Origin of the sequence: Moraxella sp. Pampa, from assembly GCF_035181385.1 — a bacterium.
Classification (GTDB): Bacteria; Pseudomonadota; Gammaproteobacteria; order Pseudomonadales; family Moraxellaceae; genus Moraxella.
Map to the genome: position 1 here is coordinate 173015 of NZ_JAXCJK010000001.1, position 57671 is coordinate 230685.

Consider the following 57671-nt stretch of genomic DNA (forward strand, 5'->3'; position numbering starts at 1 on the left):
TGGAAGTGGGTGTATTTACTAAGTCGTGGACAAAAGGGCATGCAGCCAGCTTGGCTTGGATTTTGTGGTCGTAATTTTTTGATGATGAATATGAATGACGGTATGAATGCTTTGTCGCAGTCTGATTTGAAGACCAATTCACCAGATAAATTGCAAAATCTTTCTGTGCTTGGAGCGACAGGATCAATTGGTGATAGCACACTTGAACTGGTGCGTCTGCATCGTGATAGATACCGTATTGTTGCATTATCTGGCTTTTCTCGCATTGACAAGTTATTGATGCTGTGCCAAGAATTTCAGCCTAGTTTTGTGTGTGTTGCAGAACACAATGCAACACAGTTTTGCCAAAAATTAACCGAACTGGGCCTAAAAACGACTGTGTTGTCAGGCGATGATGGCTTGAAGAAAATTGCCACCTTGCCTGAAGTTGATGTCGTTATAGCGGCAATTGTTGGGGCGGCTGGATTATCATCAACTTTAGCGGCAGCACAAGCAGGCAAGCGTATTTTGCTGGCCAATAAAGAATCTTTGGTCATGGCAGGGCATTTGGTCATGGCGGCAGCTCGTCAATATGGTGCAGTGATTTTGCCGATAGACAGTGAGCATAATGCCATTTTTCAATGCTTGCCAAAGTCGGTGCAAATGGATAATTGTAGCATTCATGATACTGAGCATGGCATTAGGCATTTATGGTTAACAGCCTCTGGTGGTGGATTTTTGCACAAAACTTTTGATGAGATGACCAATGCCAGTGTGTCGGACGCAATTAAGCACCCAAATTGGTCAATGGGGCAAAAGATATCAATTGATAGTGCTACAATGATGAATAAAGGACTTGAACTTATTGAGGCGTGCCATTTATTCAATCTGCCAGAAAATCGTATCAAGATTGTCATACATCCTAATAGCGTGGTGCATTCTTTGGTTGAATATGTGGACGGTTCATTTTTGGCACAACTTGGTAGCCCTGATATGAAAATACCAATTGCACACGCACTTGCCTATCCTGAGCGTATTAACACAAATGCCAAGCCGCTTGATTTGTATGAGCTATCCAACCTTCATTTCATCAGGCCAGATTTGGATAAATTTGAACCGCTAGAACTGGCACGATTTGCCGCTAAGCGTGGCGTAGGTGCTTGCATTACACTCAATGCAGCTAATGAAGTGGCGGTTGCAGCTTTTTTAAATGAGCAAATTTGCTTGACAGATATTGCAAAAGTTGTCAAATTTTGTCTTAATGATGATGAATTGAGCGTATATTTTGATGATGAATTTGCGACTTTGGTAGAGATTTTAGCGATGGATAAAAAGGTGCGAACCTTGGCCATCAAGATGGTCAATGAAATGGCTAATGGCATGAAAATGAGCGTGAGTAAATGACAGCAATATGGATGTTTTTGGCAGCGGTGTGTGTGCTTGGACCACTGATTGCCTTGCATGAATGGGGGCACTATATTGTTGCACGCTTGTGTGGCGTTAAGGTTTTGACCTATTCAATTGGCTTTGGGCCTAAGCTGTTTGGTTGGATCAGCAAAAAATCAGGCATTGAATATCGTATTTCTGCCATTCCTTTGGGCGGTTATGTCAAGATGCTTGATGAAACAGAAGGTGCGGTAGCTGATGCTGAGCGTCAGTTGGCATTTAACAATCAGCACCCATTAAAGAAAATTGCCATTGTCGCAGCAGGACCTTTAATGAATTTCATCATCGCCATTGTTTTGTTTTTTGTGCTATTCATGCAGCCATCTGAGCGATTAAATACACGAATTGGCCAAATTGTTGATGGCACACCAGCGGCACAATCTTTGGTGATTGGTGAAAAAATCACTGCCATTGATGACAAAACTGTCGATACTTGGGAAGATATTAATTATGCACTTGCAGGTCGTATGGGCGAAACAGCCGACCTTAGCATCACGACCGAGCAAGGCGGTAAAATTTTCCAAAAAACCGTATCCATCACGACATTCATGCAAGGCGAGCAAAAAAGCCAAGATGCGATTTTAAGTTTTGGGGCTTTGCCATATCAGCCCATGATTGAACCTGTGCTGGTAGAAATTGTGCCAGATGGTGCGGCGGCCTTGATGGGATTGCAGGTCGGAGATAAGGTGGTTGCTATTGATGGCAAAAAAATTGATAGCTGGACAACTGCCATACCCATCATTCGTGGCAGTCCTGAGAAAATGCTGTCTTTTGACATTATCCGAGATGGCAAGCCGATGAAGATTGAACTGATGCCAAAAGGCGTAAAGCTGCATGGAGAAACGATAGGGCAAATTGGCGTCAAGGTTGATTATGATGGATATGATACTGTGCCTAGTGACTATCGTATGGTGATTGAGCACACACCAGCCCAAGCATTGGAAAAATCTTTTATTAAGACTTACGACTTTACCAAAATGACGATTGATGGCATCGGCAAGATGGTAACAGGATTGATTGGTATTGAAAATATTTCAGGTCCGATTACGATTGCTGAGGTATCTAAGGCGAGTTTTGAGATTGGTTGGCAACAGGTACTATCAACCGCAGCGATCATCAGCTTGTCATTGGCGGCCATGAACCTTTTACCGATTCCTGTGCTTGATGGCGGTCATTTGGTGTTTTATACTTATGAATTGATTCGTGGCAAGCCTATGAGCCAAAAAGTGCAAGTGGTTGGATTTCATTTGGGATTTATCTTGCTTTTATGTTTCATGGTGCTTGCTATCAGTAATGATATCATACGCTTGTTTGGTTGAAGGTGCCTAACGGTATGTATTTGATAAAAAATGCTAAAAAAGTGTGAATAAATCTCTTTTAGGGCTTGCCAAAATGACATTTTTGGCTTAATTTAGCACCATTATCCTAACATTGATTTGGACTTTTGTTATTTTTAAATGATTTGAACGCATTTAAAAATGTAAAATCTGAGTATCAATGTTGTATTTTATTTTTTTAATCGTGGAATGATTTTATGCGTATGCCTAAACTTTCAGGTTTTGTAACCACTTCAATGACGACAGCAATCATCATGGCGATGACAGTGCCTGCGTATGCCAAAACCTTTATTGCCAATGACATTATTTTTGATGGCATTGAGCGTGTAACCATAGACAGTTTACAACAAAGCATACCAATCCGTGTCGGTCAAACGGTAACTGATGAGACACTTGCTGACAGCATTCGTGCTTTGTATGCAACAGAGCACTTTGCTGATGTACAGGCTGATGTCAATGGTGACCGTGTGGTATTTCATGTAACCGAACGCCCAGTAATTGCTGAACTTAATTTTGTGGGTAATAAACTCATTCCAAAAGCAGGACTTGAAGAGGGTCTAAAAAATACAGGTCTTTCGGTGGGTAATGTTTTAAAACAATCAACCGTTACCATCATTGAAAATGAGCTTAAAAACCAATACATCTTGCAAGGTTATTATAATATTGACATTCAAGTTAAGCAGACCAAACTTGATGGCAACCGTGTTAAATTAGACATTGAGTTTATTGAAGGTAAGGCGGCTCGTGTTGTTGATATCAATATTATTGGTAATCAATATTTTAGTGATGATGACATTAAAGATAAGCTGGCGATTAAAGACAGAGTGCTTAATCCGCTATCTAAAGCCAATCGTTATAGCCAAGAAAAATTAAATGCAAGTTTAGAATCTTTGCGTGCTTTGTATCTCAATGAGGGCTTTGTACGCTTTGCGGTGGATAGTTCAAACCTGTCTATTGATGAAGAAAAAAATAAAGTCTTTGTGGAAATTGCTCTGACTGAAGGTCAAAGATACAGTTTTGGCAAAATTCAATTCATGGGTGATATCACTTATGGGATTGATGAATTAAATGAGTTGGTTACCTTTAAAGAGGGCGATGGCTATTCACAAAGCAAACTAGAAGCTGTTACTGCCAGCATCAGCGAAAAATTTGGCGATGATGGCTATTATTATGCACAAATTCGCCCAGTAACACGCATTGATGATGAAACACGCAAGGTGAATATTGATTATTATATTGACCCTGTGCGTCCTGTGTATGTGCGTCGTATTAATTTTGGCGGTAATGTTAAAACCAAAGATGAGGTGCTACGCCGTGAGATGCGTCAGCTAGAAGGAGCATTGGCGTCTAATAAGAAAATTTACCTGTCTCGTATTCGCTTGATGCGTACAGGATTTTTTAAAGATGTCCGAGTGCAAGTCGTTCCTGTGCCAAACTCACCAGACCAAGTTGATGTGAACTATACTGTTGAAGAACAGCCATCAGGCTCATCAACCATTGCTGCAGGTTACAGCAGATCAGGTGGCTTAACCTTTCAGTTCGAGTTGTCTCAGTCAAACTTTATGGGCACAGGCAACCGTGTGAATGCTTCGTTTTCTCGTTCAGAAACCCGAGATGTGTATAGTTTGGGCTTAGTTGATCCTTACTTTACTCAAAATGGCGTATCTCAAAGTTTCAATGCGTATTATCGTAAGACCAAATATGATGCCAAAAATATCAACGGTTACATACTAAATGCGTACGGAGCCGCTTTACGCTATGGTTATCCTATTGATGAAAATCAGCGATTAAGTGCTGGCATTAATGTGGATAACACAGAAGTGCAAGGAGGGGCGGGTATGGCAGTCAGCAATGTTAGGCAGTTGCTTAAAGATGGCGGCAAAGTGAATTTTTATAAAAATAATACGGTGTTTAGTCATAACTATGTCACTTATGGTGCGACACTTGGTTGGAGCTATTCTAGTATAGATAAGCCTGTGTTCCCAACCAAAGGCATGAGTCATGATGTGGACTTGACCTTGGGCTTTGGTAAGAGAGGCTATCAAAAGGCGGTTTATACGGGCAATATCTATGTGCCATTTTGGAAAAAGAGCATCATTCGTGGCTATACACGACTAGGCTATGGCAACAATCTACCATTTTATGAGAATTTCTACGCAGGTGGTTATGGTTCGGTGCGTGGTTATAATCCATCAACTCTAGGCCCTCGTTCACAAAGCTATGCATTGGCCAAAGATAATAAACGGTCTGGCCTTGGTGAGAATGTTGGCGGTAATGTACTGACCACTTTTGGGGCAGAGTTGATTTTACCAATGCCATTTAAAGGTGATTGGAGTGATCAGATTCGTCCTGTTGTTTTCTTTGAGGGTGGTCAGGTTTTCGACACCACTGGTGCTGATAAAGAATCGGTTGACCTAAACGCATTGACTGGTACTCAGGGTGCACCTACCAAATACCCATTATTAGAGCAAGATAAAGAGCTTCGTTATTCTATGGGTGTTGGTGCGACATGGTATACGCCAATCGGTCCGTTGTCTCTTAGCTATGCCAAGCCAATCAATAGCAAACCTACGGATCAAACCGAAAAATTCCAATTCCAAATTGGCAGTGTGTTTTGATGATAAAGATTGCTCATTTAATAGATGAGATTGAAAAGATACAGCCTGTACTAAACAAGGCGGTATTTGATAAGTCTGTTTTACACAAATCCGTCAATCATGTGGCGGATTTGTCAGATGCCAGTGGTGACGCTTTGGCATTTTTAGCATCGCCAAAATATGCCGATGACTTGACCAAGACATCGGCAAGTGTGGTGATTGTGAGCGAGCGATTTGCTGAGCGTGTCCCAATAGGTATGCTTGCCATCATTGTCAAAGATGCTTATTTGGCCTATGCGTCTGTCAGTGTGTTGTTTGCTCATTCATCAATAAAGCATGACATTCACCCATCTGCCATCATTCACCCATCTGCTACGATTGGTGCTGGCGTATCTGTCGGTGCATACACCAGCATTGGCAAAAATGCACACATTGGTTCAGGCTGTATCATTGGGCAAGGTGTTGTGATTGAAGATGGTGTGATGATTGGTGATGATTGTTATATAGACCATCATGTAACCATTGCTCATCATAGCAAACTTGGTGATAAAGTACGCATTCATGCTAATAGTACCATCGGTTCAGAGGGCTTTGGTTTTGCTCCCAACTCAACCAAAGATGGCTTAACATGGCAGCGTATTGCTCAGCTTGGGCGAGTTGTCATTGGTGATGATGTGCGAATTGGCAGCAATGTTTGTATTGACCGTGGAGCGGTAGGGGATACAATCGTTGGTAGTCATGTTATTATTGATAATTTGGTGCAGATTGCCCATAATGTTCATGTTGGTGCTGGCACAGCGATAGCGGCTAAGGTTGGTATTGCAGGGAGCACTCATATTGGAAAAAATTGTGTCATTGGTGGCATGGCGGGTATTGCAGGGCATCTTGTCATTGCCGATCATGTAACCATTACCGCCATGACAATGGTAACAAACCATATTAAAAAATCGGGTAGTTATTCATCAGGGACAACTGCCATGCCATCAGCAGACTGGCGACGAGCAGCAGTAAAATTTCGCCAATCTGGTGAAAAATAAATAGTTTAAATGTATCAGACCATCATTTTTAAGGACAGTTCATGACCAATACCACCATTGATACCGAGCTACTTACCCAAGAGGATTTGGACATTTTGGCCAAGCGTGGCGTAAGATTGCCACTAAAATACGATCAAATTAAACATTATCTACCGCACCGCTACCCATTCATGCTGATTGACCGTGTGACTGCCTGTTCGCCAAATCAATGGATCACAGGCTATAAAAATATCACGATTAATGAAGAATTATTTAATGGGCATTTTCCTGATAATCCTGTCATGCCAGGTGTCTTGATGGTTGAAGCAATGGCACAATTGTCTGGCATTTTAGGGTTTATTAGTGCAGGTCAGACTTCTGAAAGTGGCTATTTATATCTGTTTGCTGGAGTGGATAAAGTACGCTTTAAAAAGCTGGTGAGTACAGGAGATACGCTTGTGATTCGCTCAAAGGCTACTCGCAGTGTGCGTGATATTTATAAATTTGAGTGTACAGCCCATGTTGATGGTGAGCTGGCTTGTAGTGCCGAGATTATGATCGCTCGTCAAAAAATGACGGACTTATGAGTTAATTGAGATTGCAATAAGCATTTAAATAGTAGAATTTTGTTTTTAGTAGTTGTTTGAGGCTGCGAAGGCTGCCTAAGTCTGGGATAAATATGAAGATTCACCCAACCGCCATCATTGATGAATCCGCCATCATTGATGAATCCGCGATTATCGGCCCCTATTGCATTATTGGTAAAAATAGCAAAATCGGTGCGTATACTGTACTAAAAAGCCATGTGATTGTTGGCGAAAATACCACAATTGGCCAGTATAATGAGATTTATCAATTTGCCAGTGTTGGTGAAAATCCACAGGACTTAAAATATGCAAATGAACCCACTTATTTGCAAATTGGTGATCATAACCGCATTCGTGAATCGTGTACAATTCATCGTGGTACAGTACAAGATAATGGTTTGACAAAGATTGGTAATCACAACCTATTGATGGTCAATACGCACATTGCACATGATTGTGTGTTGGGTGATTATAATGTTCTTGCAAATAATGTTGGTGTGGCAGGGCATGGCCATATTGGCAATCATGTCATCATTGGCGGTCAGTCAGGCATTCATCAGTTTTGTCGCATTGATGATTACAGCATGATTGGTGGGGCAAGTCTGATTGTTAAAGATGTGGCAGCTTTTACGATGGTTTCGGGCAATCCTGCCAAAACGCATGGTGTCAATAAGGAAGGAATGCGTCGCAAAGGCTGGTCGCCACAGACCATTAAAATGCTTGATGAAGCTTATCGTGTGATATTTCGCTTGGGGCTACTTCGTAATGAAGCGTTGATAGAGCTTGAAAAATTACTACCTAACGAACCAAAAATTCAACTATTGATTGATTCTGTAAAAAACAGCCAGCGTGGCTTGGTTCGTTAATTAACTACTTATATACCTTATCAAACAAACCCATAACTCCGTGTTATGTGTTTGTTTATTTTTATTTTCTTGACATTCTTTGTGTAATAAATCAAACTATGCTAGTAACATTATTGCAAGGTTTTAACCGTGTGCAATTTTGTTTTTTCATAAAAGTGGTATCGTTTGGCATCAATGGTTGTCAATGATGAATAATAAAACAGTTAAGGAGAGTTTATGTCTGCACAACGAGAAAGTTGGTCAGCACGCTCTGGCTTTATTTTGGCCGCAATTGGTTCGGCAGTCGGTTTGGGGAATATCTGGCGTTTCCCTTATGTATCCTATGAAAATGGCGGAGGGGCTTTTTTCATTCCGTATTTAATCGCTTTGATAACAGCAGGTTTTCCGCTGTTGTTTTTGGATTATGCTGTAGGTCAAAAATACCGTGGTGCACCACCAACGGCCTATCGTCGTATGATTAAATCAGCCGAGGGCGTGGGCTGGTGGCAAGTACTTGTTTGTACGGTGATTGGTGTCTACTACGCCTCAGTGCTTAGCTGGTCGGGGCAGTACACGCTGTACGCATTCAGTCAGGCATGGGGTGAGGATACAGAAGCCTTCTTCTTTAACCATTATCTACAAAATGGCACAGGATTAGATTTTACTTTTGTACCAAGCTTATTTTGGGGCATTATTTTGGTTTGGGCGATTGTGCTGTTCATCATGTATGGCGGCATTCGCAAAGGTATTGAGCTTGCCAACAGGATATTCATTCCACTACTTGTGGTAATGTTTGTTGTGATGGTTATCCAAGCGGTACGCCTACCTGGAGCAGCAGAAGGCTTAGACACCTTTTTTACGCCAAATTGGGAAGCAATGCTTAATCCAAAAGTATGGCTGGCTGCTTATGGTCATGTCTTCTTCTCAATGTCAATCGGCTTTGGCATCATGGTAACTTACTCTTCATACTTAAAGAAAAATGCCAATTTGACAGGTTCAGGCTTGGTGGTGGGCTTTGCTAATTCATCATTTGAGATTTTAGCGGGCATTGGTATTTTTTCGGTATTAGGCTTTATGGCGGTCGCCTCTGGTAAGCCAGTGTCAGAAGTAGTCTCTGGCGGTATCGGCCTTGCATTTGTGGCATTTCCTAAAATTATATCAAGTATGGGTGATGCTGGCACGATTATTGGGGTATTATTTTTTGCATCATTGTTTATAGCAGGATTGACCTCAATGGCAAGTATTATTCAAGTGCCAATATCTGCCTTTGAAGATAAATTTGGTTGGTCGCATAAAAAAGCAGTTTCTATCATTGGCGGTTTCTCGGCATTGATTTCTGTTGCTTTATTTTCAACCAAAACTGCAATTACTTTTGTGGATATCATTGACCACTTTGCCAATAATATTGGTGTTGTGTTTGGTGCAATTTTATCAATTATTTGGGTAACTTGGCTACATCGTGGTTTGCTTGACAAACTGATTGCTCATATTAATGGCATTTCGAGTTTTAAAGTTGGTGCAGGTTGGTCATTTGTTTTGACAGTAGTTACACCAATTTCGCTGATCGTAGCATTGGTACTTAGTCTAAAATCGCTACTGAGCGAGGGTTATGGTGGCTATGATTTCATCACACAATTGGTATTTGGCTGGGGTGTAGTGGCTGTATTTGCCATTGGAGCGATGATTTTAACCAAAGTTCAAGGTCATGTCCTGCATAATGAACAAAAGAGAGATTATCATGAATAGTACTGCATTGATTATTATGGTGGTGGCATTGATTGCCATTTGGGGTGGATTGATTTTATCTTCCATTCATTTGATTAAAAATCCTGACATTGATATAGATCAAGTGTCTAACGACTGATTAACAATACAAAAAAACAAGACCTAAGATTGGGTCTTGTTTTTTTGTTGGTTGGGTTTTAGTTTTGGTTTTAGTTTCTAAGTCCTTGTTCATCTGCTAATATTTTTGGTGCAGGCTGTAATGGCATCAGTGGTGCAGTTAAAGCGGCCTGCAAGACTTCCTCAATGGTTTCAACAGACTGGATTTTTAGCCCTTCTTTAACATTATCAGGAATTTCGGTTAAGTCTCGTTCGTTGGACTTTGGTATTAAGACGTGCCGAATGCCTCCACGATGTGCAGCGAGTAGTTTTTCTTTTAGCCCACCAATGCGTAATACCTTACCACGCAAGGTTACCTCACCTGTCATAGCAATGTCAGAGCGAATGGCAATGCCTGTGAATGCTGAGACCAAGGCGGTGGTTAAGGCAATACCAGCAGATGGGCCATCTTTTGGTGTTGCACCTTCTGGCATATGTACATGAATGTCTGTTTCTTTGATTTTATCGTAGGATATGCCAAAACGCTCACCACTAGCTCGCACCACACTCATTGCTGCACGAATAGATTCCTTCATGACATCACCAAGAGAGCCTGTAAAGATAAGCTCTCCTTTGCCAGACATGGTGGCGGTCTCGATGGTGAGTAGTTCGCCACCAACCGAAGTCCATGCCAAACCTGTGATACGACCAATTTCTGGTTCTTTTTCAGCAAGACCGTAGTCAAATGGCTTCACCCCCAAAAAGTCTGCAATATTTTTATCGGCTATATTAATGGGTTTAATGACCGTGCTTTTTTTAGGCTTGATGCCATAAGTTTCAACTTGTGAGCGTACTGCTTTACGGCTGATTTTATTAATCTCACGCTCTAAGTTACGCACACCTGCTTCACGCGTATAGTGTCGGATAATACTTGTGATTGCTTCATCGGTGATGTTTAGCTCATCTTTGTTTAAGCCATTTTGTTCAAGTGCTTTTGGCACAAGATAATTTTGAGCAATTGATAACTTTTCATCTTCGGTGTAGCCAGGTAATCTGATGACTTCCATACGATCTAAGAGTGCAGGCGGAATGTTCATGCTGTTTGCAGTACAGATAAACATGACTTCCGATAAATCTAAGTCTAGATCAAGATAATGGTCATTAAACCCATTGTTTTGTGATGGGTCAAGCACCTCAAGTAATGCACTGGCTGGATCACCACGAAAATCTTGTGCCATCTTATCAATTTCATCAAGCAAAAACAGCGGATTTTTTACTTCTACTTTGGCGAGGCTTTGTACAATTTTACCAGGCATGGCACCAATATAAGTGCGACGATGTCCACGAATCTCTGCTTCATCACGCACACCACCTAATGCCATACGCACAAACTTACGCCCTGTGGCTTTGGCAATTGATTCACCCAATGAAGTTTTGCCGACACCTGGGGGTCCTACCAAACAAAGAACGGGGCCACGCATTTTTTTAACTCGAGACTGTACCGCCAAGTATTCTAGGATACGGTCTTTAATATCATCTAAACCGTAATGGTCTTTGTCTAGTGTGCTTTTTGCCTTATTTAGATCAATTGATACTTTGCTTGCCTTATTCCAAGGTGTGTCCAAAATCCATTCAACATAGCCACGCACAACCGATGCTTCTGATGAATTTGATGGCATTTGTTTGAGTTTTTTAAACTCATTTTCAGCTTTTTTGCGCACCTCTTTAGGTAGGTTTGCCTCTTTTAGGCGTTTTTCAAGTTCGCCATCTTCTTCGTCTGCACCGTCGTTCAAATCAGAAAGTTCTGATTTGATTGCTTTCATTTTTTCGTTTAAAAAGTATTCTCTTTGATTACTCTCCATTTGTTTGCGTACAGCGTCTTGTAGTTCATTTTCAATACTGCGTTCTGCTTTATTGTGAGTAAAAAATTCTGTCAGGGCTGTATAATATGCCATGATGTCATCATTTTCTAGAATATTTTGTTTGTCTTCTAATTTTATTGATACTCGTGTTGCAATAAAATAAATCAGTTCAAGTAAATCATCGATACGATTGGCAACACGAATGATTTCACGAGCATTTCTAAGAGAAGTTTCGGCATAATCAGCGAAGAATTCTAGCAGTACTGTCTGGTGAGCTTTGCTTTCATCGGCTGATAGAGGATTGGTGATTGGTGATTTTTGAGAAGTGGCAATCAGTGCATCATCAATTGTGTCAATTTTGGCACGATACAGACCTTCAATCAAAACTTTGAGGCAGTTATCATCGTTGTCATGTGGCATGGTGCTGATGATGCGACAAACCGTGCCATAATCGTACAGGTTGCTAATTTCAATATCTTCTGACAGTGAATCTTTTTGTGAGACAACTAAAATTTTTTCATTAAAATTATCTTGAGCATTTTTAATGGCGGCGATTGACTGCTCACGCCCCACAAATAGTGCAATTTGCATATGTGGATATACTACGACATCACGCACGGCAAGTAGTGGTAGGGTGGTAAAATTGTCAAAATCATCTAGGGCTTCAGTGGTCATGAAGTACTCCTTTTTAAGTTATTTTTTGTGTGAATGGTTTATGGTGGTACTTTAAAAAAATGCAAGTCTTATGGGTGATTTTTATGCAAAATCATTAGCAAATAAGAGTGATGCCAGATTGCCTGTCTTTACTCTTTTATTAAAAATAATTAAAAAATTTGTATTTCTTTTTTATTTGCTTGATGATATTTTGCTGCTATTGTTGATTTATGGCATTGGTTTAAATTGATTTATTTTATAGTTTATTGATTTTAAATGTTTTTTTAAGTTAAATTTTGATTAAAAAATCATTTATAATGACGCAAATTTTTTTATAACTTTTGAGAGATTTATGAATGCAGTATTAATTGCGGTTGTCATTATGGTTGGGCTATCGCTGGCCCGTGTTCATGTGGTGTTAAGCCTTATTATTGGTGCTGTTATCGGTGGTTTGATGGCAGGTCTGTCTATTGCTGATACACTGACGGCTTTTCATCATGGTCTGAGTAATGGAGCACAGATTGCTTTATCTTATGCGATTTTGGGTGCATTTGCGATGGCGATTGCTCATTCTGGCGTGCCTAAGCTACTGGTAGATGCAATGACGGCACGCCTAAACCAAGCACAAGCAAGCGGTGCGATAAAGTGGACACTGTTTGCTTTGATTTTGGTGATGGCAATGTTAAGCCAAAATTTGATCCCTATTCATATCGGATTTATTCCCCTGATTATCCCATCTTTATTGCTGTTATTTAATCGCTTGCAAGTTGATAGACGATTGGTGGCGTGTATCATCACTTTTGGCTTGGTCAATACTTATATGTTCATTCCTTATGGTTTTGGTGATATTTTTTTAAATCAAATTATTTTAAAAAATATCAATGATGCAGGTATGAATACATCGGGTGTATCCATCATGCAGGTTATGGCAATTCCTGCGGCAGGAATGTTGTTTGGGGTTTTGATGGCGGTTTTTGTCAGCTACCGTAAGCCTAGAGTATATCAAAATCTATCAATCCAAACCAATCATGCACAGGATAATCATACCGATAAATCACCTGCCTATCGTTTGGTTGTGGTTTTATCGGCAATTGTGGCGGCATTCATCGTGCATTTTTATACAGATTCTTTGCTGATGGGTTCAATGGTAGGGTTTTTGATATTTATTGTATCGGGTGTGGTCAGTTGGCATGAGGCAGATGGTGTGTTTAATGACGGCATTAAAATGATGGCCATGATTGGTTTTATCATGATCAGTGCTCAGGGTTTTGCTGAAGTGATGAAGGCGACAGGGCAAATTGATATGCTCGTCTCTATGGCGATGGAAATATTTGGTGGAAGTAAAGGTGTGGCAGCATTTGTCATGCTCATGATTGGACTTATTGTAACACTTGGTATTGGTTCATCTTTTTCAACGGTACCAATTTTGGCAGCGATTTATGTGCCAATGTGCGTGGCACTTGATTTTAGCGTGCCTGCCACCATTGCACTTGTTGCCACCTCTGGCGTGTTGGGCGATGCTGGCTCACCTGCATCGGACTCAACTTTGGGTCCGACAATGGGTTTGGATATTGACGGTCAGCATGATCATATCAAAGACTCTGTCATTCCAACTTTTATTCATTATAATATTCCGTTGGTTATTTTTGGTTGGATTGCGGCGATGGTGCTGTAAGCTTGAATGCTTACATGGCAAAAAACTTGGATTGGTTGTATGATTTGGTTGTAGCTGGTGGTGATAGCAATGGTGATGAAGGTCTTAATTGAAACCAAAAACAAGAAATCAAAAAAGTTAGCTTTAAATGGACATCTTGCAAAATTACCTAACCCCACCAAAAACCAATTTAACCCCAAGAAGAAACCTTGTTAATAACTTTCGGTAGGTTAAATACTTTAAATTTGGCAAGGATGTGTTCTATTTTAATTTGTGTCTTAAATAGCAAGGTGTTATAATCTTTGGATTCTTGCACAAGTGAATGTTTGTTGGTGGCTTTGATGGGTATACTTATCAGTATGCCAAAATCAGTAGCAATTTGCTCATAGATGCGATATTCCTTAAAATACTGCAAGGTTGCTATTAACAGATTGAGCATACCAATTTTATTTAAGTTTTCTACCACCTTTTAGTGTACAGTAGCTTGTGCCTGCTCTAAACAGGCAGGCATTTCATGAAAGACAGTCTGTTCAACATCAATCAAGCGTTTAAACCAAGCGTTAAACTTTTCATCAGATAAGTGTGTGGAGATCCGTAGTTCATTGGGGTATTTTAGCATAGATTAGTTTTGCAGGGAGTCTATTGATGATTGCATATTGATTATTTTTGATAAGGATTTTTCAATACAAATTCCACAAAGGCTTTGACAATGGCAGAGCGATAACAATGAGCAGCGTATAACATAAATACTTCAAAAGTAGGGGCATCAAATTGGGGCAAAATCTCCACCAAACGCTTTTTGGCTATCCATTCATCAGCGGTAACAGCAGACATTTGTCCGATATATAAGCCTTGCACAATCATATATTCCACCGCATGGCTGTCATTGCTGGCAAATGCTATCGGCAAGGCAATTTTTGCTTTGTTCATTTGAATGACCATTTCGCTTTCGCCATTTTTTGCCCAACTGGCAATGGGATAATTTGCCAAATCGGATATGGTTTTTGGTGTGCCAAGTCGTGCCAATAAATCAGGACTTGCCACCCACTTGGTGCCAAGCGTCAATACTTTTTTGGCAATAAAATCATCGCCGTGCAAGTCGCCAATGCGAAACGCCACATCAATACCATCATTTGCCAAGTCCAAATAGCGTTCGGTCAGCGTACAATGAATGTGAATGTGGGCAAATTGCTGTTGAAATTTGCCAATCCACCAAAGCGAAGGCTCAAAAGCAGGCGGTGCTGAAATGCGTAACACGCCTTTTAAATTTTGCTCATCGTCAAGAAGCACTTGTTTGGCATTTAATAAATTGTCAATAGACAAATGCACTTCGTCATACAGTTTTTGCCCTGCCATTGTGGGTTTGACGCCTGATTTTTGGCGGTCAAACAGTTGAATTTGCAAAGATTTTTCAAGCTCACTGATTTGACGGCTGATGGTGGCAATCGGTACGCCCGTGCGTTTGGACGCCTTGGAAAGCGAGCCTGTTTGGACAATGGCGACAAATAGATGCAGGGTGTTGAGATTCATTGGTTTGACTGTTTAAACATTTGGGTTATTTTAGCAGATTTTAATTTATCCTGAAAATAACACCAACCACCCCCATATTTGCATCACCAATCACTATTTAAAATGGCTCACTTACTACAAATCAAGCATCAAATCGTTTCTTTTGCCACTAAATCCTCTGCAATCTCCTGTGCCTGCTTGAGTACAAATTCAATCGCTTCATTCTGTAAATCAGGCGGATATTTATAGGTGCGTAGAGTAATACGAATCAGCGTTCGCATTTTGGCACGCACCGAGTCTTTGTATTGCCAATCAATCGTTACCGATTTACGCAGTTTTTCGGTGATTTCTCGTGCCAATTTCAAAAGAGTTGCACCACCCATTTCTCGCACCGCACTTTCGTTGCGAGCCAGTGCATCATAAAACGCCATTTCAGCAGGACTTAATCCCAGCTCTTCCCCTCGTTTTTGGCGAGCGTCAAACTCTTTGGCAAGCGTGATGAGTTCTTCCAAAATTTCCAACACGGATAAATTGTGGTTGTGGTATTGGTTCATTGCTTCTTTGAGTCGTTGCTCAAACTCTTTTTTGGTGGCAAGATTTGCCCCGCTTTGTGTGCGCAACTCGGACGCCAGATAACGCTCCATCGCACCAATCCATAAATCTTTGGTTGGGCTGTTTTTTACCGTTTCCAAAAATTCATCAGAAAGTAGATTAATGTTTGGGCGTTCTTTGTGAAGCAGTGTAAACAAATCAACCACGCCGTCAGATTTTACTGCTTGATTCATTAAGGTTGCCAGTTGTAATAAGCGGTCATTTTCGCCTGACGCATTGCGGGGCGTATCACTGTTTTTGATAATGGTGGCACGCACCGCATCATAAAAAGCCAGTTCCTGTTTGTAAGGTTCAACCGCTTTTAATGCCCCGCAAAGGGCATAGCCTTTTTTGGCAAACCGTACCGCTTGCAAAAAAGCATTTTTGCGTGGGTTTTTGTCCTTTTTGTTTTTACTGTCATCAGGATTGACACGGTCTAGGGCTAAAATATGGTTGGCAGAGGTCAAAATCGCATTCAGCAGTTTAGCAGGTTCGCTAATTTGCAAAATTTTGCCAATATCAACCGTTTGTCCATCCACAGGTGTGGCAAATTGCCCCCGAATAATGCTGACATATTCAAGCATTTTTTCCAAAACCGTCTCAATATTGCGTACAGGTTTTTCTTTGCCACAAGCGTTGGTGTATTGCTTCATCGCTTTTTCAAGCTCATCGGTCAAGCCCACATAATCCACAATCAAGCCGCCATTGTCCGTGCTTTTGTTACGGAACACCCGATTTACCCGAGCAATCGCCTGCATCAAATTATGCCCGCTCATCGGCTTGTCAATGTACATCGTGTTACAACAAGGGGCATCAAACCCTGTAAGCCACATATCTCGCACGATGACGATTTTTAGGAGGTCGTCTGGGTCTTTAAAGCGTTTTTCTAGCGTTTTTTTGTCCTGATTGTGTTTTTGCCATTCGGCAGGGTCGCAGGCTACGCTTGTCATCACGATTTTTATCACTCCTTGCAACACATCGTCAGAATGCCAATCGGGGCGAAGTGCAATGATTTTTTCGTACAATTTCACACAAATGGCACGGCTCATCACCACGACCATCGCCTTGCCGTCTTGCTGTTTGGTACGCTCATCATAATGGGCAATGATGTCTTCCGCCATTTTTTGTAAACGGCTTTCAACACCGTGCAATTTTTCACGCAAACGAAAAGTCGGATTTTGTTCATTGTCATCAAGCAGGGCCCCAGCTTCTTTGACCACCTTATCAAAATCATGACTTTCGCCCAAGCTGATTTGGCGTGGCTCATAGATAATCGGCACGGTTGCTCCATCTTTCACCGCATCTTCAAAATCGTAAATAGACACATATTTACCAAACACTTCTTGGGTGTCTTTGTCATCAAGGGCGATTGGCGTGCCTGTAAAACCAATAAAGGACGCATTGGGCAGGGCACTGCGTAAATGCTTGGCGTAGCCCTCTCGATATTGTCCTTTGTCGTTGATTTTTTGGCTAAAACCATATTGCGAACGGTGGGCTTCATCGGTAATGACAATGATGTTTTGCCGCTCGTTCAAAATGGGGTGGGCAAGCTCATCTTCCATTAAGCCAAATTTTTGAATGGTGGTAAAAATCACACCCCCAGCCGAACGACTGGCAAGAGCAGAGCGAAGTTCATCTCGTCCGTTGGCCTGAATGGGCGTTTGTTTTAGTAAATCTTGCCCACTACAAAAAGTGGCATAAAGCTGACCGTCCAAATCGTTACGGTCGGTAACCAAAACCAAAGTCGGATTTTTTAAGGCAGCTTGGCTCAACACTTTGCCTGCATAAAACAGCATTGAAAGCGATTTACCCGACCCTTGCGTATGCCAAAACACGCCCACTTTGCGGCTGCCTGTGTGACTGCTGGCAAGTAGGGTACATTCCACCGCTTCATTGACGCCATAAAACTGATGATATTGGGCAATTTTCTTGATGGTGCGGTTTTTGTTGTCTCGTTCAAACACCACAAAATTTTGCACATAATCCAAAAGATTTTTGGGCGTCATCAAACCTTGTAACAAGCCTTCTAACTCATTTTCAAACACAATTCGTTGGCTTTTGTTTTTCTCATCCACCACACGCCAAGGGGTAAAACGCTCAAAATCAGCCGTCAGCGAACCAATGCGAGCCACAATGCCATCTGAAATCACAAGTGCCTGATTAAATACAAACAGCTCGGCAATTTCTTCTTTGTAGGTTTGCAGTTGGGCGTACGCTTTACCAATATCGGCATTTTCTTTAAGTGGATTTTTGAGCTCAAAGACCACAAGGGGCAAACCATTGACAAAGCCAATCACATCAGGAATACGCTTGCCCTTTTTGCCTTGAATGTCAAGCTGATTGACAATGCGAAAATCATTGTGGGCTGGCACCCCAAAATCCACCAAACGCACCACGTCAAATTTTTGCTCGCCTTGTGCCTGATAACGATACGGTACACCATTTCTTAGCCATTCATAAGCTTGGCGGTTACGCTCGGCAAGGTCGCCACTCTCACTACGGCAGACCATCGCCACCACATTTTCCACCTCGGCAGCAGGCAAATTGGGGTTTAATTTTGCAATGGCGGCTGCCAACAAGGGCTTTAAAATCACCTCGCCTGTCCGCTCTCGCCATTCATTTTGGCAGCCCAAAAGAATGGTTTTGCCGTAGGTATAATCCCAGCCCAAAGATTGCATTATGGCAATGGCGGATTGTTCAATGGTGTTTTCGTTGATGCCTAGCATTTTTTTGCTCCGATAGTCTTGACTATGCAAGTTTGCATTGTTATAATAGCACTTGATACAACCGCACTCCCTGTCATTTGACACAGTGCGGTTTTTATTTGTCTAAATCTTGGCTTGGTTGCCACAAATTCCAATTTTTATAATCATCAATCAGACCAAAAACCTTTAAATTAATTTTTGAGCTGTGATGTTTTGGAAATTCGCCTATTAATGACAAAAATCTTTGTCCCCATTGGGATTTAGGGCATAATACTTTTAATATTTTTTGCATTACACAAAAATAGAAAAATGGTCGGCTGTTATCTAATTTATCCCAAAAAGATTCTTTTATTTTTGATGATTTTATGGTGATACGACTGTTCCATAGGCGGTCGTGGTGGGCACAAATATTGCGTATTTCATTTAAACTTTTTAGCCATTTTGCAAATTCTTTGCCATTATTTAAACCGTATTTTTGGGATATTTTATCTCTATCTTTGCGTGTCAAGCCTGAATAAACTTTTGACATTGCCCCAAAATCCCACAAATTACACACCACCCAAATTGGTAAATCGCCATATTTGTTTTGATTGTGCAAAACAAAGGGCGTGCTTTTATTTTTGGCTCTTTGAACCAATTCATCGGTATATTCTAGCCATTTTTGATAATTGTTATTTTTGATGAATTGACCATCAAAATATTGTGAATCTCGATGAGCAAGCGGGTCTTTTTCGCCCAATAAATGAGCAATATCCACTTTTATGGCGGTTTCAATGCGTTCTAGGGCATCAAGAGCCAATAAGCGTAACTTTTTATCAAACAGATACAAGGATAAAACATCTTCAAAATGGCTGTTTGGCATAAATGTATCAAGCAATAAATTGTTGTGGCTGTCCCATTGACGAAATGGGTGCAGGTAGCCACTGAATCGATAATAGCCAATACGGCTTAAATAGTTTTCTAGGCGTGCTCGATTGGCAAATAATAAACCTCTTTGTTTTAAGATATCGGCTTGTTCTTCAAAAGTTTTCCACGATTTTATCGGTGTAAGCATAAAAAATTAAATCCTTATTTTGGGTATTGCTAAATTTGCATGTCTTTTATTTATAACTCAATCTCTTTTGGGTTTAATGTGGCAATGGCGGATTGTTCGATGATGTTTTCGTTGATGTTTAGCACTGTGGGTTCTCCGCTGTATCTAGGGTGTTTTGTAATTTCTCTTTAAAAGCGATGACCAAAGAATGATTATTTAGGTTATTTGATATTAGCTCAATGATTTCAGATAGCGATTTTGTATCATATTGATGAGTACCAATATAACCACAGCGAATAAGAGCCTCCAATTCTTGCTTTCCAATATAATGTTTATTTATATTTTCATAGGAAAGTAGTCCACCACCTCTTTTTCCACGACAAATAGGTAAGTCTTTAATCATTTTAAAATGTTCTAGAGAAATATTAAAAGATATTATATTTCCATTTGATGATTGATTTTTAATAAACCTAAGAAAAAATGGGTGATTATTTAATCTAAAGTCATCAATATTTGAAGATGGTGAGTTGTTAATTGTGTTTACTACGCTATCCATTCGCTCAATTTCATCATAAAGCTGTTGGTCAAATCTATAAATCCATTTGTTACTTTCTTTTTTTAAAATTTTATATTGAAGCATTACGATGTTTTTATGAGTATCATTAATATAAATAAGGTCTACCCCTAAAACTCTTTCCAGCGGCAATTTGTTTGCTGTGTAAATGGTTAATTTTTCATTACTGTTTTCAAATGTGATTTTTCCAGTAGGGTAACAACTTTTCACCAATTCTTCTCTATCTTCATTGAATTCATAATTGATGACATTATCTTCTAACAAATAAGAAAAACTACTGATTTCAGTTTCTTTTGTATCATTAATTTCAATGCTTGTTATATTTCTATTATCCATTCCTGATATAGAAATAGCTAGGTTTATAGCATCAGCCTGCATTATGCTATTATTTATTTCTTTATTGGGAATTATATAATTTTCCAAGAATTCAAAATAATCATCTGCAAAAATTCTCAATAGATGTTCACTTAGCTTTTGAGATAGTTTTACATAGTCATTCTGAGTATAATTTTCTAGCTTGGTTATATAATTTTTCTCCAAATTTTCTTTAAGAATATCGGTATTTTTCCATTTTGTTTTCTTCAGATGATGTAATACTATTCTGGTGTCAATAGAACTGACTGGCTGTTTGCTTTTTACAAGTGCAAGCCATAGGCAATCGTTAGATTGTATTAGAACTAAAGATGATTTTTTGAAAACCTCACTTTGAGATTTTCTGATGGTAAATGAAAAAATATCCTTTAAGGAATAATTTTCCATCTCTACATCTAATAATCTAACAAAGCAAATAGGCTTGCCTTTTATGATGTGTTTGATATTGTCAAAATTACACAAAATCCATTTCTCCACTTAATAATTTAGGCAATAACTCATCTCTGATTTTAGCTAAGTTATTATTCTGAATAATGTTCTCTCTTAGTTTATTAAAAATACCTTCAATATATTCATTAAAGTGCTTAAAAACTAGGTCTGATGGTTCTAAAATTTCCATCTCTTTTATCATTTTTGAATTGACTGCTGTTGCGATTGATGACGTACTTCCTAGATTATTAAAATCAAAATTTTTCAAATAACAATATAAAAATTCTGAGCTGAGTTTTGATGGGCTAGGAATTTTAAAATGAGCAATAGCTTCATTGGTAGTTGTTTCTTTTGTTGTGATTGAAACTCTACCAACGGTTAATTTAAAACTCAAAATTACAGTATTTTCAGGAATTCTCTTAACATTAAATTTATCTACGGCTTCAACTTTTAAGTATTCGCTACTTTCCGTGATAAACATTCCTTGATTTCCCATATCTTTAATAGAAATCCATTCTATGTCATTTGCATTATTAGAAAACCATTCAGTCTCTTTTCTTGGTGGAGTTTTTCCAATACCAACTTCAAATAGATTGTCTGCTTGATTGAATTTCCAACCAATAGGCAATCCTTCATCTCCAAACTCACTTGGAAACGCATCGGCGATTTCCCATAGTTGTTGGTATTCGGTTTGGCTTAGGTCTTCAATCGCTTTGCCTGAAATGACTGCCATTGCCGATAAATTCGCTTCTCGCTCACTTTTGCCTTCGCTTAGGGCTTGGGCTTTGGCTCGTACAGGGTCAAAATCCACAAACCAACTTTTAAAAATCGCCTGAGCAATGGCTTCTAGGGTTTGGTTGGTTTGGGTGTTGAGTTGGATTTTGTCGTCAAATGATTTCAAAATATCGGAAACTTTTTTTCTAATATTTTTATCAGGAAAATCAAATTCAAATTCTGCTAATGCTTGCCAAGAAACACGCTGTCTGCCAGATGTACCTTCCATTCTTGATTTTGCATAGTTTCTAAATGCTGGTAAGCGACAAAAATAATACAAATAATCTTCGTCAAACTCAGGTTCTTTGGCTGAAAGAACGATAAATTCAGTTGAACCGTGAGCAATTTCATTGTGTTGAAGTCCTGCTACTTTGGCTGTTTTTCCATTTTCCAAGCAGGGTGTAATTCGGGCAAATAAAATATCTCCATTTTTGAATTTACTTCCACTGCCTGAAAATTCTTTTTGTGCGATATTCTCAATGTCTCGTGCATTTGTTGGTAGCGAAGCCATTTCAACAAAAGAAGTTATTTTTCCTTTTTTCAATGCTCGGGTTGGATTTAATTCCGCAATTTCATCTAATCTAGTTTGTGTATCACTCATCTTAAAACCCCAATTCCTTTAAATTTGCCAAAATCTGTTCTTCCAATACTCGCCCTTGTTTAAATTGTTCATTTAAACAAGCGGTCAATTCTTGCATTTTTTCGCTAAACGGTACGCCGTCATCTTCTTCGGTTACCGCTCCCACATATCGCCCAGCCGTTAGCACAAAGTCATTTTTGGCGATTTCGTCTAGTGTTGCCGAATAACAAAACGCAGGGATATTTTCGTAGCCTTGTTCTTGTTGCCCTTTTTGCCAGTTGTGGTAGGTGGTGGCGATTTTGGCGATGTCATCAGGAGTAAAATCACGCAGTACTCGGTCTTTCATATAGCCGATTTGGGTGGCGTTGATAAACAACACTTCGCCTTTACGAGCTTTGGCTTTATTGATAATCCAAATACAGGCAGGGATTTGCGTGTTGGTAAATAGCTGATTGGGTAGGGCAATCATCGCTTCGACTAGGTCGGCTGTTATGATGTTTTTGCGGATTTCGCCTTCGCCTGAGGTTTGGCTACTCATTGAGCCGTTGGCAAGTAGGAGTGCCATTTTGCCTTTTGGCGAAAGGTGGTAAATCATATGCTGCAACCACGCAAAGTTGGCGTTGCCTTGTGGGGGCGTGCCGTATGCCCAGCGTGGGTCGCCTGCCAAACTTTCGCTCCACCATTCCTTCATATTAAAAGGGGGATTTGCCATCACAAAATCCATTTTTTTGTCAATGTGCAAAGGATTGATGAGTGTGTCTTCGGGTTTGTCGCCAAAATCAAAGGGAATGCCCCGAATTGCCATATTCATCACGGCAAGTTTTCTGGTGGTGGGGTTGGACTCTTGCCCATACACCGAAATGGCGTTGCGGTTGCCTTGATGAGCTTGAATAAAGCGGTCGGTTTGCACAAAAAATCCGCCACTGCCCATCGCAGGGTCATACACTCGCCCTGAATAGGGTTCGAGCATCTCCACAATCAGCGTAACGATGGATTTGGGCGTGAAATATTGACCGCCTTTTTTGCCTTCGGCTAGGGCAAATTGCCCCAAGAAATATTCATAAACATGACCCAAAATGTCTTTGGCTTGCAGATGCACAGGTTCGCCATTGTGCATTGGGCGGGTAAAGTCGGTGCGAGAGAAAAGGTCAATCAAGCCACGAAGCATTTCATCAGGCACGCCAAAGCCTGCAATGCGTTGGAGCACGCCTTGTAGTTTGGGGTTTTCTTGTTCGATGGCTTCAAAGGCATCATCAAGCAAAATGCTGACATTTTTGAATTTGCCACCCCAAGGCAATTCATCGCCTGCGTTTAGTTTGCTGTTGTCTTTGATGTTTTCCCAGCGTGCTTGTTGTGGCACATAAAAGATATTTTCGGCGGTGTAATAATCCCGCTCTTCAAGTTCATCGTTTAAAATTTGCTGATATTCGGCTTCATCAAATAAGGCTGGGTCAAGATAGGTTTCGCTGTCAGGATTGGTAAGATTGACGGCGTGTTTTTGGCGAAAGTCGTTGAAACTGTCGGAGATGTATTTTAAAAAGATAAAACCAAGCACAATGTGTTTGTAGTTGGCGGCGTCTAGGTTTTTACGCAGGGTGTCGGCGGCTCTCCAAAGGTCTTGGTCAAGTTTGTTTAAAAAGTCTTGGTTGATGGCGTGAGCGTTTGGCATAATAAATATCCTATTTTAATGATGGGATTAGTATACCCTACAGAATAAAAAAGGGCTACCGTTTTTTGGTTCGTGGCGTGCCTGCCGAACCACAATGCAGACCTACCTGCAAGCATAGTTTAAGGCGAACGGTTTTGTAGGAAAATTCAAATTTATTGGCTGCAAATGCCATAAGGACAAAAGGCATTTGGTGCGTATTTGGGCGACAATCAAAGCCATTGGCAAGACTATAATAGTGCAGCATTATTAGAAGAATATCACGCCCCAAATAGGCAGTATTTTTATTTTCCAAAAATGAAAACCAAATTTCCAAAAACCGCCATTCAATTCCCAATTTTAAAATTTTATAATACGCTCATTGTAATCAATTCAATGAGCGTAATATGATGAAAACAATCCTAAAATCAACAGCCCTTGCGTTGGCATTATCTTTATCTTTTGGTTCTGTGGCAGTTGCCAAAACGCCCGAACCGCTTGTTAAGGTCAGTCTATCAAAATCGCTTGTGCAAACAATCAAAACCCAAGACGGCTTTTCACTTGCCCCTGACAGTCAAATGGGCGTGCGTGAATTTGTGGAAAAAGTCGTGCCGATTTTGCAGGAGCGGGGGATTTATCATACCGATTATGAAGGCGATACGCTAAGGGAGCATTTGGGCGTGCCGTATCAGTATGGATTGAAAGGTTAAGGGAAAAAGAGAAAACACCGTTTCAGGAAAGGCAAGCGGTGTTTTTTGATTGGAATTTTGCAAAATGGGTTTTCAGGCTGGCTGAAAACTTTGAGAAATGAGCCGTTGCCCAATCTGTCAATTTGCTTGCCGTAGGGGGCTATGACTACCCACGACACGGAGCAAAAGTGCATCCCGTGCCTGTCCTGCCACTTGACAGGCTTTAGGCAAATCCGCCAAATTAAAAAAAGTGCCTTTTGAAGTACCGCCACGCATATAAGTGGCTGGGATTGGGGTTTGCATTTTGATTATTCCTTTAATTGCAATAAACTTCCTGAAAAGTGCGTATTTCCAACCAATGAATTTTATTATTGATATAAGCAAATAAATGAGTAGCTAGTTTTGAGTTTAATCTTTCTTCTTCATTATGAAAAGTATCATTTTGAGAATCAGACATTCTTGCTCTATCTATTTCATCAGAATTGGGTAGATAATAAACAATCAAAAAATGTTTAGAGTGACTTTCATTTGGAATATCACAAATAAATTCACTATACTTCCTAGAATACAATTCTCTTAAAATAAAGTCTGTGTTAACTATTTTATCTGCCATTTCATCTGATATGAGTGATACGCTATCTGATTTTTTAATAATACTCTTTTTCTCAGAGCGAATAATATCTAAACTCTTTATTTTCTCAATAGAGTCATCTCTTGTATTTTTCTGGGCTAATAAATCTGAAAATTCTACACATAAAAATATAGACCTTTCATTTGGAATATAAAAATAATCACAAGTTTTAACTTTTTGGTTGCTTTCGGGGTTTCGGATATTGCAATGGGTTCTAATACCGTCAAATTTTCCCTTACAATCATCAACACGACAAGCACTAACACCCAAAACTATGGAACAACCTTTAATTTCGTGTTCCATAGGTTCTAAAAAATCATTCCAAGATTTCAACTCACTCATTTTATGGCAACCTTTGTTTTAGCAAATCAACATAAGGTTTGCCTAAGTCAGCCTTAGCATCTCTAATATCTTGCAAAATACCTTTTGATTCAAAGGTTGTACCATTTTTTGCCAAGCGGTTTAGGGCAAATAACTTTTCAATAGAATCTTGGTCTCTATAGTTTTCCACAATATCCTGTAGGCGTAAAACCATATCAAGGCTATGGCTTGCCACCATAACATTTACACCAGCCAAGCTTAAATCCACCAAAATTTCAAGCATTAAATGTTGCCATTCAGTATGCAAGTTTAACTCAGGTTCATCAATGAATAAAAAACTGCCTTTTGTTAAAATATTCTTTTTTAATAAAAGTGCAATAATACCCAAATTAGAAATACCTGATGATACTAGATTAAATGGAATTTCTGTATCTGGATACTCAGAATCATAAAATACAATGTTATTCCTGCTATCTATAGATAATTGACCATTAATTCCATTATCTATTTTTTGAATAATGTTAATGATTTTATCAGGAATTTTTTCAGCAATGTAATCATTTGAAAGCATTTTATCTGTATCATAAAAATACTTCGGTACTTGATTTAAAACATTCCTTCTGCTGAATCCTAAATTTTGAAATCTTGACTCTTGTAAGGTATTTCTCAATTTTAAATATATTGGAGATTCTAAATAAACAACATTATGAAACGCTTGTAAATCTGATATGATTGAATGCTCTAATTCCCACATCAAATCATCATTTCTAATAGAAATTACGCTTTCATCAATAGAAATATTGCTTTCATTGGAAAGAAACTTTAATTTGGATAGAGAATTAACTTGAAAATTACCTAAAAAAGACAGCCTTAGTTCTCTATCCAATTCATCAGCATAAAATCTGTCCCAAGATTCAGTGGATAGATTTAACTGAGAAAGATTATAGTCTAATTCATCAAGGTATTCTTGAACAGACTGGAATTTAGTGCCTTTACCTGCCTGTAAAGAGCTTTTTAATTCATCAACTTTTTGAATTAATTCTTGTATTTGTGGCTGAAAACTGCGTAGAATATCCCTTTCTTGAAAGATGCTTACAGATTCAAATTTTTCTCCTATATATCTCTTTAAGGCAAAAAAATCTTGCTCCAAGTCAACCAATAACTCAGCATCTTTTTGGGTGATTCTTATTAAATTATGACCAATTTTATCAATAGTCTTTATGATAAAATCAATGTTTTGTACAAGAAATTTAGCCATTAAATCTTGATTTAATGTATAGAAAATGCTGTACAAAGCCCTAGTGATAAAACTTTTACCACTAGAGTTGTGTCCAGTAATCATTGTAAAGGGACGCATACGAATGTGAGCGTCTTTAACTTTACCGAAATTTTGAAAATGGATTTCTTTACTTATCATACGGAACTTGGTCTCTTATGGCATAAAAAGCCTTTATTCACTTCAATGATTTAAAGGATTTTTAAAGTTATAGATATTTTAGCATTCCATATTATCAAAATATTGTAAAAAATCAAGTTTTTTATGCAAATTTTGATGATTTTATGCTAAAAATCTCCCCGCAAACTCCCTAAGCACACCACCTGCCTTATAAGTTCTCACATCGCTATCACTATCTAGGCGACATAACACAGGCACGGTTTGGGTCTCGCCATTTTTGCGTTCAATGACAAGTTCTAATTCACAGCGAGCCGAAATTTCCCCCTTGTACCGCATAAATTTCCGTACCGTCCAATTTAAGCGTATGGCGATTTTGACCGTTTATAAATTGCAATGGCAACACGCCCATTCCCACAAGGTTGGTGCGGTGAATGCGTTCAAAGCCTTCTGCGACAATCACTTTTACACAAGAGAGCTCTGATGACAAGCGGTGTTTTTTATTAGAAATAAGTTTTCAGGCTACCTGAAAACCTATCTTTTCATTTTTAAAAACCACCTTTCCAAAAACCGCCATTCAATTCCCAATTTTAAAATTTTATAATACGCTCATTGTAATCAATTCAATGAGCGTAATATGATGAAAACAATCCTAAAATCAACAGCCCTTGCGTTGGCATTGTCTTTGTCTTTTGGTTCTGTGGCAGTTGCCAAAACGCCCGAACCGCTTGTTAAGGTCAGTCTATCAAAATCGCTTGTGCAAACAATCAAAACCCAAGACGGCTTTTCGCTTGCCCCTGACAGTCAAATGGGCGTGCGTGAATTTGTGGAAAAAGTCGTGCCGATTTTGCAGGAGCGGGGGATTTATCATCTTGATTATGAAGGCGATACGCTAAGGGAGCATTTGGGCGTGCCGTATCAGTATGGATTGAAAGGTTAAGGGAAAGAGAGAAAACACCGTTTCAGGAAAGGCAAGCGGTGTTTTTTGATTGGAATTTTGAAAAATAAACTTTCAGGCAGCCTGAAAAATATTCCGCTATTCTTTTTCTTTAATACCTTGAATAATCTGACACTTATCAACCGTTTTATTTTCACAACCCACAAATTGCATTAAAAAAGTTTTAACTTGTTGTAGTTCTGTGATTTGTTCGTCCAAATATGCCAAATGTTGTTCGGCAAGTGCATTGATTTCATTGCATTGTTTGTTAGGCGTTTGTTGTAATTGCAACAGCGTTTTGATGTCATTTAAAGAAAAACCGATATTGCGACAGGCTTTAATAAAGCGTAATTGAGCAAGGGTTTGTTCGTCAAACACACGATAGCCATTTTGTTGATGTGTGGGGGCGATTAAGCCTTGTTTTTCATAATAACGAATGGTTTCCAAATGCACGCCTGTTTGTTCACTGGCTTGTTTTATTTTAAAAAATTTTGACATTTTGGCTTGACCCTGTAATGACTACGGAGTTTATAGTATAGCAAATTTCATCTTAAAACAGGAGCAAAAAATGGCGTGCCAAAATTGTTGCACTTCAAATCAGCCCATTCATCAATCGCCCAAGTACAAAAAAGCCTTGTGGATTGTCTTGATATTAAATTTATCAATGTTTTTTGTGGAAATTGTGATGGGGGTTAAATCGGGTTCAACTTCGCTATTGTCGGACAGTTTGGATTTCTTGGGCGACAGTGCCAATTATTTGATAAGTTTGATTGTTTTGCCAATGGCGTTAAGTTACCGAGCCAAAGCATCTATGGTTAAGGGGCTAACGATGGGCGGTTTTGGTTTATTTATTTTAATGACGACCATTTATCGTGTGTTTTATGGGGAAATGCCCAGTTATTCTGAAATGAGCATTGTGGGATTTTTGGCGTTATTGGTCAATGTGTCGGCATTGTTGATATTATTAAAATTTCGTGATGGCGACAGCAATGTTCGCAGTGTGTGGGTGTGTTCCCGAAACGATGCGATTGGTAATGTGGCGGTAATTTTGGCGGGTATGGCAGTTTATTTTTTTCAATCAAAATATCCTGATTTAATTGTGGCGTTTGTTTTGGCATTTTTGGCATTACAAGCCAGTCAAGAAATCATAAAAAGGGCTTGGGCGGAATTAAAAGTCAGTTAATTTAAAACACCGTTTGGATTGATGTTCAAGCGGTGTTTTTATTTTTAAATTTTGCAAAATAACTTTCAGGCAGCCTGAAAAACCTACACCCCTTTATTTTCCAGCGATTTTCGGTTTATCCACCACACCAGCGACAACATCACAGGCACTTCAACCAACACGCCCACCACCGTTGCCAATGCCGCCCCTGAATTTAAACCAAATAAAGCAATCGCCACCGCCACCGCCAATTCAAAAAAATTGCTCGTGCCGATTAAGCAAGCAGGGGCGGAAATGGCGTGGGGCAATTTAAGCCATTTTGCCCAAATCGCACTCAAAGCAAAAATGCCGTAAGTCTGCACCAATAAAGGAATGGCAATCAGCAGGATAATCATCGGCTTATCCACAATGGTTTGTGCCTGAAACGCAAACAACAGCACCACCGTCAATAACAATCCCAAAATAGACAAAGGCTTAAAACGCTGGCTGAATTGGCGGATTTTGTGTTCATCTTGCAAAGATTTGCGAGTGGCAAACCCCACAAGCAAAGGCAACACCAAATACAGCAACACACTAAAAAACAGCGTGTCCCACGGGATTGTGATGTCGTTCATACCCAAAAGTAGCCCTGCAATCGGAGCAAAGGCAAAAATCATAATCACATCATTTAAAGACACTTGCACCAGCGTGTAATTGGGGTCGCCTTTGACCAGTTGAGACCAAACAAAAACCATTGCCGTACAAGGTGCAACCCCAAGCAAAATCATACCTGCAATGTACTCGCTTGCCGATTGTTCATCTACCCAGTCAGCAAAAAACACCTTAAAAAACAACCAGCCCACAAGTGCCATCGTAAAAGGCTTAATCAACCAATTCACCGTTACAGTCAGCCACAGCCCTTTGGGATTGTGGCGGATATTTTTAATGGCAAGCCAGTCAATTTGTATCATCATCGGATAAATCATCAGCCAAATCAGCACCGCAATCGGCAAATTGATTTGAGCCACCTGCATTGTGGCAATCCATTGAAAATAAGGCGTAAACCAAATGCCCAGCCCCACGCCAAGCAAAATCGCCAAACCCACCCACACACTCAAAAATCGTTCAAAAATGCCCATTTTATGCCCCTTGTACGCTGATGATTTCGCCATCTTCTTTGACAAAATCACTGTGCAATGCCACAGGTGAAATACTCAAAAACACTTCACTTGGACGGCACAAACGCACGCCTTTTTCGGTGATGACAATCGGGCGGTTGATTAAAATGGGGGCGGTTAGCATTGCCTTGATGATGTCGTTATCGCTCACCTCGTTGTCCAAATTAAATTGTTGATATTCAGGCACATTACTTCGCAAAAGCTCTCTGGGCGTGATGTTCATTTGCTCAATCAATTGGCGTAATGTGCGTTCATCGGGCGGGGTGTCCAGATAATGAATAATGGTCGGCTCAATGCCCAAATGGCGAATCAAAGCCAGCGTGTTGCGAGAAGTACCGCATTTGGGATTGTGATAAATGCTGATTGGGTGCATAGTATGTTCCTTATTTCAAGAGTTATCGAAATGAATGCTCAAAAAAATTTGCTAAAACGATTGGCAAAATTTTTCGCAATCGCCACCGCTTGCGTTTTCACAACAGCGATGCAATAAAAATTCAATCAAGCCGTTCATCATCGCCAAATTGGCGAAATAACGGACAAATTTTCCCTGCTGTTCACTGTAAACAAGGTTGGCGTTTGCCAAAGTTTTTAAGTGAAACGACAGATTATTGGGGGCAAGATTGAGCTGTTTTGCCAAATCGCCCGCCACCATACCACGCCCCCCTTCGGCGGTTAGGGCTTGGAAAATGGCAAGGCGTGTGGGCGAAGCAAGACTTTCAAACAGTTTGCTGGCGTGTTCGGTGTTCATATTCATAGGCGGTTAGTATAGCAGGGCGTGCTTTTCATTTCAATAGATATTGAAATGATGTTTGTGTGTTCAGGCAGCCTGAAAAATAACATTTCCAAAAATGAAAATCAACTTTCCAAAAATCGCCATTCCATTGCCAATTATAAAATTTTATAATACCCCCATTCCATTTATTTTAAAGAGAAAATTTTATGAACCGCATTAGCCAAATCTTAAACATCAAACACCCCATTGTCCAAGCCCCAATGTCGTGGCTGACGGACGCACATTTGGTGGCAAGCGTGGCGGACGCAGGCGGACTGGGCTTTTTAGCCCCACACGCAGGGCAGACGACCAACCCAAGCTCCAATCAAGAAGTTTTAGAGCGTATGCGTAACGAAATCCGTAAGGTCAAAGCCTTGACCGATAAGCCCTTTGGCGTGCCGTTTATGCTGTCTTATGATTTGTCGCTCATTCCCTTAATGGTGGATTTGCTGATTGACGAGAGTGTGCCTGTGGTACTGGACAACGGCTGGCTTGACCCTGCCATTTACGCCAAACTCAAAACTGCGGGCATCAAAATCATCTGCCGTCTGCCCAATCCCAATTTGACCGATGCCCTAAAAGCCCAAAAACTTGGGGCGGATATTTTGGTTTTGACAGGCTTTGACGAAGGCGGAACTTTGCCGATGAAAGAAGTGGGCAGTTTTAGCGTTTTGGCAGAGTTTGTCGGCAAGGTGGATTTGCCCATAATGCTTGCAGGGGGCATTGGCGACAAAAAAGCGGTGCAAGCAAGTTTGGCACTAGGGGCAGAAGGCGTGTGGGTTGGTACAGCGTTTATCGCCACAACCGAGTGCCGCAGCCATAAAAAGGTTAAAGAATGGATAGTGAATGCAACCGCCAATGATTTGTTATTGTTTCGCACCGAGCCGTATTATTACCGCTCATTGCCAACCACACTTGCCCAAAAGTGCTTTGAACTTAGTGAAAATGGGGCAAGTCGTAGCGAGATTGCAGTCGTTATGAACGCAGGCACGGGAATGCGTTTGGGTATGCTAGAAGGCGATTTTGACAAAGGCTATGTGTCGGTGGGTACAGGCATATCACAAATTGACAAAATCAAAAGCGTAAAAGAATTGATTGATGAATTGATGAATTGATTTTTAAATAAAGAAACACCGTTTGCACATTGCAGGCGGTGTTTTTTCTTGACTTTCCCCCAAAACCGCCTATAATAAGTCCAAATTTTTAAACTTTTAATCTAAATAATGAACGAACAAGCCCACGCAATGCAGTTAATGAAAGACTGCATTCCCATTTTTACCGTGCTTTCGGATGAAAACCGCCATTTGATTTTGAAATTATTGCTGGAAAATGGGGCGATGCGGGTCAATGACATTACCGAAAATCTGCATTTGTCTCGCCCTGCGGTGTCGCACCATTTGAAAATTATGCTTTCTGCCAATGCCGTCAGCGTAGAACAAATCGGCAAAGAACGCTTTTACAGTTTGGCGATGAAAGATGAAATTGAAAAAATGGGCGAATTGGTGGAATTGATGAAAAAATATTGTCCGAGTAATCCAAAATAGGGTTTTAGGTATCCTGAAAATAAATTGGTGGTTGGATTTTTGATTATTTTGTTGTGCAATATCTATTTTAGAAACATTTAAATATATTGGAGTTTCAATATGACTATTGAATTTAAAAATATTGGTAAGCGTATTACCAATCAAATTAGAGATTTCTTATTTGAAAATAAATTATCATTTTATCCCGATGAAGAATTAATCATTGATGATATTAGGGTCGAAAAAAATGACAATAGTAAGGTTTATGAATGCTATTTAAATGGTGTTTTAGTGGCTTTTATTATATTGGAATATTTTGAGAACGATGATGAAAGTGTGTATGAAATATCTTTTGGAAAGTTTGATAAAAATTTTGATTTTTCAATAATATTAAATCAGTTCATTCAAAGTTATGATGAAAAATTAAAAATTTTTGCAGTTGTGGAGAGCCAAAACTTAGCTAGAAAAAGAATATACAATATTTTGGAGCAAGCAGGATTTATTTATAGCTATGATATTTGTGCTGGAAATGAAAGGGTTTTTATTCCCAAAAAATAAATTTGTGTACTAAATTTAACAATAGACTTCCTGCAAAACTAGGATTTTAAGTTTTGCAAGAAATTTAATGTACATAACCCCCCCCCTTTTTTTTTCTTTTCAGACAGCCTGAAAATTCTTGACTTTACCCAAAAATCGCTTATGATATGTTTAAATTTTTAAACATATCAACTTAAAAGAGACCTTTTATGCTATTCCAATCTTTCGCTTTCCCAAACGGCACGACCGCCAAAAACCGCTTTTTCAAATCGGCAATGGAAGAACAGCTCGCCACAGACAATCAGCCGACCCAAGCACTTGTCAATTTGTACCGCACTTGGGCACTGGGCGTGGGGGTTGGCGTGCTGTTGTCGGCACTGTTTTTTGCTGACAAAATCGGGCGGTATTTGCGTGTGCAGTCATCGCCTGCGGGCGAGCTTATGGTATATGATGTGACAGGGCAAGTGTTTTTTGCCAATGCCAATAGCTTTGTGGCAAGTTTTGGTTTTGACCAAACACTCAAAACGGTCAAAATTGATGTGTCAAACGCCCATTTTTGGGACATTTCGGCGGTGAATGCTTTGGATAAAGTGGTGGCAAACTACCAACGCTTGGGGGTTGTCGTGCAAGTGGTGGGCTTAAGCAAAGCCAGTCAAACGCTGATAGATAACTTTGGCAACAAAGACCCAGCGGTTTTTTAGTCTTTTGGTTTTTGTGCTACTGTTTATTAGCTTCATTTTTTTGCTCCATTGTTTAAGCAAAAGTCGTTGATTTTTCATACAAAACCCCTACAAAAGCGTTAACTTTTTGTGTTATTCTAGCCCTTTTTAAATTAGGATTTATTATGTTAAAACCCACTTTTAAAACCATTGCTCTTAACACCTTGGCGTTTGGTACGCTTTTGATGACAGCTTGCACCAATGCTGGGGTTCACTCCCAAGTGTATTCGCCAGTGGCTAGCACTAGCCCAACATTTAGCCCAACGACAAAATCGGCGGTGCAAGTACGCACGCTTACCCAAGGCAATGGGTCATATATCACGCCAAACGATGAGATTGAAATGCGGTTTCGCTCATACTTGCCAGACGGTACACCGCTTGACGGCACGATGAACAATGTGCCTGTTATTCTTTCCGTGTCGCAAATGTTTGGCGGATTGCAACAAGCGCTCACGCAAATGCAAGCAGGGGGCAAATACAGCGTGCATATCCCTGCCAATGTGGGATTTAGCGAAGAAGGCAAAGCTCACAAACAAGCGGTGAATTATGAGATTGAAATTTTAAGGGTGAATCCTTAATAAAGGCTTAAATTAATATTAAATTAACATTAGCCATTGGTTGTAAGAACTGTGTCATCATTGCTTTTTTGGGGTTATTTTTAAAATATTTTTTAAAAAACCTGAAACAAAAAATCCTTAAATTAAGATGCTTATTTAAGGATTAAATGATATTTAAGGATTTAATTATTGGTGTTGATTTAGCAGTTATTGACCGATAAAATTTATGAACAATATATCGGTCAATAATGGGTCTAAGTTAATCGCTAGGGCAAATAATTAACTACTCTGTTTTAATTTCACAACTTTTGCAAGTGCTAATCCCTAGTAGCCGATAGAGTGGACAAAATTTAATCAGCCCTGTAACCAAGGCAATCACGCCTAAATACCCCCACCAGCCAATCACACCAGTGATTGCAAGCCCAATAAGCACAATTCCCAGTACGATACGCACCGCACGGTCAATTTGATTGGTATTGGCTTTCATCATATCCCCCTAGATTAAAATAAATTAAAATGGATTTGGGTCAATTTAGCCCATATCTTATGCCTTGTCAAGTGTTATTTGATGATTTGGTGGCAGTGATTAAATAAAAGCAACATAACAAGACGATTGGGCATATGGTATGGAATACAACAACATAAGACAGTTGGGCGATTAAAAATCAAGTCCATATCATCCTATATCAAGATAGTTTATACAATTAAACACTCATAAATAATGGGTCAATAAACATTGGACATCTTGCAAAATTACCTAACCCACCAAAAACCAATTTAACCCCAAGAAGAAACCTTGTTAATAACTTTCGGTAGGTTAAATACTTTATACTTTAAATTTGGCAAGGATGTGTTCTATTTTAATTTGTGTCTTAAATAGCAAGGTGTTATAATCTTTTACGGTAAAAAATTGTCTTTATTTGTTTTGGTGTGTTTTTGGTCTAGATGTGAAGTTGTGTTATAATTAAATCCCTAAAAGGCGGTGCGTATGAATGTTGTCAATGATGCTAAAAAAATCATCAAGTTGAACAAGTCAGATGAGTCAAACAAGGGCAGTATGAATGCCAGCCAATTGTCAGGCAAACAAGGCAATGAAAGCTTTGTTTCTTTGTCGGTAGAGCCGATGCTTGTTGATGACAAAGAAGATGCCAGCCATCAAATCATCGAGCAGGGCAATAAAAAATTAGAGGTAGTGGTACCTGTCATGCCTTTGGTATGATTTACTAAAAATAAGTGCAGGGCATGGATTTGCAAAATGTGTTAATCAACAAAATGATAACATTGCAAGTGTGTTAAAATCATCAATAAACTGTGAGTAAAGCATGAGCGATAGTCAGGGCTGGTTCGGCCGTATGAAACAAGGACTTTCTAAGTCTAGTAAAAATTTAACCGAAGGGCTGATGAATGTTCTTGTCGGTGGTAAAGAGATTGATGATGAGTTGCTTGAAGAGGTTGAAGATCAGTTGCTTGTGGCGGATATTGGTGTAGATGCGACCAATCGTATCATTGAGAATCTGACCGAGCAGACGGCTCGTGGCGACTTGATTTATTCGCATTCTTTATACAAGGCCTTAAAAAAGGAACTGGTAGAGATTTTGGCGCCAAAAGTACAGCCGTTAAATATTGATACCACTAAAAAGCCGTTTGTCATTTTGATGGTGGGTGTGAACGGTGTTGGCAAAACCACGACAATCGGCAAACTTGCTAAACGACTAAGAAATGAAGGTAAGTCCGTCATGCTTGCTGCGGGCGATACTTTTCGTGCAGCAGCGACGGAGCAATTGCAAATTTGGGGTGAACGCAATGACATTCCTGTGGTGGCACAGGGGCATGGCTCGGATAGTGCATCGGTCATATTTGATGCCATGCAATCGGCCAAAGCACGGGGCATTGATGTGCTAATAGCAGATACAGCAGGGCGTCTGCAGAATAAAACACACTTGATGAATGAGCTTGAAAAAGTTGTGCGTGTCATGAAAAAAGCTGATGAAAATGCACCGCATGAAACGATGATTGTTCTAGATGCTGGCACAGGGCAAAATGCCATCAATCAAGTACAAATATTTTCTGAGGTTGTACCCCTGTCTGGCATCAGTATTACCAAACTTGATGGTACTGCCAAAGGTGGCGTGGTGTTTAATGTTGCTCAAAATACCAATATACCAATTCGCTACATTGGTGTGGGCGAGGGGGTTGATGATTTGCAAGCCTTTGATCCACATGAGTTTGTTGAGGCACTATTTGATGAAGAAAAATAACATAAAAAATACTGCAACGATGTTGCGGTATTTTTTATGTTTTATGATAGACTTTGTTGGCTTTAAAAATTATTTAAAGTGTGGAAAGTAAAGCATGGGTTATCTTTGGCCTAAATATAATTTAAATAAAACTTTATAACAATGATCAGTACGCACTATACACCACCTTTTAATTTACCCATGATCAGCTTAACCATAAAAGATGCTAAATTGATTGCACTTGATTGGCATCATGATAAAACCGCACGATTATTTGTCAAGCTTAATCAACAGGCAATATTTATCAGGCCAGAAGAATTAAGCCCAGATGGTTTAACTTGGGACGATGGTCGAAATAATAATCAAGCCATTGCTATTAAAGTGATGAGTCAGCTTGATGAGTATTTTATTGGTAAGCGTAGGGAGTTTGATATTCCACTTGATTTGTCTTATGGTACTCCGTTTCAGCAGATGGTATGGCACGGCCTGCTTGATATTACTTATGGTCATACTATTAGCTATGCTAAACTTGCTAAAAATATCGGCAAACCTAATGCTTTTCGTGCCTGTGCAAATGCCAATGGAAAAAATCCCATTAGTATCATTGTGCCATGCCATCGTGTGATTGCGTCCAGTGGTGGACTGGGTGGCTATACAGGTGGTACACACATTAAGACAATTTTATTAGATTTAGAGAGTCAAAGCTGAAAGTCAAACCCAAAAAGTTACCCCAAAAAACAATTTAAAAAAGTGTTTTTTTTTAAAGCCAATAATATAACAAAAAATTTATCATTTGGCGGTTAAAAAGATGTCTTGGGCTATTTAACTGTGTTATAATGAAACGATTTTTTTATTGTTTGATTATTGGTGGGGTTTTCATGTCATATGCACTATTTCGTCCGTTCTTATTCAATATGGAGCCAGAGCGTGCACATGAATTTACCCTAAATATGCTTGAAAAGGCACATAAGGCTCACCTGCTGGGTTTTAGTCATGCCAGACAGTCTTTACCGACAACTTGCATGGGCATTCATTTATTTAACCCCGTGGGTCTGGCGGCAGGTCTTGATAAAAATGGCTCGCATATTGATGCACTTAGTGAACTTGGCTTTGGCTTCTTGGAGATTGGCACAGTAACGCCACGCCCACAACTTGGCAATGACAAACCAAGGCTGTTTCGCATTCCGCAAGCAGGTGCAATCATCAATCGTATGGGCTTTAATAATGATGGTGTGGATAATATGATTGCCAATATTGAGCGAGCCAAGTATCAAGGTGTGCTTGGTATCAATATTGGTAAAAATGCCATCACCCCTGTAGAAAATGCACTTGAAGATTATGTATATTGCTTGGAGCGAGTGTATCCATACGCCAGCTATATTACAATTAACATATCAAGCCCAAACACCAAAAATTTACGCAGTTTGCAAAGTGCTGACGCATTGTCAGCATTGCTTGAAGGTATTAAGACTTGTCATACTCGCCTTGCTAATAGTTATGGATTTTATGTGCCTATTGCTCTAAAAATTGCCCCAGATTTGGAAGAATCTCAAATTGATGATATTGCAAATGCTGTGGTTCAGTTTGATATTGATGGCTTGGTTGCTACCAATACGACTTTGTCTCGTGTGGGTGTGGAAGATTATCCTAATGCTGATGAGGCGGGTGGTCTTTCTGGTCGTCCCGTCAGTCATACCAGCACACAAATTTTATCCATGTTTAATGACCGTTTGATGGGCAAGGTGGATTTAATTGGTGTGGGCGGTATTGATGAGGGTGAACTTGCTGTTAAAAAATACAAAGTGGGTGCAAAAGCGGTACAACTTTACTCAGGGCTTGTTTACAAGGGCCCTGCACTCATCACTGACTGCGTGCAGGCCATTGCAGAGCATCAAGAGCGTCTGTAAGCAATCATGAGTGATTTAATAAAACTGATGACATGGATTGACATATCCATCATGATGATGGTAGTCATTGGTATGTGGCGAGGTTTTAGTGCAGGCTTTATTAAGACGGCGGTATCGCTTGTTTCTTGGTTGTTTGCATTTATTGTGGCATCACGCATGACGAAGCTGGTTGCACCCATGTTGGTGGGCATTATTGATGACTCTGTATTGCAAATGGCGACAGCTTTTTTGGCGATAGTATTTGTTGTGATGATGGCAATGCAGCTCATTACGCTGTCTTTATCGGGGCTTTTTAAGGTCTTGAAATTGGGTTTTTTAGACCGCATTTTAGGTGGTATCTTGGGGGCGGTGATTGGTGTTTTAAAAGTCTTAATCATTCTTAGTATCATGTCTCCTTTATTAACTTATCTGCCAAATTGGCAATCATCTATATTGGCACAAAATCTATTGCCATTTGCTCCTGTTGCTATGCAATTATTGCAAGAAGTATTGGGCGAGACTTGGCAACAAATTAACAATCCTTAGCAATCTTAACCCTTGGAGTAAATTATGTGTGGTGTAATTGGCATTGTGGCGCATGAGCCAGTAAATCAGATGTTGTATGATGGCTTAACCATGCTGCAACATCGTGGGCAAGATGCAGCAGGGATTGTTACCTTAAAAGATGACAGACTGTATCTACGCAAAGACAATGGTATGGTGCGTGATGTTTTTTTAAATAAGCATATGGTGCGTTTGGTGGGTAATTTTGGTATTGGTCATGTGCGTTATCCAACTGCAGGCACATCAAGCACTGCAGAAGCTCAGCCGTTATATGTCAACTCGCCTTATGGGATCGCTTTGGCACATAATGGCAATTTGACAAATGCCGATAAAATTGCCAAAGAGCTTTTTGAAAATGATCATCGCCATCTAAATACTGACTCAGATTCAGAAGTTTTGCTCAATGTCTTTGCTAATGAGCTACAAAAATCTACCAAGACCAATCTAGAACCCAATGACATTTTCCATGCCCTGCAAGCGGTTTATCAACGCTGTGAGGGTGCTTATGGGGTGGTTGCTATTATTGCGGGGCATGGGCTACTTGCTTTTCGTGATCCAAATGGCATTCGCCCACTTGTCTATGGTCAGCGATTGACTGAACATGGCATGGAATATGTGGTTGCATCTGAGTCGGTGGCGGTTCAGGCACTTGGTTTTGAGATTGTGCGTGATATTGCACCAGGTGAGGCGGTTTTTATTGACTTGATGCACAATGTTCATACCAAACAATGTGTTGATGGCGTAAGGCATACTCCATGTATTTTTGAGTATGTCTATTTTGCGCGTCCAGACTCCATCATTGACAACATATCGGTGCATAAAGCTCGCATGCGTATGGGTGAAAAACTTGCCCAAAAAATCATTCGTGAGTGGGGTGAGAATCATGGCATTGATGTGGTGATTCCGATTCCAGATACATCTCGCAACTCGGCATTGGAGCTTGCTACACATTTAAACATCAAGTACCGTGAAGGCTTTAACAAAAATCGTTATATCGGTCGCACATTCATCATGCCAGGTCAGGGGCAACGCAAAAAGAGCGTTCGCCAAAAGTTAAATGCCATTCCGTTGGAATTTAAAAATAAAAATGTGCTACTTGTTGATGATTCTATTGTGCGTGGGACAACTTGCCGTGAGATTGTCCAAATGGCACGAGATGCAGGTGCTAAAAATGTATTTTTTGCATCGGCCGCACCAGAGGTCAAGTTCCCTAATGTCTATGGCATTGATATGCCGTCTCGCAGTGAGTTGATTTCATCAGGTCGTGCGGTTGAAGAGGTTTGCCAAATCATTGGTGCTGATCGCTTAATTTTTCAGGATTTAGATGATTTGATTGAGGCGGTGAATAATACCAAGTACAGTAAGGTTGATGAATTTGACTGTTCGGTGTTTGATGGTAGATATGTAACAGGCGGTATTGATGAGGCGTATCTGGACGCATTGCAGGCAAAGCGTAACGACTTGGCTAAAAAGACTGTCGTCATGGTTGATACACCTGTGGATATGACAGGCGTAACAGGTGTTTGATTTTAACAATAACAAGCTGGGCATTAACTGGTGAAATAAAATGAGTCGTCTTTTGGCGATTCATTTTATCTATTTTATTTGTATTTCTGTTGATTGGTTGGCTGGTAATGGCCGAGTGGCAACCCAAAATTGTTCGACTTTTTGTTGATTTTGCGTTAGAGTATGGGTGTATTTTTTTATTTTGTGGTACTTTATGAATGCTTTTGACCAAAAACCCCCTTTGATTTTATCAGCTTTATGTCTGTCTGTACTGACGGCATGTAGTAGTACAAGTTTCAATGCCTCTACACAAAACCCGCCAATTAAAGTCGTGCACGCAACGACTTTAAACCAAGCACCAGCTCAGACGGTCATGACCCCTGTGCAACCAGCCCATGTTGTTCAAACACAACCATTTATTCATGCTCAACCTGCGAACAAGCCGATGATGCCTTTGGATTATGCTGACTTTGATGATTGGAAGCGGGATTTTATTCATCGTGCCATTGCTCAAGGTCATGACAGTGCTACTGTTTACTCTTTGATGAATAAAGCGGCTTTTAGTCAGCGAATCATTGAACTTGACCGTTCTCAGGCAGAGTTTACAAAGATGCCTTGGGAATATGTCAATTCAGCGGTATCATCAAATCGAGTGGCTCAAGGCCGTGCCAAAATCGCCCAATACCCAGTAACATTTAATAATATTCAGACAAGCTATGGCGTGCCAAAAGAAATTGTTGCAGCGATTTGGGGTATGGAATCGTCATTTGGCGTGGCAATGGGTAACATAGATTTGGTTGATGCCTTATCAAGTTTGGCTTATGATGGTCGCCGCCGTGAATTTGCGGAAAATCAGCTTTTTGCAATGCTAAAAATGCTTAATCGTGGCGATGCCAGCCTTATGCAGTTTAAAGGTTCTTGGGCAGGTGGCATGGGGCATACGCAGTTCATTCCTAGCACTTGGATACAAGAGGGTGTAGATGGCAACCAAGATGGTCAAATCAGTCCTTGGGGCATTGGCGATTCGCTTAATTCTACGGCCAGCTACCTAAAAAATGCAGGTTGGATTACAGGTCTTTCGCCTTATTATGAAATACGCCTGCCAAGCAACTTTGATTATCAGCTCTTAAATACCAAGCAATCTTTTGACACTTGGCAACAGTTGGGTTTGACCTCAACCACAGGTGAATATTTTAGCGGTGATTTATTGGCAGAGCTTTGGCTACCTGCTGGCATTGGCGGACCTGCTTTGTTACTCACACCAAACTTTGATGTCATTCGAGTTTATAATAATTCAACCAGCTATGCACTTGCAGTGTCGTTACTTGCCAAGCATTTAAGTGGTGGTGATGGATTGATAGCAAGCTGGCCAACCCATGAAGAGCCATTGTCTCGAACCCAAGTCCAAATTTTGCAACGCAAGCTGACCGAGCAAGGCTTTGATACAGGTGGCGTAGATGGCATAGCAGGGGTAAATACTCGTCGTGCGTTTGCTCGCTGGCAATCAGCAAACGGACAAATTCCTGACGGTTTCATCAGTCAAAATAGTGCCAGTAGATTGATTTGGTAAACTTTTGTTATTAAGCGATAAAAAATAAACCATGTTCATGACATGGTTTATTTTTTTTATGATTTTAAAGGCTTTTTGGGCTGAATTTTTGGTCAAAAACACTCTTAAATTGTATATTAATAATGTGTACTGATAAGATGATATGCAACAAGATGAGCGTAAAATTCATCAAAAATATTTATACCAATCCACTTAATAATTATGAAAAATCATGCTATTATTGTGGTCATTTTAAAACAACAAAACCAAAGGGGTAACGCATGACTAATCAAAGTAAGGCACATCTTGACACTTCAAAAATTACCAATTTGCGTGACAAAATTGATGATATTGATGAGCAAATCCAACGCCTAATCAATGAGCGTGCCAGCATTGCCCAAGAGGTTGCTATTGCTAAGAAAAACCATGAAAATCACCCCATATTTTACCGCCCAGAAAGAGAGGCGCAGGTATTAAAAGCAGTCATGGCTCGTAATACTGGTCCATTATCTGGTGAGAAAATGGCACGCTTATTTCGTGAAATCATGTCGGTGTGTTTGGAGTTGGAAGCCCCACAAAAAGTTGCTTTTTTGGGTCCGACAGGCACATTTACTCATGCCGCCTCTTTGAAGCATTTTGGCAAGGCGGCGACCACCGTCCCACTTGCAACCATTACCGATGTATTTCGTGAAGTGGAAGCTGGCTCTGCGATGTATGGCGTTGTCCCTGTGGAAAACTCATCAGAGGGTGTGGTCAATCATACGCTAGATGCGTTTTTGGGATCAAGTCTAAAAATCATCGGTGAGGTGGAATTGCCCATTCATCATAATTTTTTGGTGGCAAAACATACCAAAGTAGACAGTCTGAGCCGTATTTATAGCCATCAGCAATCATTGGCACAATGTCGCCATTGGTTGGATGTAAATTTTCCGAATGTAGAGCGAGTGGCGGTATCATCTAATGGCGAAGCCGCAAAACGCTTACAAAATGAATGGCATTCAGCAGCGATAGCAGGCGATGTGGCAGTGGCTGAATATGGTCTACATAAGTTGTATGAAAACATTGAGGACAGCCCCAACAATACCACGCGTTTTCTTATCATTGGTCATGAGTCCGTCGCCCCTAGCGGTCAAGACAAAACTTCTATTGTTGTATCAAGTCCTGACCGTGCAGGGGCTTTGATTGAAATTCTAGAACCGCTTAAAAAGTATGCCGTCTCAATGACCAGCATTGAGACACGCCCTGAGCGTCCTAACAAATGGGCGTATGTATTTTTTATTGATATGGTTGGGCATATTGATGATGAAAATGTTAAAAATGCTGTTGATGACATCAAAAAAATTGCCAAAGATGTGCGAGTGCTTGGGTCATACCCAAAGGCAGTTTTGTGAGCGAATGTATGTTTAACAAAACCGCCTTTATCGGACTTGGGCTTATTGGTGCAAGCCTTGCCAGTGCAATGCAAAAGCACCAACTGACACGCCAAATCGTGGCGTGCGACGCTCGCCTTGACACTCTAAAAACCGCCACCGACACAGGTTTAATCAGCCACAGCTCGGATAAACTCATTGATATTTTGAGCGATTGCGATTTGGTGGTGATTTGCGTGCCTGTGCAGTCGGTTTTGGGCGTGTTTGAAAGCCTTGCCTATGCCAAACAGCACGGTATTTTGCCCAAAAACGCCATTATTACCGATGTGTGTAGCACCAAAACAAGCGTGATACAGGCGTGCCAAGCGACCGAAAAAGCCTTTGGCGTGTGCCTAAATTTTGTGCCTGCCCACCCGATTGCAGGGGCTGAAAAGTCAGGCATTTTGGCAAAAAATCCCGATTTATTTGTCGCCCACGAAGTGATTATTTGCCAAAACAGTACGACAGAAAACACCGACAAAATCGCCAAACTGTGGCAAAATATCGGAGCGGTTGTCAGCCAAATGACCGCCCAAAAGCACGATGAAATTTTGAGCCTAACCAGCCATTTACCACATTTATTGTCGTATGCCTTGACTTTTCAGCTTGCCAAAGACGATGAAAATTTGAACATTTTTCGCTATGCGGCGGGCGGATTTCGGGATTTTAGCCGTATTTCGGCAAGCTCTCCTATTATGTGGCACGACATTTTTTTGGCAAATAAAGATGCGGTATTACAGGGGCTAGAAAATTATCAAGCGATATTAAATCAATTAAAAACTGATATTGAAAATGACAATAGCGAGAATTTGTTAAATACTTTTGAAACCGCCAAAAATGCTAGGGAGTATTTTGGGGAGCTTTTGGCTGAAAAGCAAAATAACAAGAAAAATATATAGTCTGTTTTGATTAGAGTTTAAAATATGAGCGACATTTTGACAAAAATGCATAAAGAAATTGATTTATTACAATCTTGCATAAATCGTATGGCTAACAATTCATTTCTCATTAAAGGTTGGTCAATTACAATAGTATCTTTAATTCTAACATTAGGCAAGGGTAGTCAAAATTTTGTATATGTAGTAATCTTGCCAATTTTAGCATTTTGGTATTTGGATGCTTTCTATTTAAGTTCTGAAAGAGCCTACCGAAAACGATATGAATGGATTATTAACAATCGACCAAGTAATCTTGAAAATTTATATGATTTAAATTCTATTAATTTTCAAATACCAACAGAAAATATACTTAAAGTAATGTTTTCAAAAACATTAAGTGTATTTTATCTGATGATATTTACAAGTAGTATCATTATTTCTTATTTGCTTAACAAAGGTTGAAAAATTATGAGAAAAGTATTTTTTAGTTTTCATTATGAAAATGATAATTGGCGAGTGCAGACTATTAAACAAATGGGTGTAATAGATTTTCAAATACCTGTTAGTTCAAATAAATGGGAAGAGATACGCCTAAAAAACGATAGAGATATTAAGTATTGGATTGATGAAAATATTAAAGGCTGTTCTTGCTTGGTGGTTTTAATTGGCTCTGAAACCGCCAATAGAAAATATGTTCAATATGAAATTGAGAAAGCTTGGAATGAGGGCAAAGGGGTTTTAGGTATTTATATCCATAATCTTAAAAATTGTAATCGTAATACATCATCAAAAGGAAATAACCCTTTTAATATTTTTAAATTTGATTTACTTAATGAAAATAGCAAAAATATATTAATCAGACCAATTTTGAATATCCCAACACATTCTTATGATACCAATTACTTGGGCAATAATTTATTTAGTTCGCCAAGTCGAAATTGGTATAATCAAATAAAGCTAAATTTACCATACTGGGTAGAAAAAGCGATTGATTATAGAAAATCTTGGGCATATAAAATTAAGAAAAAATAATTTTTAATTTTGCGAGACACACTCCAAAATCAATCCAAACCAACAAATTTTATTTAGGAAACCCTATGAAATACCACATCACCCCAAGCACCACCTTTACAGGCACGCACAAAGTCGCCCCTGACAAATCCATTTCGCACCGCTCAATTATGTTTGGCTCTTTGGCAAATGGCGTAACAAAAATTAGCAACTTTTTGCAAGGCGAAGATGCTTTATCCACCTTGCAAGCCTTTGCGGATATGGGCGTGCAAATTCTCCGAGACGGTGATAAAGTTACCATTTATGGCGTGGGCATCAATGGGCTGACTGCCCCACAAAAACCTCTTGATATGGGCAATTCTGGCACGAGTATGCGACTTTTGGCAGGGATTTTGTCCGCCCAAGACTTTGATAGCACGATGATTGGCGATGAAAGCCTATCAAAACGCCCAATGGAACGAGTGGCAAAGCCTTTACGGCAAATGGGGGCGGTAATCGCCACAACAGGCGAGCGTGGCACACCGCCCATTCACATTACAGGCGGTCAAAATTTGCACGCTATCCGTTATGAAATGCCAATGGCGTCCGCCCAAGTCAAATCCTGCCTGCTACTGGCAGGTCTTTGGGCAAAAGGCGAGACCGTGATTTTTGAGCCTGAAACGACCCGAGACCACACCGAGCGAATGCTGACCGCCTTTGGCTATGATGTTAAGGTTACAAAATTGGAGCGTGGCAACCAAATTCGCCTAATGGGGGGCGGACAATTAACCGCTTGCGATATTGAAGTGCCAGCGGATATCTCGGCATCGGCGTTTTTTATGGTGGCAGGGCTGATTGCCAAAACTGGCGATGTGGTGCTACCCAAAGTGGGTATCAACCCCACTCGCACAGGCGTGATTGACATTTTACGCCTAATGGGGGCGGATATTACGCTGACCAATCAAACGCTTGTCGGTGGCGAACCTGTGGCGGACATTTGTGTCAAATCAAGCAAATTGCACGGCATTGAGATACCGCTACACCTAGTCCCCCTTGCCATTGATGAATTTCCTGTGATTTTTGTGGCGGCCGCTTGTGCGACTGGCAAGACCGTTTTGCGTGGGGCAGAGGAGCTTAGAGTTAAAGAATCCGACCGCATACAGGTCATGGCAGACGGTCTTGCCACACTTGGCATTGATTGCACGGTGCTTGATGACGGTATTGAGATTGTTGGGCGTGGTGAAAATGAGTTTGTGTTTGGCAGTGGGCAAATTGACTCTCATCACGACCATCGCATTGCGATGAGTTTTGCGGTGGCAAGTCTTAGAGCGTCTGATAAAATCGTAATAAATGGCGTGGAGACGGTGGCAACCAGTTTTCCTAATTTTGCCGAGCTTGTGCAACAGGCGGGGCTTGGATTGGAAGTGGTTGATGATTAATATTATCAAGGTCTTATAAATCATACAACGCATGGATTATTCGTAGGCTACAGATGCACTCCAACCAAAACAAAGGCATTATCTTGGGCTTAACCGCTTATGTAATATGGAGCTTATTTCCTTTTTATTTTAAGCAATTAAGTGCTTATGATGCGGTAGAGGTCATTGGTCATAGGTTGATTTGGACTTTTGTGATTTTGTTGATATTTTTAATCATCAAAAAACATTGGCAGGCGATTGATTTAATTAAACAAAACCCCAAGCTCATCATTTGGACATTTGTATCAGGCCTACTTATTGCAACCAATTGGTTGACTTATGTATGGGCGGTGAGTCATGACAAAATCATTGATGCCAGTCTTGGTTATTTCATCAGTCCTCTGATGGGTGTGGCATTGTCGTTCTTTTTATTAAAAGAACGGCTCAGGCTTTTGCAAATGATCGCCATTATTTTGGCAAGTGTGGCGGTAGCGATTCAGGTTGTTCTACTTGGTTTTTTGCCGATGGTATCGTTATTGTTGGCATTGTCATTTGCTTTTTATGGTATCATGCAAAAACGCACACCATTAGACAGCATTTCGGCATTATTTTTAGAAACCGCCATGCTTGTGCCATTTTGTGTACTTTGGTTTATGACCCATGATGTGGCAAGTAGCCAACCATCTTTTTGGTTGTCTGATGATATTTGGCTGCTGATGCTTGCAGGCCCTGTAACTTTGATACCGCTATTGCTGTACAATCAATCCACCAAATTGGTGAGTTTTAACACGCTAAGCTTCATGCAATATATCACGCCCACTTCGGTATTTGTCATTGCAGTCTTTTATTATCATGAATTTATTGACATGAATAGATTGGCGGTATTTGCTTTGATTTGGCTTGCGTTGATGCTTTTTAGTGTGGATATGATAAAGCACAGAAAATCTTAAAAGGTGTTTATGAAAATGCAAATGAACGACATGGTTTTTGTAAAAGGGTTAAAAATCGACACAGTTATTGGTGTATATGACTGGGAGCGAGCAATTAAGCAAAGTTTGATTATTGATGCTAAAATTTATTGCAATATTCAAGACGCTTCCAAAACTGACGATGTGATTCATGCGGTGAATTATAAAACGGTTTGCGAAGATATTGAGGAAATTTGCCATGAGATGAAGGCAAAATTATTAGAATCTTTGGCGGAAAACATTTGTCAATATATTTTAAATCACTATCCGTGTGATGCAATTGCTCTTACCATTCATAAACCCAATGCCATCAGGCAAGCCCAAAGCGTTGGTGTGAGTATCACACGCAGTAAATGAGCGATATGCAGAGCAACCCATGAAAATCATCGTCAGTGATTTGTCTGTTCTAAGTAAATTAAATGTCAGTGCATTTGTGGTGGCAATGGGTAGCAATGTTGATACTCATCGTGCATTTGATATTGCTTTAAGAGAGCTGTTGCGATTGGGTGATTTGCAGATGTCCTCTTGGACTACTGGGCTTGATTTTACAGGCAAAACCAAGCTGGTTTATCATAATGCCTGTGCAATGGTTCAGTTAGACTTGCCAATGTCTTTTGCTTATTTATCTGAGCAATTAAAATGTATTGAAGTTCTGTGTGGGCGAGAGTCAATTGGCCAAGCTGTGCCGATGGATTTGGACATTTTGGCGGTATTTGATGATTGCATTTGGCAAATCAGCAAAACAAGACTGCCTTTTAAAACGCACGAAAAATCAGGGCTGTTGCAAGTGGCACATTTTTTGCTTGATGATTGATAAAGCCTAATCACAACCAACGATTGTCATGATTTGCTTTTTAAGATCGATGTGCCATACTGATTGTAAGGTTTTTCTGATTTTAAGGTTTTTGTTGTTGAGACTGGGGCGGGTGATAGCAATGGTTGCCATAATAAAAATGGTTTGGCCATCACCTTAAAAAATTATCGTCCCAAGCTCTCTAATTCATCCCATCGTTCCAGCTTTTTTAAAAGTAGCTCGTCAATTTGCCCCAATCTTTCACTATATTTAGTAGCTAGTGCCAAATCAGAGACGAATAACGAGCCATCTGAAAGTTTGTCATTTAAGTTGCTCTGCTCGGCTTCAAGCTCGGCAATTTCATTTGGTAGGCTTTCTAGTTCTCTTTGTTCTTTATAAGACAGTTTGCGTTTTTGAATGGTAGTGGCATCTGATTGTGGTGCATTGGCCTTAAATTCATTTTTGGGTTTTTCCGTTTTTTCCACCTTTTCGGTGTTGGCTTTTGGTTTATCTTTTTCACTCCTTTGTTTTTGAATCAGATAATCTTGATAGCCACCCACATATTCTGTAATAACCCCATCGCCATCTTTGTCTGTGTCAAATACCCAAGTTTGCGTAACTACATTGTCCATAAAAGTACGGTCATGACTAATGAGTAAGATTGTCCCTTCAAAGCCTGCAACATATTCTTCCAAAAGTTCTAGTGTTGCCATATCCAAATCATTGGTTGGCTCGTCTAGTACTAAGACATTGGCAGGTTTTAATAAGTTTTTGGCGAGTAAAACTCGGGCTTTTTCTCCTCCTGATAGAGCCTTTACTGGTGTTCTGGCTCGGTTGGGGGTGAATAAAAAATCCTGTAAATAACCCAATATGTGTGTTTTGCGACCATTGATCTCAATATAATCGCTACCTTGTGCAACATTTTCTGCGACCGATTTTTCACCATCAAGCTGTCCTTTGAGCTGGTCAAAAAATGACACAAGAAGATTGGTCCCTAGCTTGATAGTACCGCCAGTTTTTGCATTTTCATCAAGCCCTAAAATCGTGCGAATCAAAGTGGTTTTGCCTACACCATTTTGTCCGATGATGCCTACTTTGTCGCCACGCATCAAGACGCAAGAGAAATTTTTGGCAAGGATTTTATCATCATATTCTAGCGTCAAATTTTTGACTTCACAGATGATTTTTCCGCTTTTTTCACTGCTATTTTGTGTCAATGAAACATTGCCAACCACATCTCGTCTTTGCTTTCGCTCTTCTCGCAAGGCCTTTAAGGCTCGCACTCGTCCTTCGTTACGAGTTCTGCGTGCCTTAATGCCTTGACGAATCCATACTTCTTCTTGGGCAAGTTTTTTATCAAATTCTTCAAAAGATTTTTGCTCGCTTTCTAGCTCCAATTCTTTTAGCTCTTGGTATCGAGCATATCCACCCACCCCTTGCGTTACATCATAACTTCTTAATTTCCCTCTATCCAACTCCACGATGCGAGTGGCCAAATTATCCACAAATTTACGGTCATGCGTGATGAAAAGTACGGTCAAATTTTGCCCCAAAAGATAGTTTTCTAGCCAAGCAATGCTTTCAACATCAAGGTGGTTGGTTGGCTCATCAAGCAATAAAATATCAGGCTTGATGACCAATGCACGGGCAAGTAGAACCCGTCTTTTGCGACCACCTGAAAGATTGATCAGGCGATCGTCAGGGTTTAGCCCCATATTATCTAGCAAAGTGCGAGCATGACGCTGTAAATCCCAGCCATGCAGTGCATCAATTTCGTGCTGTACATCGGTCATTTGTTCGCAGGCATTCATGTCGCCCATACCGCATCTGTCGGACAATGCTTGGTAGGTTTTTAAAAGAGTTGCAGTTTTATCATCACCACCCATCACCACATCAAGGAGTGTGCCATCATCGTTGGGCACATCTTGAGCGAGCATGGCAACTTTTAAGCCATCTTGAATGATCACCTCGCCATCATCAGGGGATTGTGTGCCATTGATGAGTTTGAACAGGGTAGATTTGCCCTCACCGTTTCGCCCAATCAGACATACTCTCTCGCCTGCATCAACACTAAAATTGACATGGTCTAAAATAGGAGCAGTGCCAAAGGCGAGCGATAAATTTTTAAGATGAATGAGTGCCATAATCGTCGGTTCAATGATAAAATAAGAGCCATTATAGCAAATTTTCTATATAATTTTAAATTTTGGAAAAATAAATGACCGATATGCATACTCAGCTGATTGATTTACAAATCAAAATCACCTATCTTGAAAACACAGTAGATACTTTAAATGATGTGATTGCCACCCAAGACCGTCAGTTAAAAAACTTACAAGACCAGCTTAAAATCATTTATAAGGATCTGCAAAATAATCATGACGATGACGGCATTGCCCCATTTGATTTGTTGGTAGATAGACCGCCACATTATTGATTAAAAATTGATTAAAAATTGATTGAAAAAATATTCATGAGCCAAGTGATTGGCAAAATATTGAAAATATGATGTCATGAAAATGACTGTGTAAGAAAATTACTTAAATTTATTTCTTGTGTTGCTGTTCAATTTGTTTTAATATAATAACCACGCAAGTTGTTATAGATAACATACAGTAGGATAGTACCTTGCGGATTGATGGCTTTTGGCTTTCTTGCTTGGATGCTAAGGGCTTTTAAGGAAAAAATTGGAGAATAAACTATGCGTTTTTTTAATCATAAAGTTTTGGCGGTTGCCATCGCTTCTGTTGGTGCTGTTGGTACAGCACACGCTGCAGGGCTTGACCGTTCTGGTCAAGATATTAGTGCGTTTTTGCAAGACGGTACTTATGCCGAAGCAGTATATACTTACATTGATGCCAACATTTCTGGCAAAGACCAATCTGGTAATGAAGTCAAAGACATCTCAGCACCTTATAACTTTGTTCGCTATGGCGCAAAAGCAGATGTCAATGATGTTGTCAGCATCGGCGTTCTATATGATGAGCCTTTCGGGGCGGCGGTCAAATATACTGGCACAAATGATTTTGTATCAGATCAAGACAAAACCGCACAGTCAATGCTGGATACTGTTGTGGAAAGAATGACAGGTCCTGATGCAAAGTATCAAGAAAAGCTTGCTGGCACAATGTTGAAAGGGATCGCATTTACCAAACCTAATATTGAAAAAATTCGAGAGCGAGCTAAGGATTTTGGTACACCGCCGTTTGATAAAATTGGCGAAGTACTAAACCGCGCTGCTGATATCGGCGAAAGCACGCATGGTCAAGGCACCAATGTTGATATCCGCACCAATAACATCAGTCTGCTGTTTGGTGCCAAAGTTGCAGGACTTCAAATCTATGGCGGTCCTGTGGCACAGCGTTTGGCAGGTGAGGTGCATCTGCGTGGTACAGCATATAGTGGTCTAAACGGCTATGATGCCAAAATCAGCCCTGATCATGCCGTAGGCTGGTTGGCTGGTGCGTCTTATTCTAAGCCAGAGATTGCCCTAAAAGCTGCTTTGACTTATCGCTCTGCGATCAAGCATGAGACCAACATCAATGAAATGATTCCTGTGTTAGGTTTCCGTGGCTTGGCAACTGAAAATGTCCAAAAATTTAAGGTAACCACGCCTAAGTCTTGGAATTTTGATTTTCAAACAGGGCTAAGCGCCAAACATCGTCTGTTAGGTACTGCCAAAGTGCGTTATGTGCCTTGGTCTCAGTTTGATGTGCGCCCACCAGCCTATGGTAAGGTAACAGAAGCTGTCGCAGGCAAAGCACTGCCAATCGTCAGCTATCCTAAGGACCAATGGGGCGTAGAGCTTGGTTTAGGTAAACAAATAAATGATAAATTATCCATTGCAGGTAATATTGGTTGGGACAGTGGTGCAGGTAATCCTACAACATCGCTTGGTCCAATCAAAGGTTATTATAGTGTTGGTGGCGGTGTTAAATACAATGTTACACCACAAGTATCAGTATCTTTGGGTGGTAAATATCTCAAATTTGGCAATGCTACCGCACAGCTACCAACAGGTGCTAAGGTTGGCGAATTTAAGGATAATGATGGTTTTATCGCTGGTGTAAAACTGGCTTATCACGCCAAATAAGTTAAGTAATTTTTATATAGTTTACATATTTAATAACCCAAAAACCAATACAGTTGTATTGGTTTTTTATTAACTATTTTTATGGTTTGAAACTCAAAGTTTGATTTTTAAACTCAAAGTATTTTAAAACATATAAAAAATCTGTTATCATAGCAAACCAAAATTTATTTTTTTTACAAAAATCTTATGAAAATTTTACCAAATCGACAATATCTCATCGCACCGTCTATCTTGTCAGCGGATTTTGCTCGCCTAGGGCAAGATGTGCAAAATGTCTTGGACGCAGGGGCAGATGTCGTGCATTTTGATGTCATGGACAACCATTATGTGCCAAATCTAACCTTTGGGGCGATGATTTGTCAAGCACTCAAAGACTATAGCATAACCGCCCCCATTGATGTGCATTTAATGGTAAAACCTGTGGATACGATGATAGAAGCCTTTTTAAAAGCAGGGGCGGATATCATCACTTTTCACCCAGAGGCCAGCGAACATATAGACAGAAGTTTACAGCTTATCAAAGACGGTGGAGCAAAATGCGGATTGGTGTTCAATCCTGCTACGCCTTTGTCGTATTTGGATTATACGATAGATAAACTTGACCAAATTTTGATCATGAGTGTCAATCCAGGGTTTGGTGGTCAAAAGTTTATTGATCATACGCTTGCAAAAGTGCGTCAAGTTCGCCAAATGATTGATGAGCGTGGACTTGATATTCGCTTGCAGGTGGACGGTGGTGTTAATCCTGACAACATAGGACAGATTGCTAAGGCGGGGGCGGATATGTTTGTGGCAGGCTCGGCAATTTTTGGTAAAGATGATTATAAAGCAGTGATTGACACAATGCGTGATGAGCTTGCTTTGGTAAGTACTAAGGTGGTCTAAATGACCAAAATAAACATGAAGCAAAACAATGAAAGCGAAATGCCAAAAAGTGTGATTCCTCTTGGTTTGACAATCGCACTATTCATGTCGTCGCTTGTGTTGAGCCTGATGGGTTATGGATTTCGCTTGATGATGGGTGATGATACTGGTGCAGTCATTAGCCATGCTGCTAAAGTTGTGCCATTTTTTGTCTTTGTCGTTCCCGCCCTCATTTGGCTTAGTAGTCTTTGGCTGAATAAAACAGGCAAGGCGGATATTCACCCTCGTAATGCTTGGACATTGGGTTGGCTATTATCCACTGTTGCCATGCTTTGCATTATGGGGGTGTATAGCTGATGTTCAATCGCATGATTCCTACTGGTATTGTCCCAAAAGGTGTGCCTAAGGCATTGATTGCGATGCTGATCATCGCTGTGATGCTGGTTGGTCTGTCGGGTTTTCGGCTTGGCGATGGTGATAAAATACAAGGTTGGTTGCATGTCTTAGAAAATTGGCTGATTTGCCTTGTCATCATTCCTGCATTGACAGCACTTGTAGCAATGCCGATAAAATACCGTGACCCAGAGTTTGATGTAAAAATGGCATATTATTTGGGTATGTTTGTATCTTTTTTGTTTATGATGGCAAAACTGCGCTATTGGCGATGAGCTGGCAAACTTGAAAAACAGAGCTGATATCCCCAGTTATTATCATTATTATTTTTTTTGGAGTGGTCCATGTTTGATAAGGCAGATGATGAATTGATTGAGCGTCTTATTAAGGAAGCTGAAACCATTATTAAAGAAGAATTACAAAAAAAACTGGCTCATGAGCTGGGTGTTGATTTTGAAAATTTAGAAGGCTTAAAAGCCCTAGAAGATTTGGTTGGCTTGGACTTATACAATCAAATTCAAAACCAAATTCACAATCAAAATGATCGTTTGGATACTTTGGACGCTGATGACCAAGCTTGTACCAAGAGTGATATGCAAGAAAGCACGACAACGGTATCACCTAAAAAACGCCGTGGAAGACCGCCAAAATCAAGCAAAGTGGCACAAGACTTATTGGGTGATGATGGTGTTTTGACGAATGATACGATGAGTGATACTCAGGTAAAACACAAAAAACCTTTTGCCAAAAGCCTGACCAAAGAATCAGCAGAAGATGGTACGGTGATTAAAGAGGCTATTTTGGAATTTGTTGAGCGAGAAGACGGTGTTTTGACCTTGCAAGAGGTGGGTAGGGAAAATGAGCCGATGGTAACGATTGCTTTTTCCCAGCAGGCCAAAGAGATGATTGGTGCGGACGAACTTCAAAATGTTGGTCAAAATATGATTCATGCTGCCATCACGACTGTCATGCAGCGTCAAATGAATGCATGGCACGCCCATGTTTATGACGAAACTCCAAAGCGATATAGTTGATTGATATCACTATAAAAATTTTCCGTCAAATTGATTTTGACGGAAAATTTTTTTTGTTGATGATGGTTATTGATGATGAAATGTTTTGGTTGTGTGGGTGTTTTTCTTCGCTATCTTTGGGATAATTGACTTTGAGAGTTTGTGGTTTAATCTGCATTGACAAGCCCATAACGAATGGCAAGGTGGGTCAGTTTAACATCGCTATTTATTCCCAGTTTCTCAAAAATACGGTAGCGATAGGTATTCACAGTTTTAACGCTGACAAACAGCTGGTTGGCAATTTCTTGAACGCTTTGGCAATTTACCACCATCATAGCGACTTGTTTTTCACGCTCAGACAGAGCATCAAAAGGCGATTTGTCCTGATTGCCCAGTACCGACTCGGCAAGTGCATCTGCAACATCATGGCTAAAATATTTGCCACCACCATGTAGTTTTTTGATGGCACGAATCATTTCATCAAGTGGTGTGCCTTTGGTAATATAACCATTAACACCAGCTTTTAATAGCATAGATGGATACGGCTGTGCTGATAGGCTAGATACGGCAAGCACTTTGATTGCATTATCAATTTGTTTGATTCGACGCGTTGCCTCAACACCACCAATATTGGGCATATTTACATCAAGCAGAACGACATCAGGGCGATACTGACGAGCTAGCCGTACCGCCATGTCTCCATTGTCTGCCTCACCAATGACTTCAATGTCATCAGTATTGTTTAGCATATGCATAATGCCCATACGCACCAAATCGTGGTCATCAACCACCAAAACCTTGATCGCCATGCATCTCCTTATTGTACTTATTTTGATTGCTTGCAATAACCTTGCAATAATAGAGTGTTGTCCATTAAGTGTAGCATAATTTTTTTTGAATACAACTCATCTGGTGGAAAATATTCTAAGTTTTTTGACAAAAAATGACCGTTTTGTACGCACAATTTCTTTTAGTATGCTAAAATATGAATCAGAACATAAGATAAAAGATGTATGTTGTTAGAAGGTAATTTGTAAAGATATTTTCTTTTTTTTTATTTATTGCCTAAGGTTTTTTTTTGCGTTGCATTTTGTAATGATTGATGTGTGTTTACTTGCTTGTGAATTGATCGCAAGTTGGATGGCGAATACATGAAAAAAATGGGCGAGTGGTCGCCGTGGTCGTATGTTTTGAGGATTTTATATGAATTATGCCAAACCAATCAAGCGTGTCGGTACTTTTGCCTTCAGCATGACTGCATTCATGCTGAGTGTATCAGCACACGCTTTTACCATTGATAATAGCAACCAAAGCACCATCACTGCAACCAAAAAAATTCCTGCGATAACAACAACCATCACGCCAGTCCCATCAGTACCCGCCAAGGCCATAATTACTAAGCCGATTGTAGCTGAGTACTCATCTGCACCTGTACAAAATATTGATTATCATGGTATTGATGATGCAAATTTAGCAAATCAATATCACAAACCCATTTTTGATGAGTTGGCAGTATCTACCAACTCATCAGCGGTGGCGGTAATGGATTTGCAATCGGGTAATTTGATTTATTCAAAAAATATTGATACCACTCGCTCCATTGCATCAATCAGTAAAGTGATGACCGCCATGGTGATTGTGGATGCAGGTCTTGATATGCGTGAAATGATTACCATCATTCCATCAGATTTGGTAGGTGCAAAGCAAGCCACGACAAAACTACGCACTGACGATCGTTTGAGTCGTTCTGAATTTACGCTGATGATGCTCATGAAGTCTGAAAATCCAGCAGCAAAAGCTTTGGCTCGCACCTACCCTGGTGGCTATGAGGCTTTCATTGCAGCGATGAACGCAAAAGCGGCCAGTTTGGGTATGTACCAGACTCGTTTTTCTGATTCATCAGGACTTGACCCTCGTAATGTCTCGTCTGCCAATGACTTGGTTAAGATGATGAAAGCTGTCAGCAGTGATCCACGCTATCAGTTGATTCGCACTTTTTCAACGGCTCCTAATTATGATTTTTATATTGCTAATGCCAGCATGGGCGATCGCACTTATAAGGCCAACAACACCAGTACGCTTGTGCGTTCTGGAGAGCACCCAATTGGTGTCTCAAAGACTGGCTTTATTCGTGAAGCAGGTTATTGTGTCGTCATGGAGACTCATGTTAATAACAAGCCTGTGGTCATTGTCCTACTGGGTGCTGGGGCATCACAAACTCGCTGGAATGATGCAAGAAATATCTTAACAGAATTGGCATATCGCCGTTAGTTGGTGAGTTGATAAACTTTATCTTGCCAATCAAAAGCTCAGACATACTCTGGGCTTTTTTGTGCGTTGTTTTGAATGGGGTGATGGGTTATAATGACTTGTTTATTTTTTGTTTTGCCTTGCTGACCTTATGACCAATACCAACCCACAACTTTATTTGCTGACCAATGATGATGAAATCACCACGCTGATTGATAAATTAGAACATGCCTTGGATACAGGGGTTGTGTCATTATTACAAATTCGTCGCAAAGCCACACTAAAACAATATGACCTTGCGACTGTTTATCGAGAGGCAGAGCTGCTGGTGAGCCTTGCGGATAAATATGATGTTGATGTTGTGATGAACGATGATTTGGAGCTGGCATCTCACTTTTGCACAGGCGTGCATTTGGGGCAAAGAGATGGTAATTTGGCATTAGCAAGAGAAA

At 40.1% G+C, this 57671-nt stretch carries 59 protein-coding genes and 3 pseudogenes (2 of these 62 running past the window's edge); 41 read left to right on the plus strand and 21 right to left on the minus strand.

All coding sequences use genetic code 11. The features are described 5' to 3' along the window. The 9 genes from R0123_RS00820 to R0123_RS00860 form a co-directional block, all read left to right on the plus strand. A protein-coding gene (locus R0123_RS00820) for a phosphatidate cytidylyltransferase (protein ID WP_323842755.1) crosses the window boundary here: on the plus strand, positions 1 to 74 show its 3' end. Its footprint begins 781 nt before the window's first position; the window shows 74 of its 855 coding nt (coding positions 782–855); its start codon lies beyond the left edge, outside the window; it ends in the stop codon at positions 72 to 74. Between the two features lie 28 nt (positions 75 to 102). Further along, positions 103 to 1383: a 1-deoxy-D-xylulose-5-phosphate reductoisomerase gene (gene dxr, locus R0123_RS00825; RefSeq protein ID WP_323841592.1), complete on the plus strand. Its 1281-nt coding sequence runs from the start codon at positions 103 to 105 to the stop codon at positions 1381 to 1383. Beyond that, positions 1380 to 2744, plus strand: coding sequence for an RIP metalloprotease RseP (gene rseP, locus R0123_RS00830; RefSeq protein WP_323842756.1), 1365 nt, complete (start codon positions 1380 to 1382; stop codon positions 2742 to 2744). The genes dxr and rseP overlap by 4 nt, the downstream gene beginning before the upstream one ends. Positions 2745 to 2959: 215 nt before the next feature. Continuing rightward, positions 2960 to 5380, plus strand: a complete 2421-nt coding sequence (bamA, locus tag R0123_RS00835) for an outer membrane protein assembly factor BamA (protein ID WP_323842757.1) — start codon at positions 2960 to 2962, stop codon at positions 5378 to 5380. Continuing rightward, the gene (lpxD, locus tag R0123_RS00840) at positions 5380 to 6396 is read left to right on the plus strand and encodes a UDP-3-O-(3-hydroxymyristoyl)glucosamine N-acyltransferase (RefSeq protein WP_323843223.1); all 1017 of its coding nucleotides are present in this window, start codon (positions 5380 to 5382) and stop codon (positions 6394 to 6396) included. Before bamA ends, lpxD begins: the two co-directional genes overlap by 1 nt. A 41-nt stretch (positions 6397 to 6437) precedes the next feature. After that, positions 6438 to 6962 carry a 3-hydroxyacyl-ACP dehydratase FabZ gene (gene fabZ, locus R0123_RS00845; protein ID WP_323841384.1) on the plus strand — a complete coding sequence of 175 codons (525 nt, stop codon included), beginning with the start codon at positions 6438 to 6440 and terminating at the stop codon, positions 6960 to 6962. Positions 6963 to 7054: 92 nt separating this feature from the next. Beyond that, entirely contained in the window at positions 7055 to 7828 is a 774-nt protein-coding gene (gene lpxA / locus R0123_RS00850) for an acyl-ACP--UDP-N-acetylglucosamine O-acyltransferase (protein WP_323841385.1), read from the plus strand. A 216-nt stretch (positions 7829 to 8044) separates the two neighbouring features. After that, complete coding sequence (locus R0123_RS00855) at positions 8045 to 9553, plus strand: sodium-dependent transporter (RefSeq protein WP_323841386.1); 1509 nt, start codon at positions 8045 to 8047, stop codon at positions 9551 to 9553. Further along, positions 9546 to 9671 carry a methionine/alanine import family NSS transporter small subunit gene (locus tag R0123_RS00860; protein ID WP_323841387.1) on the plus strand — a complete coding sequence of 42 codons (126 nt, stop codon included), beginning with the start codon at positions 9546 to 9548 and terminating at the stop codon, positions 9669 to 9671. Before R0123_RS00855 ends, R0123_RS00860 begins: the two co-directional genes overlap by 8 nt. Positions 9672 to 9741: 70 nt before the next feature. Here R0123_RS00860 and lon read toward each other — a convergent pair whose 3' ends face one another. Further along, positions 9742 to 12165: an endopeptidase La gene (gene lon, locus R0123_RS00865; RefSeq protein WP_323842758.1), complete on the minus strand. Its 2424-nt coding sequence runs from the start codon at positions 12163 to 12165 to the stop codon at positions 9742 to 9744. 331 nt (positions 12166 to 12496) lie between these two features. Here lon and R0123_RS00870 point away from each other — a divergent pair, with 331 nt between their 5' ends. Next, on the plus strand, positions 12497 to 13819 hold the full coding sequence (locus tag R0123_RS00870) for a Na+/H+ antiporter family protein (protein WP_323842759.1): 1323 nt from the start codon (positions 12497 to 12499) through the stop codon (positions 13817 to 13819). A 169-nt stretch (positions 13820 to 13988) separates the two neighbouring features. Here R0123_RS00870 and R0123_RS00875 read toward each other — a convergent pair whose 3' ends face one another. The 9 genes from R0123_RS00875 to R0123_RS00915 form a co-directional block, all read right to left on the minus strand. Further along, positions 13989 to 14237: a hypothetical protein gene (locus R0123_RS00875; RefSeq protein ID WP_323842760.1), complete on the minus strand. Its 249-nt coding sequence runs from the start codon at positions 14235 to 14237 to the stop codon at positions 13989 to 13991. 30 nt (positions 14238 to 14267) lie between these two features. After that, positions 14268 to 14417: a hypothetical protein gene (locus R0123_RS00880; protein WP_323842761.1), complete on the minus strand. Its 150-nt coding sequence runs from the start codon at positions 14415 to 14417 to the stop codon at positions 14268 to 14270. Between the two features lie 41 nt (positions 14418 to 14458). After that, on the minus strand, positions 14459 to 15328 hold the full coding sequence (locus tag R0123_RS00885) for a LysR family transcriptional regulator (RefSeq protein ID WP_323842762.1): 870 nt from the start codon (positions 15326 to 15328) through the stop codon (positions 14459 to 14461). Between the two features lie 128 nt (positions 15329 to 15456). Beyond that, on the minus strand, positions 15457 to 18615 hold the full coding sequence (locus R0123_RS00890) for a type I restriction endonuclease subunit R (protein WP_416381687.1): 3159 nt from the start codon (positions 18613 to 18615) through the stop codon (positions 15457 to 15459). A gap of 103 nt (positions 18616 to 18718) precedes the next feature. Next, positions 18719 to 19657 (minus strand): Abi family protein, encoded by a 939-nt coding sequence (locus R0123_RS00895; protein WP_323842764.1) that lies wholly within the window; start codon positions 19655 to 19657, stop codon positions 18719 to 18721. A gap of 118 nt (positions 19658 to 19775) precedes the next feature. Beyond that, entirely contained in the window at positions 19776 to 20969 is a 1194-nt protein-coding gene (locus R0123_RS00900) for a hypothetical protein (protein ID WP_323842765.1), read from the minus strand. 67 nt (positions 20970 to 21036) lie between these two features. Beyond that, entirely contained in the window at positions 21037 to 22386 is a 1350-nt protein-coding gene (locus R0123_RS00905) for a restriction endonuclease subunit S (protein WP_323842766.1), read from the minus strand. Between the two features lies 1 nt (position 22387). Then, complete coding sequence (locus R0123_RS00910; RefSeq protein ID WP_323842767.1) at positions 22388 to 24034, minus strand: class I SAM-dependent DNA methyltransferase; 1647 nt, start codon at positions 24032 to 24034, stop codon at positions 22388 to 22390. Positions 24035 to 24089: 55 nt separating this feature from the next. After that, positions 24090 to 24326, minus strand: a complete 237-nt coding sequence (locus R0123_RS00915) for a hypothetical protein (RefSeq protein WP_323842768.1) — start codon at positions 24324 to 24326, stop codon at positions 24090 to 24092. A gap of 91 nt (positions 24327 to 24417) precedes the next feature. Here R0123_RS00915 and R0123_RS00920 point away from each other — a divergent pair, with 91 nt between their 5' ends. Continuing rightward, complete coding sequence (locus tag R0123_RS00920) at positions 24418 to 24720, plus strand: hypothetical protein (RefSeq protein ID WP_323842769.1); 303 nt, start codon at positions 24418 to 24420, stop codon at positions 24718 to 24720. A 98-nt stretch (positions 24721 to 24818) separates the two neighbouring features. On the opposite strand, the pseudogene R0123_RS00925 reads toward R0123_RS00920, so the two are convergent. From R0123_RS00925 to R0123_RS00940, 4 genes and pseudogenes are all read right to left on the minus strand, one after another. Then, positions 24819 to 25002 (minus strand): annotated as a pseudogene (locus R0123_RS00925) (PrpF domain-containing protein); the annotation flags it as partial. A 13-nt stretch (positions 25003 to 25015) separates the two neighbouring features. Then, positions 25016 to 25672 (minus strand): hypothetical protein, encoded by a 657-nt coding sequence (locus R0123_RS00930; RefSeq protein WP_323842770.1) that lies wholly within the window; start codon positions 25670 to 25672, stop codon positions 25016 to 25018. Between the two features lies 1 nt (position 25673). Next, the gene (locus R0123_RS00935; RefSeq protein ID WP_323842771.1) at positions 25674 to 27068 is read right to left on the minus strand and encodes an AAA family ATPase; all 1395 of its coding nucleotides are present in this window, start codon (positions 27066 to 27068) and stop codon (positions 25674 to 25676) included. A 141-nt stretch (positions 27069 to 27209) separates the two neighbouring features. Continuing rightward, a pseudogene (locus R0123_RS00940) lies at positions 27210 to 27522 on the minus strand (Fe/S-dependent 2-methylisocitrate dehydratase AcnD); the annotation flags it as partial. A 159-nt stretch (positions 27523 to 27681) separates the two neighbouring features. Here R0123_RS00940 and R0123_RS00945 point away from each other — a divergent pair. Next, positions 27682 to 27984, plus strand: coding sequence for a hypothetical protein (locus tag R0123_RS00945; protein ID WP_323842772.1), 303 nt, complete (start codon positions 27682 to 27684; stop codon positions 27982 to 27984). 96 nt (positions 27985 to 28080) lie between these two features. Here the strand turns inward: R0123_RS00945 and R0123_RS00950 are convergent, their stop codons facing one another. Further along, complete coding sequence (locus R0123_RS00950; protein ID WP_323842773.1) at positions 28081 to 28479, minus strand: Cd(II)/Pb(II)-responsive transcriptional regulator; 399 nt, start codon at positions 28477 to 28479, stop codon at positions 28081 to 28083. Positions 28480 to 28549: 70 nt separating this feature from the next. Here R0123_RS00950 and R0123_RS00955 point away from each other — a divergent pair, with 70 nt between their 5' ends. Next, entirely contained in the window at positions 28550 to 29164 is a 615-nt protein-coding gene (locus R0123_RS00955; RefSeq protein ID WP_249101697.1) for a cation diffusion facilitator family transporter, read from the plus strand. Positions 29165 to 29247: 83 nt separating this feature from the next. On the opposite strand, the gene arsB is transcribed toward R0123_RS00955, so the two are convergent. Genes arsB through R0123_RS00970 form a run of 3 tightly spaced genes read right to left on the minus strand, consistent with a single transcriptional unit; the run spans position 29248 to position 31054 of the window. Continuing rightward, complete coding sequence (gene arsB, locus R0123_RS00960; RefSeq protein ID WP_323842774.1) at positions 29248 to 30261, minus strand: ACR3 family arsenite efflux transporter; 1014 nt, start codon at positions 30259 to 30261, stop codon at positions 29248 to 29250. Position 30262: 1 nt separating this feature from the next. Further along, positions 30263 to 30673, minus strand: a complete 411-nt coding sequence (gene arsC / locus R0123_RS00965) for an arsenate reductase (glutaredoxin) (protein WP_249101726.1) — start codon at positions 30671 to 30673, stop codon at positions 30263 to 30265. 51 nt (positions 30674 to 30724) lie between these two features. Then, complete coding sequence (locus R0123_RS00970) at positions 30725 to 31054, minus strand: ArsR/SmtB family transcription factor (RefSeq protein ID WP_249101772.1); 330 nt, start codon at positions 31052 to 31054, stop codon at positions 30725 to 30727. Positions 31055 to 31239: 185 nt separating this feature from the next. Between R0123_RS00970 and R0123_RS00975 the strand changes: the two genes are divergently transcribed. The 5 genes from R0123_RS00975 (at position 31240) to R0123_RS00995 (ending at position 34429) form a co-directional block, all read left to right on the plus strand. Continuing rightward, positions 31240 to 32187, plus strand: coding sequence for a nitronate monooxygenase (locus tag R0123_RS00975; RefSeq protein ID WP_323842775.1), 948 nt, complete (start codon positions 31240 to 31242; stop codon positions 32185 to 32187). A gap of 108 nt (positions 32188 to 32295) precedes the next feature. Next, complete coding sequence (locus tag R0123_RS00980) at positions 32296 to 32616, plus strand: metalloregulator ArsR/SmtB family transcription factor (protein ID WP_323842776.1); 321 nt, start codon at positions 32296 to 32298, stop codon at positions 32614 to 32616. A 99-nt stretch (positions 32617 to 32715) separates the two neighbouring features. Beyond that, positions 32716 to 33153, plus strand: a complete 438-nt coding sequence (locus R0123_RS00985; RefSeq protein ID WP_323842777.1) for a hypothetical protein — start codon at positions 32716 to 32718, stop codon at positions 33151 to 33153. A 188-nt stretch (positions 33154 to 33341) separates the two neighbouring features. After that, positions 33342 to 33833, plus strand: a complete 492-nt coding sequence (locus R0123_RS00990) for an STAS domain-containing protein (protein WP_323842778.1) — start codon at positions 33342 to 33344, stop codon at positions 33831 to 33833. A 143-nt stretch (positions 33834 to 33976) separates the two neighbouring features. Then, complete coding sequence (locus tag R0123_RS00995) at positions 33977 to 34429, plus strand: FKBP-type peptidyl-prolyl cis-trans isomerase (RefSeq protein ID WP_323842779.1); 453 nt, start codon at positions 33977 to 33979, stop codon at positions 34427 to 34429. A 262-nt stretch (positions 34430 to 34691) separates the two neighbouring features. On the opposite strand, the gene R0123_RS01000 is transcribed toward R0123_RS00995, so the two are convergent. Continuing rightward, the gene (locus R0123_RS01000; RefSeq protein WP_323842780.1) at positions 34692 to 34895 is read right to left on the minus strand and encodes a DUF2892 domain-containing protein; all 204 of its coding nucleotides are present in this window, start codon (positions 34893 to 34895) and stop codon (positions 34692 to 34694) included. Positions 34896 to 35396: 501 nt separating this feature from the next. Between R0123_RS01000 and R0123_RS01005 the strand changes: the two genes are divergently transcribed. The 15 genes and pseudogenes from R0123_RS01005 to R0123_RS01075 all read left to right on the plus strand — a co-directional run bounded on the left by R0123_RS01005 (position 35397) and on the right by R0123_RS01075 (position 48627). After that, a complete protein-coding gene (locus tag R0123_RS01005; RefSeq protein WP_323841404.1) occupies positions 35397 to 35627 on the plus strand; it encodes a hypothetical protein in 231 nt (76 codons plus the stop codon). Between the two features lie 103 nt (positions 35628 to 35730). Next, positions 35731 to 36666, plus strand: coding sequence for a signal recognition particle-docking protein FtsY (ftsY, locus tag R0123_RS01010; RefSeq protein WP_323841405.1), 936 nt, complete (start codon positions 35731 to 35733; stop codon positions 36664 to 36666). A 141-nt stretch (positions 36667 to 36807) separates the two neighbouring features. Continuing rightward, entirely contained in the window at positions 36808 to 37353 is a 546-nt protein-coding gene (locus R0123_RS01015; protein WP_323842781.1) for a methylated-DNA--[protein]-cysteine S-methyltransferase, read from the plus strand. 170 nt (positions 37354 to 37523) lie between these two features. Further along, positions 37524 to 38552, plus strand: coding sequence for a quinone-dependent dihydroorotate dehydrogenase (locus R0123_RS01020; protein ID WP_323841407.1), 1029 nt, complete (start codon positions 37524 to 37526; stop codon positions 38550 to 38552). Positions 38553 to 38558: 6 nt separating this feature from the next. Further along, entirely contained in the window at positions 38559 to 39077 is a 519-nt protein-coding gene (locus R0123_RS01025; RefSeq protein WP_323842782.1) for a CvpA family protein, read from the plus strand. A gap of 24 nt (positions 39078 to 39101) precedes the next feature. Then, positions 39102 to 40622 (plus strand): amidophosphoribosyltransferase, encoded by a 1521-nt coding sequence (gene purF, locus R0123_RS01030; protein ID WP_323842783.1) that lies wholly within the window; start codon positions 39102 to 39104, stop codon positions 40620 to 40622. Between the two features lie 193 nt (positions 40623 to 40815). Next, positions 40816 to 42171 carry a lytic murein transglycosylase gene (locus tag R0123_RS01035; RefSeq protein WP_323842784.1) on the plus strand — a complete coding sequence of 452 codons (1356 nt, stop codon included), beginning with the start codon at positions 40816 to 40818 and terminating at the stop codon, positions 42169 to 42171. A gap of 260 nt (positions 42172 to 42431) precedes the next feature. Further along, positions 42432 to 43541: a prephenate dehydratase gene (gene pheA / locus R0123_RS01040; protein WP_323841411.1), complete on the plus strand. Its 1110-nt coding sequence runs from the start codon at positions 42432 to 42434 to the stop codon at positions 43539 to 43541. Then, positions 43538 to 44458 carry a prephenate dehydrogenase/arogenate dehydrogenase family protein gene (locus tag R0123_RS01045; protein ID WP_323842785.1) on the plus strand — a complete coding sequence of 307 codons (921 nt, stop codon included), beginning with the start codon at positions 43538 to 43540 and terminating at the stop codon, positions 44456 to 44458. The genes pheA and R0123_RS01045 overlap by 4 nt, the downstream gene beginning before the upstream one ends. A gap of 24 nt (positions 44459 to 44482) precedes the next feature. Further along, positions 44483 to 44899: a hypothetical protein gene (locus R0123_RS01050; RefSeq protein WP_323842786.1), complete on the plus strand. Its 417-nt coding sequence runs from the start codon at positions 44483 to 44485 to the stop codon at positions 44897 to 44899. A 6-nt stretch (positions 44900 to 44905) separates the two neighbouring features. Continuing rightward, positions 44906 to 45469: a TIR domain-containing protein gene (locus tag R0123_RS01055; protein ID WP_323842787.1), complete on the plus strand. Its 564-nt coding sequence runs from the start codon at positions 44906 to 44908 to the stop codon at positions 45467 to 45469. A 92-nt stretch (positions 45470 to 45561) separates the two neighbouring features. Further along, a pseudogene (gene aroA, locus R0123_RS01060) lies at positions 45562 to 46866 on the plus strand (3-phosphoshikimate 1-carboxyvinyltransferase); the annotation flags it as partial. A 53-nt stretch (positions 46867 to 46919) separates the two neighbouring features. After that, on the plus strand, positions 46920 to 47795 hold the full coding sequence (gene rarD / locus R0123_RS01065; protein ID WP_323841414.1) for an EamA family transporter RarD: 876 nt from the start codon (positions 46920 to 46922) through the stop codon (positions 47793 to 47795). 21 nt (positions 47796 to 47816) lie between these two features. Next, positions 47817 to 48170 carry a dihydroneopterin aldolase gene (gene folB, locus R0123_RS01070; protein ID WP_323842788.1) on the plus strand — a complete coding sequence of 118 codons (354 nt, stop codon included), beginning with the start codon at positions 47817 to 47819 and terminating at the stop codon, positions 48168 to 48170. Positions 48171 to 48189: 19 nt separating this feature from the next. Further along, on the plus strand, positions 48190 to 48627 hold the full coding sequence (locus R0123_RS01075; RefSeq protein ID WP_323842789.1) for a 2-amino-4-hydroxy-6-hydroxymethyldihydropteridine diphosphokinase: 438 nt from the start codon (positions 48190 to 48192) through the stop codon (positions 48625 to 48627). A 164-nt stretch (positions 48628 to 48791) separates the two neighbouring features. Here the strand turns inward: R0123_RS01075 and R0123_RS01080 are convergent, their stop codons facing one another. Then, positions 48792 to 50750 (minus strand): ATP-binding cassette domain-containing protein, encoded by a 1959-nt coding sequence (locus R0123_RS01080; protein ID WP_323841417.1) that lies wholly within the window; start codon positions 50748 to 50750, stop codon positions 48792 to 48794. Positions 50751 to 50824: 74 nt separating this feature from the next. Between R0123_RS01080 and R0123_RS01085 the strand changes: the two genes are divergently transcribed. The 6 genes from R0123_RS01085 to R0123_RS01110 all read left to right on the plus strand — a co-directional run bounded on the left by R0123_RS01085 (position 50825) and on the right by R0123_RS01110 (position 54990). Further along, complete coding sequence (locus R0123_RS01085; RefSeq protein ID WP_323841418.1) at positions 50825 to 51043, plus strand: SlyX family protein; 219 nt, start codon at positions 50825 to 50827, stop codon at positions 51041 to 51043. Positions 51044 to 51307: 264 nt separating this feature from the next. After that, positions 51308 to 52699 carry a hypothetical protein gene (locus R0123_RS01090; protein WP_323842790.1) on the plus strand — a complete coding sequence of 464 codons (1392 nt, stop codon included), beginning with the start codon at positions 51308 to 51310 and terminating at the stop codon, positions 52697 to 52699. Between the two features lie 186 nt (positions 52700 to 52885). Next, positions 52886 to 53584, plus strand: a complete 699-nt coding sequence (gene rpe / locus R0123_RS01095; protein WP_323842791.1) for a ribulose-phosphate 3-epimerase — start codon at positions 52886 to 52888, stop codon at positions 53582 to 53584. After that, positions 53585 to 53920: a hypothetical protein gene (locus tag R0123_RS01100; protein WP_323841421.1), complete on the plus strand. Its 336-nt coding sequence runs from the start codon at positions 53585 to 53587 to the stop codon at positions 53918 to 53920. It begins immediately after the preceding gene. Further along, on the plus strand, positions 53920 to 54231 hold the full coding sequence (locus tag R0123_RS01105; protein WP_323841422.1) for a hypothetical protein: 312 nt from the start codon (positions 53920 to 53922) through the stop codon (positions 54229 to 54231). Before R0123_RS01100 ends, R0123_RS01105 begins: the two co-directional genes overlap by 1 nt. A 69-nt stretch (positions 54232 to 54300) precedes the next feature. Next, positions 54301 to 54990 carry a hypothetical protein gene (locus R0123_RS01110; protein WP_323841423.1) on the plus strand — a complete coding sequence of 230 codons (690 nt, stop codon included), beginning with the start codon at positions 54301 to 54303 and terminating at the stop codon, positions 54988 to 54990. A 146-nt stretch (positions 54991 to 55136) separates the two neighbouring features. On the opposite strand, the gene R0123_RS01115 is transcribed toward R0123_RS01110, so the two are convergent. Next, positions 55137 to 55778, minus strand: coding sequence for a response regulator (locus R0123_RS01115; RefSeq protein WP_323842792.1), 642 nt, complete (start codon positions 55776 to 55778; stop codon positions 55137 to 55139). 442 nt (positions 55779 to 56220) lie between these two features. Here R0123_RS01115 and R0123_RS01120 point away from each other — a divergent pair, with 442 nt between their 5' ends. Further along, positions 56221 to 57240 (plus strand): D-alanyl-D-alanine carboxypeptidase family protein, encoded by a 1020-nt coding sequence (locus R0123_RS01120; RefSeq protein WP_323843224.1) that lies wholly within the window; start codon positions 56221 to 56223, stop codon positions 57238 to 57240. A gap of 130 nt (positions 57241 to 57370) precedes the next feature. After that, on the plus strand, positions 57371 to 57671 hold the 5' portion of the coding sequence (locus R0123_RS01125; protein WP_323842793.1) for a thiamine phosphate synthase. Its footprint extends 350 nt past the window's final position; the window shows 301 of its 651 coding nt (coding positions 1–301); the start codon lies at positions 57371 to 57373; its stop codon lies off the right edge, out of view.

Excerpts from the sequence above, each read along its gene's own strand:
- folB (WP_323842788.1), top strand. The coding sequence starts at position 47,817 with ATGAACGACATGGTTTTTGTAAAAGGGTTAAAAATCGACACAGTTATT.
- R0123_RS01055 (WP_323842787.1), top strand. The coding sequence starts at position 44,906 with ATGAGAAAAGTATTTTTTAGTTTTCATTATGAAAATGATAATTGGCGA.
- dxr (WP_323841592.1), top strand. The coding sequence starts at position 103 with ATGAATGCTTTGTCGCAGTCTGATTTGAAGACCAATTCACCAGATAAA.
- R0123_RS00910 (WP_323842767.1), bottom strand. The coding sequence starts at position 24,034 with ATGCCAAACGCTCACGCCATCAACCAAGACTTTTTAAACAAACTTGAC.
- fabZ (WP_323841384.1), top strand. The coding sequence starts at position 6,438 with ATGACCAATACCACCATTGATACCGAGCTACTTACCCAAGAGGATTTG.
- R0123_RS00995 (WP_323842779.1), top strand. The coding sequence starts at position 33,977 with ATGTTAAAACCCACTTTTAAAACCATTGCTCTTAACACCTTGGCGTTT.
- R0123_RS01080 (WP_323841417.1), bottom strand. The coding sequence starts at position 50,750 with ATGGCACTCATTCATCTTAAAAATTTATCGCTCGCCTTTGGCACTGCT.
- R0123_RS00870 (WP_323842759.1), top strand. The coding sequence starts at position 12,497 with ATGAATGCAGTATTAATTGCGGTTGTCATTATGGTTGGGCTATCGCTG.
- R0123_RS01110 (WP_323841423.1), top strand. The coding sequence starts at position 54,301 with ATGTTTGATAAGGCAGATGATGAATTGATTGAGCGTCTTATTAAGGAA.
- R0123_RS00855 (WP_323841386.1), top strand. The coding sequence starts at position 8,045 with ATGTCTGCACAACGAGAAAGTTGGTCAGCACGCTCTGGCTTTATTTTG.
- R0123_RS01000 (WP_323842780.1), bottom strand. The coding sequence starts at position 34,895 with ATGAAAGCCAATACCAATCAAATTGACCGTGCGGTGCGTATCGTACTG.
- R0123_RS00990 (WP_323842778.1), top strand. The coding sequence starts at position 33,342 with ATGCTATTCCAATCTTTCGCTTTCCCAAACGGCACGACCGCCAAAAAC.
- R0123_RS01105 (WP_323841422.1), top strand. The coding sequence starts at position 53,920 with ATGTTCAATCGCATGATTCCTACTGGTATTGTCCCAAAAGGTGTGCCT.
- arsB (WP_323842774.1), bottom strand. The coding sequence starts at position 30,261 with ATGGGCATTTTTGAACGATTTTTGAGTGTGTGGGTGGGTTTGGCGATT.
- R0123_RS00935 (WP_323842771.1), bottom strand. The coding sequence starts at position 27,068 with ATGATAAGTAAAGAAATCCATTTTCAAAATTTCGGTAAAGTTAAAGAC.
- purF (WP_323842783.1), top strand. The coding sequence starts at position 39,102 with ATGTGTGGTGTAATTGGCATTGTGGCGCATGAGCCAGTAAATCAGATG.
- arsC (WP_249101726.1), bottom strand. The coding sequence starts at position 30,673 with ATGCACCCAATCAGCATTTATCACAATCCCAAATGCGGTACTTCTCGC.
- R0123_RS00975 (WP_323842775.1), top strand. The coding sequence starts at position 31,240 with ATGAACCGCATTAGCCAAATCTTAAACATCAAACACCCCATTGTCCAA.
- bamA (WP_323842757.1), top strand. The coding sequence starts at position 2,960 with ATGCGTATGCCTAAACTTTCAGGTTTTGTAACCACTTCAATGACGACA.
- R0123_RS01085 (WP_323841418.1), top strand. The coding sequence starts at position 50,825 with ATGACCGATATGCATACTCAGCTGATTGATTTACAAATCAAAATCACC.
- R0123_RS01120 (WP_323843224.1), top strand. The coding sequence starts at position 56,221 with ATGACTGCATTCATGCTGAGTGTATCAGCACACGCTTTTACCATTGAT.
- R0123_RS00900 (WP_323842765.1), bottom strand. The coding sequence starts at position 20,969 with ATGGAAAATTATTCCTTAAAGGATATTTTTTCATTTACCATCAGAAAA.
- R0123_RS01115 (WP_323842792.1), bottom strand. The coding sequence starts at position 55,778 with ATGGCGATCAAGGTTTTGGTGGTTGATGACCACGATTTGGTGCGTATG.
- R0123_RS01035 (WP_323842784.1), top strand. The coding sequence starts at position 40,816 with ATGAATGCTTTTGACCAAAAACCCCCTTTGATTTTATCAGCTTTATGT.
- R0123_RS01090 (WP_323842790.1), top strand. The coding sequence starts at position 51,308 with ATGCGTTTTTTTAATCATAAAGTTTTGGCGGTTGCCATCGCTTCTGTT.
- lpxA (WP_323841385.1), top strand. The coding sequence starts at position 7,055 with ATGAAGATTCACCCAACCGCCATCATTGATGAATCCGCCATCATTGAT.
- R0123_RS00985 (WP_323842777.1), top strand. The coding sequence starts at position 32,716 with ATGACTATTGAATTTAAAAATATTGGTAAGCGTATTACCAATCAAATT.
- pheA (WP_323841411.1), top strand. The coding sequence starts at position 42,432 with ATGACTAATCAAAGTAAGGCACATCTTGACACTTCAAAAATTACCAAT.
- R0123_RS00980 (WP_323842776.1), top strand. The coding sequence starts at position 32,296 with ATGAACGAACAAGCCCACGCAATGCAGTTAATGAAAGACTGCATTCCC.
- R0123_RS01050 (WP_323842786.1), top strand. The coding sequence starts at position 44,483 with ATGAGCGACATTTTGACAAAAATGCATAAAGAAATTGATTTATTACAA.
- R0123_RS00930 (WP_323842770.1), bottom strand. The coding sequence starts at position 25,672 with ATGAGTGAGTTGAAATCTTGGAATGATTTTTTAGAACCTATGGAACAC.
- R0123_RS00950 (WP_323842773.1), bottom strand. The coding sequence starts at position 28,479 with ATGTCAAAATTTTTTAAAATAAAACAAGCCAGTGAACAAACAGGCGTG.
- R0123_RS00895 (WP_323842764.1), bottom strand. The coding sequence starts at position 19,657 with ATGCTTACACCGATAAAATCGTGGAAAACTTTTGAAGAACAAGCCGAT.
- R0123_RS00920 (WP_323842769.1), top strand. The coding sequence starts at position 24,418 with ATGATGAAAACAATCCTAAAATCAACAGCCCTTGCGTTGGCATTATCT.
- R0123_RS00880 (WP_323842761.1), bottom strand. The coding sequence starts at position 14,417 with ATGCTAAAATACCCCAATGAACTACGGATCTCCACACACTTATCTGAT.
- R0123_RS01015 (WP_323842781.1), top strand. The coding sequence starts at position 36,808 with ATGATCAGTACGCACTATACACCACCTTTTAATTTACCCATGATCAGC.
- rpe (WP_323842791.1), top strand. The coding sequence starts at position 52,886 with ATGAAAATTTTACCAAATCGACAATATCTCATCGCACCGTCTATCTTG.
- R0123_RS01100 (WP_323841421.1), top strand. The coding sequence starts at position 53,585 with ATGACCAAAATAAACATGAAGCAAAACAATGAAAGCGAAATGCCAAAA.
- R0123_RS01020 (WP_323841407.1), top strand. The coding sequence starts at position 37,524 with ATGTCATATGCACTATTTCGTCCGTTCTTATTCAATATGGAGCCAGAG.
- rarD (WP_323841414.1), top strand. The coding sequence starts at position 46,920 with ATGCACTCCAACCAAAACAAAGGCATTATCTTGGGCTTAACCGCTTAT.
- rseP (WP_323842756.1), top strand. The coding sequence starts at position 1,380 with ATGACAGCAATATGGATGTTTTTGGCAGCGGTGTGTGTGCTTGGACCA.
- R0123_RS01075 (WP_323842789.1), top strand. The coding sequence starts at position 48,190 with ATGAAAATCATCGTCAGTGATTTGTCTGTTCTAAGTAAATTAAATGTC.
- R0123_RS00905 (WP_323842766.1), bottom strand. The coding sequence starts at position 22,386 with ATGAGTGATACACAAACTAGATTAGATGAAATTGCGGAATTAAATCCA.
- R0123_RS00955 (WP_249101697.1), top strand. The coding sequence starts at position 28,550 with ATGGCGTGCCAAAATTGTTGCACTTCAAATCAGCCCATTCATCAATCG.
- R0123_RS01025 (WP_323842782.1), top strand. The coding sequence starts at position 38,559 with ATGAGTGATTTAATAAAACTGATGACATGGATTGACATATCCATCATG.
- lon (WP_323842758.1), bottom strand. The coding sequence starts at position 12,165 with ATGACCACTGAAGCCCTAGATGATTTTGACAATTTTACCACCCTACCA.
- R0123_RS00970 (WP_249101772.1), bottom strand. The coding sequence starts at position 31,054 with ATGAATATGAACACCGAACACGCCAGCAAACTGTTTGAAAGTCTTGCT.
- R0123_RS00945 (WP_323842772.1), top strand. The coding sequence starts at position 27,682 with ATGATGAAAACAATCCTAAAATCAACAGCCCTTGCGTTGGCATTGTCT.
- R0123_RS00860 (WP_323841387.1), top strand. The coding sequence starts at position 9,546 with ATGAATAGTACTGCATTGATTATTATGGTGGTGGCATTGATTGCCATT.
- R0123_RS00875 (WP_323842760.1), bottom strand. The coding sequence starts at position 14,237 with ATGCTCAATCTGTTAATAGCAACCTTGCAGTATTTTAAGGAATATCGC.
- ftsY (WP_323841405.1), top strand. The coding sequence starts at position 35,731 with ATGAGCGATAGTCAGGGCTGGTTCGGCCGTATGAAACAAGGACTTTCT.
- lpxD (WP_323843223.1), top strand. The coding sequence starts at position 5,380 with ATGATAAAGATTGCTCATTTAATAGATGAGATTGAAAAGATACAGCCT.
- R0123_RS00885 (WP_323842762.1), bottom strand. The coding sequence starts at position 15,328 with ATGAATCTCAACACCCTGCATCTATTTGTCGCCATTGTCCAAACAGGC.
- R0123_RS01005 (WP_323841404.1), top strand. The coding sequence starts at position 35,397 with ATGAATGTTGTCAATGATGCTAAAAAAATCATCAAGTTGAACAAGTCA.